Source organism: Aeromonas sp. PS2Canimalfood6 (assembly GCF_048276795.1).
Classification (GTDB): domain Bacteria; phylum Pseudomonadota; class Gammaproteobacteria; order Enterobacterales; family Aeromonadaceae; genus Aeromonas; species Aeromonas caviae.
The window spans coordinates 1-56,710 of the sequence record NZ_JBLUXC010000002.1 but is presented as its reverse complement, the minus strand read 5'-3'; the positions used below and the strand labels follow the sequence as shown (position 1 = coordinate 56,710).

Here is a 56,710-nt window from a genome sequence, read left to right as displayed (position 1 = left end):
CGTGGCCGCACCTTCAACTCCGCCGGTGACAAGGCCAGCGCCAGAGCCCTGTTTGAACAGGCCTGGCAACTGGGAGAGCAGTACGAAGAGCACTATCTGGCCATCGATGCGGCCCACATGGTGGCCATCGCCGCCCCCCTGGAGGAGCAGAGCCACTGGCACCAGCTGGCGATGACCCTGGCCGAGCGCAGTCACGACAAGCGGGCGCGAGGCTGGCTCGCCACCCTCTATAACAATCAGGGCTGGACCCTGTTCGAGCTGGGTCGCCTCGACGAGGCCATCGCCTGTCAGCAAAAGTGCCTGGCCTGGCACGAGCAGCACAACAACCAGGGCAAAGCCTTTATCGCCCGCTGGAGTCTGGCGCGCCTGAGCCGGGCCCAGGATCGCCATGAACAGGCCATGGCCGAACTGGCGCAGTTGCGCGACGACATGACTGCCGCAGGCGCCCCCGAGGATGGCTATGTGTTCGAGGAGCTGGGGGAGAATGCGCTCTTGCTCAATGATCCCGCGGCGACCGAGTACTTTGCCCGTGCCTGGTTTCTGCTGTCACAGGATGGCTGGTTCACCGCTAACGAGGCAGAACGACTGGCCAGGCTCAAGCTGCTCGCCAAACTCTGATAAGCGTGCGGGGCGACCAATTGGCCGCCCCGCACATCAGCATGTCTGCCCGGGAGTAGAGGTGACGGCTCAGGCCGGACTCGCCTCTTCCCAGCTCTGCTTCTTGCGATAAATCGTGGAAGGGCTTATTTCCAGCAGGGCCGCCGCCTTGGGGATGTTGCCGTCACAACTGGCGATGGCCTGCTCGATGGCCTCCTTTTCCACCTGCCAGAGCGGACGGACCTGCCTGCGAACGACGACGGATTCTGACTGGGGATCCGCGATCCCGACCACAGGCTCCGGGGCCAGGGTTCGCCCCCCGTTGAGGGGAGGTGGCAGGATATCCGGGCTCACCAGCTCGCCATCGTTGAGCACCACTATGTTGCGCACCACGTTTTGCAGCTCGCGCACGTTGCCGGGCCAGGGGTAGTCGAGCAGCACCTGCACTGCGTCCGCATCAAAGTCCCTGAACCGCTTGTTCTCCTCACCGGCATAACGCAATAGCAACTCCCGGGCCAGCAGCAGGATGTCCTCTCCCCGCTCCCTCAGGGGGGGCAGCGCCAGCGGGATCACGTGCAGGCGGTAGTAAAGGTCTTCACGAAACCGTCCGGCCTTGACCTCCACCAGGGGATCCCGGTTGGTGGCGCAGACAAAGCGCACATCCACCGTCTCCAGCTTGCCGCTGCCGACCCGCTGCAGGGTGCCGGTCTGGATGAAACGCAGCAGCTTGCTCTGCAGGTCGAGATCCATCTCGCAGATCTCGTCGAGGAAGAGGGTACCGCCGTCCGCCAGACTGGCCGCCCCCTTGCGATCCCCCTGGGCACCGGTAAACGACCCCTTCACGTGGCCGAAGATCTCGCTCTCCATCAGGTCATGGGGAATGGCGGCGCAGTTGAGGGCGATGAAGGGCTGATCCCGACGCGGGCTGCACTGGTGGATGGCCTCGGCGCACACCTCCTTGCCGGTGCCGCTCTCGCCAGTGATGAAGACGGTGGCCTTGCTCGGCGCCGCGCTCTCGATGATGCGATAGACCGCCTGCATCGCCATGGAGGCGCCGATGAAACCGGCAAAGGAGCTGCGCTCGAAGTTTTCCCGATACTGGGCCACCAGCGAGCTGAGCTGCTGGTGCTTCAGGGCATTGCGCGCCGTGGCGCACAGGCGCTTGCCATCGAACGGCTTGGTGAGAAAATCGAAGGCCCCGAACCGCATCGCCTCCACCGCCACATCCACCGAGCCGTGAGCGGTGATCACCACCACGGAGCAGGGCAGTTGCCGCTCCGTGATCTGCTGCAAGATGTCCATGCCGGACATGTCGGGCAACTCCAGGTCGAGCAGCACCACGGGGGGCGGGCTTGCCAGCAATTGTGCCAAAGCCTGCTGGCCACAATCTGCCAGCTGCACCTCGTAGCCATCCTGGGCCAGATACTGCTCATAGACGACCGCCAGACTGCGGGTATCTTCCACCAACAGGACACGGGGTTTGCTTTCAGCCACGAGATCCATCCTTGCGCTTGATTTTGTTGTCTATTCTGGGGGCTAGCCGCCACACACTCAAGACGGCCTCATCGCTTTATCCGGGGGATTGCGACAATACACAAGCAAAAACGGCTCCCTGGGGAGCCGTTTTTATGGTGCTTTGAGCTTATTTCTTGGCGTTGTCGCCATCGGCAGCCGGTTTTTCGATGGCCAGCAGCTCTACGTCAAACACCAGCACGGCGTTGGCCGGGATGGAACCTGCACCGTGCTCGCCATAGGCCAGCTTGGACGGCAGGAAGAACTTGAACTTGGAGCCGACCGGCATCAGTTGCACCCCTTCGGTCCAGCCCGGGATCACCTGGTTGAGCGGGAAGGTAGCCGGCTCGCCGCGATCGACGGAGCTGTCAAACTTGGTGCCATCGGTCAGGGTACCGGTGTAGTGCACCTTGACGATGTCGGTGGCCTTCGGCTTGGCGCCGTCACCCATCTTCTCGACCTGATATTGCAGGCCGGACTCGGTGCTCTTCACGCCCTCTTTCTTGGCGTTGGCAGCCAGGAACTCTTCACCCTTCTTCAGGTTTTCCACGGCATCCTTGTCGGCCTTCGCCTTGGTCAGCTCGTTGATCTTGGCGTCGTATTCCTGCAGAACCTTCTGGATCTCCTCGTCGGTCATCTTGGCTTCTTTGCCCAGACCGTCGGTGACACCCTTCAGGATCACGGTGTTGTCCAGCTTGATGCCGAGCTCCTGCTGGCGCTCCAGGGTATTGGCGATATAACGACCCATGGAGAGGCCGATCGCATAGCCGGATTGCTCTTCAAAGCTCTTGGCCTCAGCCTTGGGGGCCTCTGCCGGCTTGCTGGCTTCTGCCTTGACCTCTGCGGTGTTGGTCGCAGCAGGTTTCTCATCTTTTTGGCAAGCAGTCAGACCGACGGCAACCGCCGCAGCCAACAGGGACACCTTCAGAAAATTGTTCATCAGTTTCTCCAAAACTCTAAATACCGCTCTCGGTTCCTTCGTGAAATGAGAGGTTTATCGTGATAAGCGCCTTATACTAACGCCGTGATCGCAGGTAACGAAAGCATGAGACAGGAAAAATGATCAAAAGTGCCATTTATCTCATCGGTATTTGCCTGATGCTGACGGGGTGCGAACAACGCTCACTTCCCAGCCAGCAGATCCGCCTCGCCAACCAGGGTCTGCTGAGCGCGGATCTCGCCAGTTCCGGCAAGCTCGCGCTCGTCTCCAGCCTGGGTCAGGGCACTGTGGTGTGGGATCTGGAACAGGGCAAGGAGCGCTGGCGCTGGCGCCAGAGCGATGACCAGGAGGAGTTCGTCACCCTGACCCGCTTTTCCCCCGATGACAGCCATGCCATCACCGCCACCCAGCACACCTTCGCCATCTGGCGCTTGCAGGATGGCCGCTCCCAGGGTTACTACTCCCTGCCAGAATCCCCCCTGCGCGATGCGGCGATCTCGGCGGATGGCCGCCAGGTGCTCATCGGCCGTGAAGACGGCAAGGCGGAAGTGGTCGACACCCAGACCGGACGCCGGCTGCAATTCCTCGGCCACACCGAACAGGTCAACACGGTGGATCTCTCCCCCAATGGTCGCTATGCCCTCACCGGCGGCAACGATTACAGCGCCTATCTGTGGGATACCCGCACGGGCCAGGTGGTGTGGCGCTTCAACCACGCCGGGCGAGTGGTGATGGCGAGACTGGATCCGTCCGGACGCTTCGCCTTCACCGCAGACAGTCGCCAGGCCAGCATCTGGGATCTCAAAACCGGCAAGGAGCACAGCCGGTTGCAATACGATCACCGCTTTGAGGTCTACACCAGCGCCCGCTTCGCCAACGGCGGCAACTGGCTCATCACCGGCGCCCCCTCCCGCCAGCTCACTCTGTGGCAGGTGAGTGACGGCCAGCCGTTGCAGAGCTGGCGCGTCTCGCCCCATCCCAAGGTGAAACCGCCGAGCGCTGTGGTCTATGGCGTGGCTTTGCGCGACAATGACCACCTCGTCAGTGCCAGCTCCAGTGGCCTGGCTGAAATCTGGACTATCAAGTAAGGACCAAAAGGCCCATGAGTCAGCAACTAAACGAACGCCTCGAAACCCTGGAAAGCCGCCTCGCTTTTGCCGAATACACGGTGGAGCAGCTCAACGACGAGGTCACCACCCAGGGTCGCGAGCTGGACCGGCTCAAACACCAGATCCATCTACTGGTGGATAAATTGCAGAGCGTACAGCCGAGCCAGATCGCCAGCATGGCCGAAGAGACGCCGCCACCGCACTACTGATGAGTGCCAGCCATAAAAAAACCCGCGCCATGCGCGGGTTTTTTTATCATCGGCCAGGCCGTGATCAGTGCTGATGGCCCTTGCCACCACAACCGCCACCACCGCAGCAACCACCGTGACCGTGATCGTCGCCGTGATCGTGTGCATGGTTGTGACCATGGCCACCACAGCAGCCACCGTGGTCATGATCGTGATCATGGCCGTGATCATGGTCATGACCGCAGCCACCAGCGCCGTGCACATGGCCATGGGCCAGCTCTTCGGCGGTCGCGGCACGCACGTCCTTGATCTCGACCTTGAAGCCCAGGGTCACGCCAGCCAGGGGATGATTGCCGTCCACCTTGATGAACTCCTCGGACACCTCGATGACGGTCACCGGGCGGTGGCCGTCGTCGGTCTCGGCCACAAAAGTATCCCCTTCAGACACTTCCATACCGTCGAACAGCTCGCCGGGCACTTCCTGCACCAGATTCTCGTCGTACTCGCCATAGGCCTGGTTCGGCGTCAGGGTGACGTCGAACGCCTCGCCCACGCTGCGACCTTCCAGCTCGGCTTCGAGGCCGGAGACCAGGTAACGGGTACCGTGCAGATACACCAGCGGCTCTTTACCGACAGTGGTGTCGATGACTTCACCGTGTTCGTCGGTGACCGTGTATTCCAGCGTAACCACGCTCAGGGGAGCTACTTTCATGTCAGGGATCCTGCGGATAGAAAAAAACGGGCTCAGAATACCTCAAAAAGGCAGACAAGCATATGGTCGGCCCGGCTTCAGTGTGATGAAAAAGTCATCAACAGCGACCAACCTGACCGGCGTACCATCACCTTGAGGCATGGCACTCACTCGGGACGAAACACCCCAATCACCTGCTCCGCCTCGCGCGTCACCTTGTCCACCTGCTCCTGGGTCTGCACCTGGGTATCCCCGCACTCGACACAGGTCACCTTCTCGACTCCATGCTCCATATACAGCATCATGGTGTCCATCTTGCCGCACGCCGGGCAAACCGCCCCGGCAATGAAGCGTTTTTTACGTCTGGTTTCCATTTTCGTTACCTCCAGGCAGCATCATATCAGGGTTTTTACATGCATCACGCCATCGAATATCAGCATTTTTCCACTTCCACCCTTCAGGTCGGCCCCCGCAAGCGCTCCCCCATGGGCCAATTGCTGCGAGTCACTCAGGGGGCGGCGCTGCTGAAATTGGGTGCCCATGAGCTGCTGCTGACACCTGGCAGCCACTTCTGGCTCTGTGCCGATGCCCTCGCCGCCTTCACCCCTCTGGCTGACTGCCAGCATGATCTGCTGGCCTGCTCCGTTCGGGTGCCCCAGCCCGCCCAGGCTGGCTGGTTGCAGGCAAGCCCGTTGATGGACGCACTGCTGGACAGCCTGGCGGCCTGGTCACGCCCCCGTGACTGGCAAGCCCCCTATGGGCAGCGGCTGCAAGTGATAGGGGATGAGTTGCACGGCTGCACCATCTCGTCACTGGGGGATCAGGCACTGCAAGATGCCTGGCAAGCCCTGGCCAGAGCGCAGCCGGATAGCGTGGCTGCCTGGCAGACCCTGCTGGGCACTCGCGGTCTCGAGGGCCCGGACGCCCGGGCACTGAAGGATCAGTGGCAACTGTTGCAGGGGATTCGCCTGCTGCGAAGCGGCAGCACGCCGTCACAGGTGGTGAGCAGGCTGGGTTATCGGGATGAAAGCGCGCTGGCCGAGGCTCATCTGCAATGGCTCGGGGCGCCCCTCTCCCCTCAGCCGTCCGCGACCCGATAAGAGAGGCATAAAAGGATGGCAAAAGAAATCCAGTTTTGCGGCTCACCGCCGCTAACAACAAAGGAGTCATTCATGTCACCATCTTTTATGCTGAACACCCGATTGACCGTCACCGACTAGATCAACAGGACATCCGCCATGACGAGCAAGGCCAACCAATCCCAGGGCATGTTGCTGTTTCATCTCTCGGCCAAGCAATCCTTCGCCATCGGCACCCTCAAGGTGAAAGAGATAGTGCCCTACACCCAGCTCACCGCCCTGCCACAATCCCATCCCACCGTGCTCGGCGCCGCAAGCATGCGTGGCACCACCATCCCGGTGATCGACATGGCCATGGCGGTGGGTTATCGCCCGATCAGCAAGGAAGAGATGCCGCACTGCTTCATCATCATCACCGACTGCCGCCGTACCCTGGTGGGCTTTCTGGTGCGCGGCATCGACAAGATCACCGAGTGCAACTGGCGCGACATCGAGCCGCCGCCCGCCACCCTCGGCCACAACGTGTTCGTCACCGGCGTGACCCGGGTGGGAGAACAGTTGATCCAGTTGCTGGATGTGGAGCTCATCCTGTCGCGGGTCTATCCGGACGATCCCAGCCATCTCTACCCCGTGCTGACCGACGTGCAGCGCGAGCGGCTCAAGCCGATGCGGATCCTGCTGGTGGACGACTCCTCCGTCGCCCGTCGCCAGCTCATGGCGGCGCTCGATTACATCAACATCCCCTACGAGGTCTGCACCAACGGACGTGACGCCCTCACCCTGATGCAGACACGGGTCTCCCAGGGCACGCGGATAGACATCCTGGTGAGCGATATCGAGATGCCGGGGCTGGATGGTTACGAGCTGGCCTTCGAGGTGCAGAGCGATGCCAAGCTGGCGGGAGCCTACATCATCCTGCACACCTCCCTCTCCAGCGAGATCAGCGTGGAGCGGGCCCATCAGGTCGGCGCCCACGAGGCGCTCACCAAGTTTGAAGCCAACGAACTGATCCAGGCCATGCTGCGCGGCGCCGAGCACCACGATCGTCTGCTGGCCTGATGTCGCGGCGAGCCAAGGGCTCGCCGCCCCCTTTTCCTCCTTGCTCTTCCGAGTCGCTGCATGTTGACAGAAAGCCACTTCCACGCCCCCTGGTGGGCGCGCAACCCCCATCTGCAAACCATTTTGCCCAAGTGGCTGCGCCGCTCGCCTGCCCGCTTCATCCAGGAGCGCTTCGAACTCCCGGACGGCGATTTCGTCGATCTGGCCTGGAGCGGCGAACCCGGCCAGGATGAACAACCCCTGGTGGTGGTGTTCCACGGACTGGAGGGGAGCATTCACTCCCACTATGCCAAGGGGCTCTTTGCCCACCTGCAGCGACAAGGGAACGAGGCGGTGCTGATGCACTTTCGGGGGTGCAGTGGCGAGCCGAATCGGCTGCTGCAGGCCTATCACTCAGGCGCCATCGAGGACGCCCAGACGGTGATTGCCGAGCTGGGGCGGCGTTTTCCTGGCCGCCCCCTGGTCGCCATCGGCTATTCCCTGGGGGGCAACATGCTGGTCAATCTGCTGGCGCGGGCCTGCCCGGCACCATTGAAGGCGGCGGTGGTAGTGTCGGCCCCGCTGCAACTGGCAAGCTGTGCCGATCGGGTCAATCAGGGTTTCTCACGGGTCTATCAGAACTACCTGCTGCGGACCATGCGAACCAACCTGCAAAGCAAGATCCGGCGCCAGAGCGCAGCACGGGCGCGCTGGCAGCCGGCCCAGATCACCCGCATCGCCACACTGAGGGAGTTCGACGAGCTGGTGACGGCACCGCTCCATGGTTTCGAAAGCGCCGATCACTACTACCAGACCTGCTCCGGCCTGGGCCTGCTGGCCCGCATTCCCATCCCGACCCTCGTCATTCACGCCGCCGACGATCCCTTCATGACCGATGCCGTCATTCCGGCGGCGGAGCAGCTCTCCCCTCTGGTGCGCTACGAGCTGAGCCGCCAGGGCGGCCACGTGGGCTTCCTGCACGGCTCCCCCTGGCGCCCCCGCTTCTGGCTGGATGAGCGCATCAGCCAGTGGTTGCGGGAGCAGACTCAGGGTGCGAGCCGATAACCGTTGCGCCCCTCTTCCTTGGCCTGATAGAGGGCACTATCGACTCGCTCGAGCAACATGACGAGGCTCTCCCCGGTTCGCCACTGGGCTATCCCCTGGCTCAGGGTGAGGTGGGGGGAAACGTCGGAATCCTCATGGGGCAGAGCCCTGGCCGCCAGCGTAGCGCGAATGCGCTCCGCCACCTCCTGGCCACCGGCCAGCGTCGTCTCCTGCAGCAACACCACGAACTCCTCTCCCCCGTAGCGCGCAACCAGATCGCCGGGCTCCCGTACACTTCCCTCCAGGCACTCGGCCACCAGGATCAGGCACTCATCCCCCGCCTGATGCCCATAGCGATCGTTGTAGCGCTTGAAGAAATCCACATCGAGCAGGATCACGGTGAGCGGTACATCCTGGGTGGTGCCTTGCGCAATGGCACGCTTGCACGCCTGATCGAAGTGGCGACGGTTGGCAATGCCGGTAAGGGGATCCCGGTGAGCCATGGCATTCATCTTGTTTGCCAGCATCAGGTTGTCGTGCTCCCTTGACACCGCAAGCTCGAACCAGCCGTTGAGCATGCGCCGCCCCGTCTCCAGCACCACCAGCAAGACCCCGACCACAATGGTGTTGACCAGAACAAAAGGATCAGGGCTCCAGGAGGCTCTCATCAGCAAGAACAGCAGGGGGACCGACACCAGGGCGTAAAACAGCCGCACATCGCAATACGCGGCGACGAGACCGGTCAGCAGCAGGCTGACCATGTTGAAAATGAAGCTGAAGCCCCCCTTCAAGTCGACGATCGAGATGGTGTAACCCACCATGGCCCAGGCCAATCCCCAGGAAAGGACGCAGACGTACAGGGAGCCCTGCCAGATGACATGGGATTGACGGGAGAGCCAGCCCCACCCGAGCGGCAGCAGCAGGCCAACACCTATCATGGCAAAGAGCTGCCATTTGTATGACCAGGGCAGGTTGCCGACCAGTACCAGGTGTGCATCCCGATAGATGTAGAAGCGGGTCAGCAGAAATACGAGGGCGATGAGATTGATGACCCAGTACCAGCGCAAACCGGCGCTCAGGGCGCGGCGGCGGGCATCGAACAGGTGCGGTTCGAATTGACTGGAGGGTCGGCGTGCGTCAATGGATTGCATGGCACCCCTCGTCCAAAACGAGACAAATCCCTTGCGCTTGCCGACCAGACATCGACAATATCCGCAACCCACTGAGTGAAGATGAAATCATGATTATCCCCTGGCAAGAACTGGAGCCGGACACCCTCACCAACCTGCTCGAACACTTTGTGCTGCAAGAAGGCACCGAATACGGTGAACAGGATGTCAGCCTGACCGACAAGGTCGAAGCAGTCAGGCAACAATTGCTACAAGGTAGCGCCGTGCTTGTCTATAGCGAGCTGCACGAAAGTGTCAATGTCGTCCCAAAGACTCATTTAAGCAAGTCACCCACTGACGACTTCCCCCAAGCGTAACGCGGTCACGGCTTATCGGGCGGCTCACCCCGCCCTCCACCTATCCAGCTCACATCATCAGGCCGCATGGCCAGTTCGCCATCCAGCAGCACCTATTCCAACGTACCCAGAGCACAGGGCAGCCCTCGTTCACCGCTATTGCCGGGAAGCGTGGTGGCTGCAGGAGGATGACGGCGCACTTGACCGCACTTTGGGCCACCCCTTATAACGGAACTCCCAAGGAAGAGAGAATTCTATGTCGGCCAAGCATCCCATCATCGCGGTCACCGGTTCGTCCGGTGCCGGTACTTCCACCTCCACCAACGCCTTTCGCTCCATGTTCCACCAGCTTGGATACAAGGCGGCCGTGGTCGAGGGGGACAGTTTTCACCGCTACACCAGGCCCGAGATGGACGTGGCGATCCGCAAGGCCCGGGAGCAGGGGCGGCATATCAGCTACTTCGGCCCGGAGGCCAACGATTTCGGTCTGCTGGAGTCCTTTTTCCAGGAGTATGGCCAGAGCGGCACAGGCCAATACCGGCGCTATCTGCACAGCTTCGACGAGGCAGTGCCTTTCAACCAGATGCCTGGCACCTTCACCCCCTGGCAGGATCTGCCCGGCGAGACGGATCTGTTGTTCTACGAAGGACTGCATGGCGGCGTGGTCACGGGGGAGCACAACGTGGCGCGGCACGTGGACTTTCTCATCGGCGTGGTGCCCATCGTCAACCTGGAGTGGATCCAGAAGCTCATTCGCGACACCTCGGAACGCGGCCACTCCCGCGAGGCGGTGACCGACTCCATCGTGCGTTCCATGGACGACTACATCAACTTCATCACGCCGCAGTTCTCCCGCACCCACATCAACTTCCAGCGGGTGCCGACCGTCGATACTTCCAACCCCTTCAGCGCCAAGGTGATACCCAGCCTGGACGAGAGTATGCTGGTGATCAGGTTTCGGGGCATCAAGCAGGTGGACTTCCCCTACCTGCTGTCGATGATTGACGGCGCCTTCATGTCCAGGATGAACACCATCGTCGTGCCGGGTGGCAAGATGGGCTTCGCAATGGAACTGATCCTGCGCCCCCTGATCCAGCAACTGATCGAAACGGGCAAGATCACCTGAGCCAAGGAGCTTAACGATGCGCGCTGCACTTCTCTCATTCACGCTGGCAACCCTGCTGGGGGGTTGCAGCTCCGGCCCCGCCGCACCCACGGTCGAAACGGGCACCATGGTGGTTCGCCCGGCGGAGCATTGGACCTACGGGGCGACACCACGCTATGCGCTGGCCGAACAATTCCAGTATGCGGGCAACAGCGCCGCGCCCTGGCTCGAGCCGGTACAGCAGGCCGTCATCCGGCAGCTGGACGGCAAAGGCTGGCGCAGCGTTCCCCTGGATGAGGCCGACGTCTGGGTCGCCATCGGGGTAGCTGGCAGCCAGGACATGAGCGATGGTGAGATCTTCTCCCGCCTCGGCATGACACCGGGCCTGAACGCCGCCGCCAATGCCCGCAAGGGGACCCTGGCCGTCGTGCTGCTCGACGGGCATAGCCAGAAAGCGGTGTGGAGCAGCGCCATCCAGCTCGCCAGCGACGTGCCTGTCGCAGAGGAGGCCCGTGGCCAGCTTAGCCAGCAACTGGCCGCCCAGTTGCTGGGCTCGCTACCGTCAGAGTGATGTCTCTTTCAACAAAAACGGCCTGCTTCACGCAGGCCGTTTTCCATGCACGCCGTGACGGCATCAGGGTCACTTCAACTCGCAGGTCAGCTGGGTCACACCGCTCTTGACCAGGGTAGCCTGCTTGTCCTGACGGGAGAAGGTAGTCACCCCGTCGGAATAGCTGGCAGTCTCTTTGGGCGACTCGATGCGCCCCAGCTTGTGATAGACACCGGCATAAGGGAACTGCACCATGTCGGCCTGGGCATCATAGGTGATGGCCAGCAACTCTTCCCCGCACTGATACTGGCTGTATTGATACTGGGTCGGCTGCGGCATGCTGCAGGCGGCCAGACCGAACAGGGGAAGCAACATCATCATTTTTTTCATCGCACTTTCCTTATGTCATGGCGTTATCGACGGGACAAACTATAGCGGTCAACCCTCAAGGATTTGATAACTATGGGTAATTTCTACCGCTTTTTCCAACATCAGGGAAACTGAACAATATTTTTCCATGGACAGATCCACCGCACGGGCGACCTGCTTCTCCGCCAGACCCTTGCCGGTCACCACGAACTTGAGGTGGATCTGCTCAAATACCCGGGGAACGGTATCGGCGCGGGTCCCTTCCAGTTCGACATGGCAGGCGGTCACGGACTGACGGGCCTTCTCCAGGATAGAGACCACATCGATGGAGCTGCAACCGCCGACAGCCAGCAGGATCATCTCCATCGGGCTGGCACCTTCACCCGGGTTGGCGCCATCCAGGGTCACCTGATGACCGGACTCGCTCTCTCCCACAAACTTCATGCCTTCCACCCAGCTGACCTTGGCTTTCATCTCTCACTTTCCTCTCAATGACGACGGTTCTAACGCCCATAGCATACCTCAAGCCGGGGTCGAGTGGCACATGCGCCAGGATCTTGCCCGTTCCCGACGATAAAGCCCCGTTTTGCGGCGACAAGCCTCTCCTGCGAAACGGACGACGACCCAAAGGGAAATAGATCGAAATCAACATCCGACCTCCTCTTCTTGCCTAGAATGCCCCGGACGACGCAGCAGATGGCGGCTCACCGGTGGACGGCAAAACCCCAAAGCCTTGTCAGCACAGGCAAAGGCTCTTATTCTACTGCGACCAAAGAGTAAGGAATGGCAAGCTTGGCAACTTGCCTGGACGCACAGTCCATAAAAATGACACTACAGAGGAAGTCTCATGATCATTGGCAAACCGCAAAGCGATCCCACCCTTGAGTGGTTCTTGTCGCATTGCCACATTCATAAGTATCCCGCCAAGAGCACCCTGATCCACGCCGGTGAAAAAGCGGAAACCCTCTACTACATCGTCAAGGGCACCGTCGCCGTCCTGATCAAGGATGACGAAGGCAAGGAGATGATCCTCTCCTACCTGAATCAGGGGGATTTCCTGGGCGAGATGGGGATGTTCGAAGAGAACGAGAATCCGGAGCGTTCCGCCTGGGTACGTGCCAAAGGCGCCTGTGAAGTCGCCGAGATCTCCTACAAGAAGTTCCGCCAGCTGATCCAGGTCAACCCGGACATCCTGATGCGTCTATCCGGTCAAATGGCCAAGCGCCTGCAGCACACCAGCCAGAAGGTCGGCAACCTCGCCTTCCTGGACGTGACCGGCCGCATTGCCCAGACCCTGCTCAACCTGGCCAAACAGCCGGATGCCATGACCCACCCGGATGGCATGCAGATCAAGATCACCCGCCAGGAGATCGGCCAGATCGTCGGCTGCTCCCGTGAAACCGTCGGCCGCATCCTCAAGATGCTGGAAGAGCAGGAGCTCATCTCCGCCCACGGCAAGACCATAGTGGTGTTTGGTACCCGATGACCGGGTTCCGCCGACGGCGCCCGCACAGCGCCGTTGGATAAAAAGGCTGCCCATGGCAGCCTTTTCCGATCCTCTCCCCTATAATCCCGAGCGCCCCGCCGTCATGGCCTTCGCCAAGAGAACTCCTATGCACCTTCAATGCCCCCTTTGCCGCAGCCCCCTGCACCTTCATGCCGCCTCCCGCGGGGTCTATTGCGACAACAAGCACCACTTCGATCCCGCACCGGAAGGCTATCTGGACCTCATCCCCGGCAAGAAGAACCCCAAGGACAGCGACAGCCGGGCCCTGCTGCGCGCCAAGCGCCGCTTCCTGGAACAAGGCCACCAGCTGCCTCTGGTGGACGCCATGGCGAACCTGCTCGCTCCTCTTGGCGAGCGCGAGCTTGTCCACCTCGGCTGTGGCGAGGGGTACTACTGCCGCGCCCTGGCTGAGCGGCTGTCCGGCTGGCAGGTCGGCGGTTTCGATCTGGCCAAGAATGCCATCTTCGCCGCCAACAAGGCGCAACCGGAAGGCCAGTTCGTCATCGCCGACCCGGCGCGCGCCCCGCTGCTGCCTGGCACGGCCCAGGTGCTGCTGGTCAACGACCTCAAGGTCAAGACGGAACTCCTGGTCAGCTGGCTGGCACCGGGCGGCTATCTGCTCCACGTGCAGCCCGGCCCTCGCCATCAGTGGCAATTGCGCGTCAGCCTCAATCCGGTGAGCATGGAACATCCCCTGAGCTGGCCCGCCCTCACCGGGCTTGTCAGTGTTGCCCAGCAACGCGCCCAGTTCAGTACGGCGCTGGATCAGGGCCTGCGCGAGCACATTCTGGAGACCAGTCGCCTCGGCTGGCGTGCCAGCGGCGAGCAGCGCCACGCCTTCACCCACCAGGGGCCCGACGCCCTCGAGCAGGATCTGCTGCTCAGCCTGTGGCAAAAACCGCTGTGAACCGGTGACATACCATGAAAAAAAGCCCTGACGGGCCTTTTTGACAAAGCGAGTGCGCCTTTCCCCTGACAGGGAAGAGACACCCGACCACGCAGCAAGACAAAAAATGGGGCCCTCGGCCCCATTTTTCATCACGGCAGATCAGTTGCAGCTCGCCGCGCCCTGATCGACCCAGACGGCGGCCTTGCCGGGCTCATCGCCCTTGGTCCAGTACTGGGCCTTCCACTTGCGGCCGTTGTGGCTGGTGACATCACCGCCGTTGTAGACCACTCCGGCATCCCAACCCAGTTGCACCTGGCTCACCAGTTTCCACTGATCGGCGGTGCGGCTCGGCTCGTTGCCCTGGGTCCAATACTTGGCCTGCCACACCAGTTGCTTGTGGCTCACCTTGTCATTGGTGTTGTAGACGGTACCTGCACTCCAGGCCGGATGGTTGGCCGCATCCGGATCGCTGGCCTCGCAGCCACCACCTGTACTGGCCGGCTTGACGATCAGGCGGGTAACGGCTGTGGCATCCAGCGCCCCGTCGGTGACCACCAGGGTCAGATCGTAGGCCGTATCACTGGTCACGTTCGAGCCCGTCACCACCAGGGTCGCGCTGTCCAGACCGGTGGCGCTGAGCCCGGCCGGCACTGTCCACTGATAGCTCAAGGCATCACCATTGGGGTCGGAAGCGGTGGCCTTGATGCTCACCTGCTTGCCGGCCTCGACGGTCGCACTGGCCGGTACGCTGACCACTGGGGGCAGGTTCGGCTGCGGCGCCTTGTTGGTGACCACCACCTGATCCTTGGCCGAGAGCCCCTGATCGTCCGTCACGGTCAGCTCGAACACCAGATTGATGTCGCTGCTGACGGCATCCAGTACCACACGGGCCTTGGCCTGGGTGGCATCCAGCAGGCTGGCCTGGGGTCCGGAGACCTGTTTCCAGCTGTAGGTCAGCGCCCCGTTTTCCGGATCGTGGGAGGCACTGCCGTTGAGGGTCACCTCGGCCGGGCCGGTGGCACTCAGATCGCTGCCGGCATTGGCAACCGGCGGCTTGTTGACCGGCGGCAGCGTACCCTCGCCGTGGCCCAGCCCCTCGTGCATGGCGTTGAGGATGTCGCCGTTGTCCGCATCAATTTCCCAGGCGAACAGACCGCCGAGCTGGTTCGCCAGCACGTACTGCCCCTTGGCCTTGACCGAGCGGTCGTTGTCGAAGGTAATGAGGTCGCCACTGCTGGCCTTGAAGACATAGGGGGCCTCGGCCGACTCGTCATAGCCCTGCTCCCAGCCTGCGCCCATGCGGTTGTTGACGATGTCGCGGTAATCCACTACGCCATTTTCCCAGGTACCGCTCACCGGTCCGGTAGCGGTGCCGGTGAAGGGGTTGCCGGCCTGGTAGTTCTTCACTCCGGTCCAGCCACGGCCATACATGGCCGCCCCCACCACAATCTTGCCCGGTGTCACCCCCTGACCCAGCAGCGCCTTGACGCCCTTGTCGGTGGTGTACTTGGTGGCCGGATCCCAGCTGGAGGCAAAGAGGTTGGTCTGGTGGGCCAGATTCGTCAGGTCGAAGGCGCCGCTGAAGTCGTAGCTCATCAGGAAGATGTGGTCCATGTACTGCTGGGCCGCCTGATAATCCACCTTGGCAATCTTGTCACCGCCGGCGCTGATGGCCGAGGTCAGCTCATACTGGCGGCCGGTCTCGGCTTCCAGTTCATCGAGCATGGCTCGCAACTCCTTCATCAGCACCACATAGGTGGCACCGTCATTCGGGCCGCCCAGGCTGGGGTTGGCCCCCTGTCCGCCCGGGAACTCCCAGTCGATGTCCACGCCGTCGAAGAATTTCCAGGTCTGCAGGAACTCTTTGACCGAGGCGACGAAGGTATCGCGCTTGGTCTTGTCACCCAGGAAATAGAAGGGATCGGAGAGGGTCCATCCGCCGACAGACGGCAGGATCTTAAGGTCCGGGTGGGCCTGTTTGAGAGCCATCAGGTTGCCGAAGTTGCCCTTGTAGGGCTCATCCCAGGCGCTGAGGTTGCCTTGGGACATCTGGATCGCCGCCCAGGGATCATGGATGGAGACCTTGAAGTCTTCGCGGCCCGCACAGGAGCGCTGCAACGCCTCGAAGCTGCCGGAGATCTCTTTGAGGCTGTCGTTGATGCCGTTGCCACCGCAGATGGGGGTGAAGCCGTAGAGGATATGGGTCAGGTTCTGGGCCGGGATCTTGTCCACGGTGAACTTGCGACCATAGACCCCCCACTCCACGTAGTAGGCCCCCACCACCTTGCCGGACTTGTTGGCGTAGGGCTTGTTGTTCTCCTTGAGGGGCGCATTGAGCGGCGCCAGGTGGCTGCCGTCGGTATCGGCGACCATCAGCTCCTTCTTGTCGGAGAGGGTGCAGCCATCGGCGTTGCACAGGGCCACCTGCATCTGGTAACGCCCCCCCTTGGTGACCTTGAAGTTGGCGGTACCCGCGGCGGAGGCCGGGCCTGACCACACCTCCTTGCCGTCGAGCAGTACCTTGGCGGTCTGTCCGACGTCACCGGACCAGAGGTTCCAGGTCACGCTGACGGGAGCGCCATCCTTGTGGACGGTCACCAGCTGGTTGTAGGCCGAAGCGGCCTGATTGACTTCAACGATGGCAAACTTGGTGGGGCCGGAGCCAATGGTGGGTTTGCCCGGGGCAGCGGCGAAGGCGGAGGTAGTGCAAAGCCCCCCGACCAGAAGCGCCAGCAGGGAAAGTTTTGGACTTAACATATTTGAACTTCCTTATTTCGTTATTGGAATTAACAACGAAAAAGGCAACGCAACCTGCCAGGTAACGCAGACAACATCGCAACCATGGCTTGGCCCATGGACGATACAACCTGTGGTGGCCCCGCTATCCTAGGTACGCAGACCCTTAGACCGGAAGCTTTGCGTCCCGGACTTTCATCCGGTTTGCCTTTTTGCACAACTTGATTTGCGACAAAAATAATCGCCGAATGACTATAGAGGAGAGTCGCCCGGGTGCCACCTGCCAAAAGTGACACCCAACAAGACTCAATTATCACCAAATCCGGAAAATGGCGACGAAATAGGCATCATCATCGTCGATCATGGCGCCTGGATGGCATCAAAAAAATGTTCAGCCAATGCTCGATTCTGTGAGACCAGTCACTGAACCGGCATCAGCAGGCTGTTCATCAGGGCGCGCAGCTTGAGAGGTTTGACCGGTTTGCTCACGTAGCCAAAGCCGTGCTCACGGATCTGTGCCTGCAACTCGCTCTTGCGATCCGCACTGATGATGATGCCGCCGATACCGTTGCCGTGGGCCAGCCTGATCATGTGCAGCGCCTGCAACCCGGTCTTGCCGTCATCCAGGTGATAATCCGACAGCACCAGCGCAGGCAGGAAGCCGCCGCCGATGATCTCTTCCGCCTGCTCCTGGCTCTGGGCACAGCGCACCTCGCAGCCCCAGCGTCCCAGCAGCGAGGCCATGGCGATGAGGATATCCTCCTCGTTGTCGATGCAGAGGATCCTGACCCCTTCCAGCTGGCTGTCCCGCAGGGCCGGGGTCGTCACCTGGCTGGGGATGACGGGCCGGGTCGCGAGGTTCAGGGTGATGGCAAAAACGGACCCCGCTCCGGGCCAGCTGCGCAGGGAGAGCTGATGACCCAGCACCAGCGAGATGCCGCGGGCAATGGCGAGCCCGAGGCCAAGCCCCTGCTCCCTGGCGGTGCGGGAGTGATCGAGGCGGGAAAACTCGTCGAAGATCGCCTCCTGCTTGCCCTCCGGGATGCCGGGGCCGTTATCCCACACCTCGATGCGCACCTTCTCCCCCATGCGGCGACAGCCGAGCAGCACCCGACCGCCGGGGTTGTAGCGAAATGCGTTGGTGAGGAAGTTCTGCAACACCCGCCGCAGCAAGCGCACATCGCTGTAGACCGCAAGGCGGCTCTCCACCACGGAGAACTGGATCCCACCGGCCTGGGCCAGCACGCCGAATTCCGCCTTGAGATTGTCCAGCACATCGCTCAGGGCGAAATCGAGCTTCTTCGCCTTGAACTTGCCCGCCTCGAGGCGCGAGATGTCCAGCAGATCCGTGATGAGATCCTCGGTCGCCCCCAGGGCGTCGTCGATGTGGCGAGCGATGCGAGCCGGTTCGTCCTCCGGGGGCAGCATCTCCAGCAAGGAGGAGGTAAAGAGCTTGGCCGCGTTCAGCGGCTGGGTCAGGTCGTGGCTCACCGCCGCAAGGAACCGGCTCTTGGACTGGTTGGCCCGCTCCACCTGCTGGTTTACCAGCAGCAGTTGGCGGTTGAGTTCGGAGAGCTCGTGGGTGCGCTCGGCCACCCGCGCCTCCAGGTGCTCGTTCGCTTCCCGCAGCACCCGCTCCGCCGCCCTGAACGGGGTGATGTCGGTGAAGGTCATGACAAAGCCCCCCGCAGGCATGGGGTTGCCCTGCATCTCGATGACCCGGCCATCGGGACGCTCCCGCGCCGAGACATGGGGGCTGCCACGCTTCATGAAGGCAACCCGCCGCGCTACCTGGGCCTCGATGTCTCCCTGGCCGCACAACCCCTGTCCAGCGTTGTAGCGGATGATCTCCTCGATGGAACGGCCCACCTGAATGAGACCGGGGGGATAGGAGAATAGCTCGATGTAGCGTCGGTTCCAGGCCACCAGCCTGAGCTCCCTGTCCACCACGGAGATCCCCTGCCCCATGTGTTCGATTGCCCCCTGCAACAGGCCGCGGTTGAAGCGGAACATGTCGGAGGCCTCGTCCACTATGGTGGCGATCTCCTCGAGCTGCATGTTGCGTCCCTGCAGGGCAGAGGCCAGCACCAGGCGGGCGGACGAGGTACCGAATACCCCCGCCAGCAGTCGCTCCGTGTGGGCGATGAGCTCGGCGGAGGCCTGCATCTGGGGCGCCAGGGTGCCTCCCCGCTCGCCGGCGAAGCGACCGAAGGCCCGCTTGACGCGGCTGGAACCGACGAAGCGGGCCGCCAGCATCTCCAGCTCCTTCACCGAGACCCGCGCATGATAAAGCGCCGAGGTGTCCCGGCTCGTCTTGCCGACGAAGTTGGCTGCCTGCAGCCGTTCGCTCACCGCCGCCCGTGACAGCAGGGAGCCCGCCACATAGCCGACCAGATTGAGCAGAAGACTCAGGAAGAGGCACCAGGCCCCCAGGCTCAGATCCCGCACCGCCGGCCAGTCTGGGGGCGCCAGCAGGGCTTCGAGAGGGGAGCCTGCCAGCAGTCCGCTCTCCGCCAGCAGGGTCACGAACCAGAGGCTGACCCCGAGGGCGAGCCCGAGATAGACGCCCTTGCGATTGCCATGACGCCAGTACAGGCCGAGCAGCAGGGCCGGTGCGAACTGGGCCACGGCCCCGAACGAGAGATAGCCGATGCGCGACAGACTGGTGAGATCCCCGAGCCAGAGATAGAGCGCCCAGGCCGCCAGCAAAATCAGCAAGATGGCGCCCCGACGCACCTGCAGCAGCAACCGCATCAGGCGCTCGTCCCGCCCCTGTTGCCAGACCCGGCGCAGCAGGACCGGCAACACCAGATCGTTGCTGACCATGATGGCCAGAGCGATGGTGCAGACGATCACCATGCCGGTGGCCGCCGAGGTGCCGCCGAGAAATGCCAGCATCGCCATGCCGTCGAATCCGAGGGACATGGGGAGGCTTATCACATAGGTGTCCGAGGCCATGTCTGCCCCGACCCACTGCTTGCCTGCCAGCGCCAGCGGCCAGATGAAGAGCCCCATCAGGAAGAGATAGAGGGGGAAGATCCAGCGGGCCCAGTGCAGATCCTGTCCCTGGTTGTTCTCCACCACGGTCACGTGAAACTGGCGCGGCAGGCAGATGACGGCGCACATGGCGATCAGGGTGTAGATGGCGAGCTCCAGCAGGCCGCCCGGCGTCACCGCCACCACCGCATCGAGGAAGTCGCCCGCCACCAGGGTACGCGCCTCGCTCGGTCTGGCGATGATGAGCCAGAGCGCAAAGCCTCCCACCGCCATGAAGGCGAGCAGCTTGACCACGGACTCGAAGGCGATGGCCACCACCATGCCCCTGTGGTGCTCGGTGGCATCCAGGTTGCGGGTGCCGAACAGAATGCTGAACAGGGCCAGCAGCAGGGTGACCCCCAGCGCCAGCTCCGCCATGTTGCTGGTGGGGCTGACCCCCGTGCTGTTGGCCATCAGCAGATCGAGCCCGGTGACGATCGCCTTGAGCTGCAGCACCAGATAGGGAAGTATCCCCATGACGGCAATGAGGCTGATCACCATGGCCAGGCGCTGGGACTTGCCATAACGAGCGGCAATGAAATCGGCGATGGAGGTGATGTGCTCGCGCTTGGCCACCAGGATGAGGCGGGCCAGCAGGCGCCAGCCAAACAGGAACACCAGCATGGGGCCCAGGTAGATGGGCACCGGCGACCAGGGGGATTCGCTGGCCTGGCCCACGGTGCCGAAGAAGGTCCAGGAGGTGCAATAGACCGCCAGCGACAGGCTGTAGAGCAGAGGCTGCCCCTTGGGGCGACGGCGCTTGTTCTTGTCCGCCACATAGGCGATGAGGAACAGCAAGCCCAGATAGGCGAGCGACAACCCGATCAGCAGCCATCCTTGGTGCATCTCTCTACTTCCCTTTTCCAGATAAGTCGGAGGCCTGCCGCGCCAGAGACCGGCAGACCTGTGTCATCGGCCCTGTTCAGGGCTCTCTTCACGCAGCCGCAACACGAAGACCGGCAGCACTACCAGCACCATGATAAAGAAGATGCCGCCTCCCAGCGGCTCGAACAGCACGCCGCAGATCGCCATCAGGGCCGCCACCGTCATGCCGAGGCCGAGCGCCGCATAGAGCGCCTGGGTGGGGATCTGCTGCTCCGCGGGCAACTGGCGGGTCATGAAGCGGATGGCGCCAAGGTGACTGACGCAGAAGGTGACCCCGTGCAGCAGCTGGCCGAGCACCAGCACCGCCAGGTCGGTAGAACTGCCGAGCAGCACCCAGCGCACCACGCAGCCAAGGGCCCCCACCAGAAACAGGGTCTGGGCGCCGAAGCGCTGGAGGAAGCGCTTGTCCGCGGCGAACATGGCGATCTCCGCCACCACTCCCAGAGCCCAGAGATACCCGATCAGGGTGCCGCTGTAGCCGGCGCTCTTCCAGTAGATGGCGCTGAAACCGTAGTAGGCCGCGTGGCTCCCCTGCAGCAGGGCGGTGATGAGCAGGAAGCGGCGCACCGGGGCCGACCTGAGCGTGACGAGCAGCGAGGCCTTGGCCCGCTCCCCTTGCAGCTCCCTAGGGGCGGGTCGCAGCGGCAGCAGGCTGAGCCCCAGCATGATCAGCAGCCCGGCCACCATGGTGTGCAGCACCCAGTCGCTGCCAAAGTTGCCCACCAGGGCCCCCACCAGGGTGGAGGCGACGATAAAGGCAAAGGAGCCGCACAGCCGCACCTTGCCGTAGTCGAGGTGGGTCTGAACCACCATGCGGGTGGCAAGCGCCTCTCCCATGGGCATCAGGGTCGGGTAGATGAAGTTGGCCGCCAGGGTCAGCACCACCAGCCACCAGAGGCTGTGGCCCAGATAGAAACCGAGGAAGGCCAGCAGACTCAGCAGACAGAGCAGCCGGGTGACGGGCAGCAACTGGCCGGCACCCTTGACTCGCCCCATCACCATCAGGTTGCCGGCAAAACGGATGGCCATGCCCACCCCCAGCAACAGCCCTATCTGTTCAGTACTCACCCCGATGCCTTCCAGCCAGAGCGACCAGAACGGCAGGTAGGCGCCATAAACGAAGTAGAAGGCGCCAAAAAACAGGGCTAACCAGGAGAACGCGGGCATAGAGGCTCGGGCTGCATGACAAGGGGCACAAATGATAACCGATTTCGGGGCGGGGATCCCCAGGCGGCATGACAGATAAAAACCATAATTATCAATAAAGTTGAACCTTTGTCACATCCCCCTGTCTATTGGGTAACACCGCTTCCTGATGAGTGTTGCAATCCTTCCACCCGCCCCTGGCGGGTTTCTTTTTTGCAGACGCCGACCTTCATGACAAAAGGGGCCTGAGGGCCCCTTTTCCTTCATGCTGGTCCACGACCATCAGAACACGTACTTGACCCGTGCACTGAGGTTGCGGCCAGGCTTGGTCTGCTTGCTGGTATCTGCGGTGGCGGCAAGGCCGGTGATGCTCTCGTAGCTCACGTACTCCTTGTCAAACAGGTTGAACACCCCCACGTTGAGCTGCAGGTCCTGCACCGGCTTGAACTGGGCATAGAGATCCACCACGCCCCAGCCTGCGCTCTTGATGTTGTCGTTGCCTCGCGCATCCTTGCCCACCTTGTCCATGTCGTCGGCAAAGCGCAATGCGGTGTTGATGTTCCAGTTCGGCTGCTCCAGACGCACTCCGACGCTGCCGTTCAGGGGGCTCAGGCTGTTGATGTAGTTGCCCTCGCCATCCTTGCCCTCGATGTAGGCCAGGTTGCCCCAGACGTTGACCAGCTCGTTCAACCAGTAGTCCGCCTTGGCCTCGGCCCCCTTGGTGGTCGCCTTGTCCAGGTTCTGGTACTGATAGAGGGCGGTACGGCCTTCGGTGCCCACGGCCGTCAGTTCGATGAAGTCGTCGAACTTGTTGTAGAAGGTGGCCACTTCATAGCTGAACCCGCCACGGCTGCCGCGCACCCCCAGATCGATGCCGTCGCTGCTCTCTGGCTTGAGGTTCGGGTTGGGCTCGATGCGATAGCCATACGCCTGGTGGTTCAGGGTGGAGAAGGCGTTGTCATACATGGGCGCCTTGAAGCCGTGGCTGTACTGGGCGAACAGGTTCGCCGCCTCGTGCGCCTTGAACACCAGCCCCAGCTTGGGAGAGAACTCCCCTTCGGAGATCTTCTTCATGTTCTCGCCCGTGTAGGCGGGATCCTCGTCCGGGGTCATCTTGTAGTAGTCGTAACGCACGCCCGGGGTCAGCACCCAGCGCTCGCCGAACTTGATCTCGTCAAAGGCCCAGAGCGCACTGCGCTCGCTGGTGGTGGAGGGGAAGCTCAGCTCGTTGTAGCCGACGAAGTCACCCGGAACGGTCGGCCCCTTGAAGCGGGTGCGCTCGTTGTCGGTGTGCTCGTATTCCAGGCCCCAGGCCAGACGCTGGCTGGCGAGCGCCTTGTTGAACTTCACCTGGGCGCCCAGGCTCTCCTGCTCGAAACCGTTGTGATCCAGGGAGTTCTTGGTCACATAGGGGTTGCCCGGTATGACCGGATACTTGGACGAAGCGTACTGATCCAGGGTCTGCTTGGCGCGGCTGTAGTAGATCTTGCTGTCCACGCGATCCGCCCAGAGGGCGTTCAGGGCGAGGCCATGATCCAGTACCAGGGAGAGGTTGTCGGTCTCCTTGTCGGTAATGGGCTGGTTGAAGACGGAGCCCGCCTTGGTCAGATCGATGGCATCCGGATCCTGCCCCTCGGTGAAGTAATCCACCGTCAGTTTCAGGAACTGATCATCGGAGAGATTCCACTTGCTCTTGAACAGCACGGCCTGGCTGACGATGTCGAACTCGTTCTTGTCGCCGTCATAATTCTGGGTGACACCGCCATCGCGCCAGGTGTAGCGCAGCAGGTTCTCGACTTCCCCGGTGCGCAGCGCCCCCGTGATGCCGGCCATTCTCTGGTGGCTGCTGGAGGCATAACCCGTGGTCGCATCCAGATAGCTGTCGCGGCCCTTGAGGAAGTCGCCAGCATCCTTGGTGGTGATGGCAATGACGCCTCCCAGAGCATCGGAACCGTAAGCGGCGGAGGCCGGCCCTTTGGCCACTTCCACCTGCTTGATCATGTCGGTGTCGAAGTAGGTCTGACCCACGCCGCCATTCTTGTAGGCATCGTTCTGGCGCACACCGTCCTGCACCACCTTGACCCGGTTTTCGCTCATGCCGCGAATGGTGAAGGTCTGGGCATCTCCTGCGCCTCCCTGCACGCTCACCCCAGGCTCATAGCGAAACAGATCGGCGACGTTGCTGACGACCTGCTCTTCAATCTGCTCCGAGGTAATGACGGCGATGGGACCGGAAACATCTTCCAGCTTCTGTTCCATCCGGGAGCCGCTGACGACCATGACTTCATCGGCTTTCTTGTCTGCGGCGAAAGCGGGGGAGATCAGCCCTGCCGCCACGGCGAGGGCTATCAGGGAGGGGGTGTTGTTGTGCGCCACTGCAAAGTCCTTATTGAGAATTATTATCAATCGGAAGGCATATTACCCCGCCAGAGACAAAGATCAATAATAAAGTGAATCATTCTCATTTCACTTTGTCGTCATTCCCCCTTACACTGGCGCCACTTTTTCGCTCGCCATGCCGCCATCCCATGGTGCAGCCTTTTCCCATCCTCTGTTTCTTGAGTGAGTAACCATGATCCGACGACTCCCCCTACTCGCCCTGCCCCTGCTGCTGGCCGCCTGCGCCACCACGTCGCAGAACACCCCACCCGAGACCCTCTATGACGCACGGCTCGATACGGCCCAGGGGCAGGCGTTGACCTTCGAGCAGGCGGTGGCGCGGGTGGCGGATGCCGACATCGTGCTGGTGGGGGAGCTTCACACTCACCCGGCCATCCATCTGTTGCAGGCACGTCTGCTGGCGGGGCTTGACGAGATGTCGCAAGCCGATGGCCGGGCCCTGGTACTCTCCATGGAGCAGTTCAGCCGCGCCGATCAGCCGGTGCTGGATGCCTACCTGGCCGGACGCATCGGCGAATCGGCCCTCATTCGAGATGGCCATGCCTGGCCCAACTACCAGAGTGATTACCGCCCTCTGGTGGAGTTTGCCAAGGCGCAGCACCTGCCAGTGATCGCCGCCAATGCCCCCAAACCCCTGGTGAGCTGCGTCGGTCAGGAGGGACCGGCCTGGCTCGACAAACTGCCGGCCAATCGCCGCAGCCAGCTTGCCCGCGAGCTGACTCTGGGGGATGACGGCTACCGCCAGAAGTTCATGGCTTCCATGCACCATGGGGATGCGGACGGCAACGCCCGTCGCTTCGCCGCCCAGACCAGCTGGGACGACACCATGGCCGAAAGCATGGTGGATTATCTGGGCAAGCATCCCGGCAGGCGCATCATGCATATCGCAGGCAACTTCCACGTGGAGGGGGGACTCGGGATCGCCAGTCGCATCGCCAGCCGCAATCCGGCACTCAAGGTGGCACTCATCGTGCCGCAAACCAGTGACGAGACAGCCCCCGGGAGAGACGCAGACGTCAGGGTCCACATCGCTCCCCTGCCGGAACGCTGGCTAAATGCAAAGGAAATGAAGCAAGATATGGGCGCACTGCATCAATCCCGAAGCCGTGACTGCAGCCAATGGTTGCAACCCTCAAAATAGCCCAAGGATTTCATATGGATGTGTTACTCGTCATCGACATGCAACAGGGGTTGTTCGATAACCCCCGCCATCAGGATGCCCAGGTCATCGCCAACATCAATCGTCTGGCCGATCGCGTGCGGGGCCAACACGGACGGGTCATCTATGTGCAACACGACGAACCGGGTTCCGAGCTGGAACCTGGCAGTGCGGGCTGGCAACTGCACGCCGATCTGGCCCCGTCTCCCCACGACAGCCGGGTGCGCAAGACCGCCTGTGACAGCTTCCTCGACACCGAGCTCGGCTTCCTGCTGGCAGAGCAGTCGGTAGACAGACTGCTCATCTGCGGCTGTGCCACCGACTTTTGCGTCGATACCACGTTGCGCAGCGCCGCCGCCAGGGGCTTTGACGCCTTTGCGGTGACCGACGCCCATACCACGGCGGACAGGCCGCACCTGAGTGCGGAGCAGATCATCCAGCACCACCACTTCATGTGGCGGCATCTGAGCCTGCCTCAAGGCAGAAGCGTGACCCTGCTCACGACGGATGAGCTGCTGGCCACCATTCAACCCGAGCGGGCGTGTTAAGCTGCCCGTCCTGATGTGAACACCCGATTGGAGTCTTGTGTGCGTCTACTCTCTGCCGTTGCCCTCACGCTGCTGTTACCGGCGCTCACCGCCTGCTCCGGCTTGCCGGGGGCAGCACCCGATGGCCCGGCCCCCCTGTTCCACACCCATATCAGCGACGACGGGAGCAAGCGCTTCACCTTCGAGGCCGCCCCTCTCGACGTCCTGCCCACCCGGTTGCAGGAGGGAGATGACAACCGGCTGAGCCGCCGCGACAAGAGCCTGCTGGAACGCCGGGAAGCCCTGCAGGACGAGCAGCTCACCCAGATGCTGGCCACGCGCAAGTATTGCCGAAGCGGCTATATCGTCCTCAGCCAGACCTCCTGGAAGATCCGCGGGGAATGCAACGAGAGCGCCACCCAGGCCGATCGCGATGCCTTCCCCAACCAGGCAGGCTGGCAAGAGTAACCCGGGACATAACAACAAAATGGGCAGCCCAGGCTGCCCGTTTTCTCATCTCGCTAATTGTTCCCTCAAACGGGTTCATCCGCCGGGCTGGTCAGCTCGGCGCCATTGTCGATGCGTTTGTGCCCTTCCACCAGGTGAACGAAGTCCACCAGTTCGTCGCCGGAGACACGGAACGCCTGACCGAATCCCTTGACGAACAGTCCCTGCTCGGGCTTGAGCCTAAACAGCACGAAGTCCTTGAGGTTGGAGAGCCCTTTGACTATCTCGCCGAAGCGCCCTTCCAGCGCCGCAACGGCCTTCTCCCAGCGTGCGTCGTCGCGGGCCACCACCTCGGCGACCGCATCGAAGGTCAGACGCTTGCGGGCAAACAGCTCGCGGGCACCGGTTTCGTCCTCGATCAGCATCAGCGATACCTTGGGCACCTGTTGCAGGTTGCGGGCGTGGCGAGCTATCTCGGAGATGAGCACATAGTATCCATCTTCCTGCAGCACGAAGGGGGCATAGCTGGCATTGGGGTTGCCTTCGCCATCCACAGTGGCGAGCTGCAGGGTACGGCAACCGTCGCGGAACTCGCGGATCTCCGGTTGCAGGCGGTTTTGCAGGCGCTCCTGACGTTCACTCATGCTTTCACTTCCTCTTGATACTGACGGCGCAGGGCCATGAAACGCTCCACCTGCTCAGGCAGCAGATGACGCTGCTCGTCCCGGCCCAGGTAGATCTTGAAAATGCAGCGGCCACTGTGGCCGAAGAACTGGAAGGAGTGCCCCTCCTTGCCCATGAAGAGCTTGCTGACCAGGGCGATGCCCGCCACGTTGTCGAGCTTGAGGTGGCCGTGCAGCTCCCCGTCCCGCCCCATCAGGTTGTAGTAGCCGCGCGCGTTCTTGCCCTTGGGGAAGGGAGCCTTCACCTCGAAGATGGAGCCATCGGATTCGACGATGGTGGTCACCTGACCCCAGCTGGACAGGTCCGCCAGCAGGGCTTCGGCCTCCCCGGCCGGCACTGACGTCATCAGGGCGGCAGGCAGATGGCGTACCACCTCCCACTCGCTGACGGCCAGCTCGGTGGCAATAGTGGACGGGTGGGCACTGGGGTCTTGCTCCAGCAGCGCCTGAATGCGTTGTGCAATGCTCATCGGTTCTCCCTGGATGATCTGGCGATGGTGCTCGGTGTCGCGACGGATACTGTAATAAAGCGCCCCAAGTAACGCAATTGATAATCGCTTTCATTCTCAGTGCATTTTGGTGGGCGACTTGATATTCTCGGCGGCAACCTTATTTCATTCACCCTTCGGAGGTTCGCATGGGCCGTCGTTTTGCCCTCGCATTCAGCCTGCTCGGCTGTGCCCTTTCCCTCTCTTCCCCATCCGTCATGGCGGTGGAGCGTATCGTCAGCATAGGCCCGGCCACCACGGAACTCATCCTGGCGCTGGGGGGCGAGCAGAGCCTGGTCGCCACCGATGTCAGCAGTCCGGAGCCCAGAGGCGTGCCCAAGGTCGGCTATCACCGCGCCCTCGCCGCCGAAGGGATCCTGAGCCTCTCTCCGACCCTGGTGGTCGGCAGCGACGAGATGGGCCCGAACAGCACGCTTGATCAGTTGCGCCGTGCCAACGTCAAGGTCGAGGTCATGGCCACAGCCCCTACGCTGGCCAACCTCAACGAGCGTATCGACACCCTGGCCCATCTCCTGGGTGACCAGACGGCAGGGAGCAAGCTCAAGGAGCAAATTGCCGCCCAGAGCGACACCCTGGCGGCGCAGGCGAAGCAGAACAAGCCCCTCAAGGTCGCCTTCCTGCTGCTGCACAAGGGTCAGCCCACCAGCATCGCTGGCGGCAACACCACCGCCAGCGCCCTCGTCACCCTGGCGGGCGGCGTCAATCCGGTGGCTGGGCTCCACGACTACAAGCCCGTTTCCACCGAATCCCTCATCGAGCTGCAACCGGATCTGGTGTTGGTGAGCGGCCGCGACTGGCAGCAGTATCAGGATCCCGACGCCGTCCTGAGCCAGGTGCCCGCCCTGTCAGCCACCCCGGCAGGCAAGAACAAGGCCATCCACGCCATCGACGGACATGCCCTGCAAGGGGGCCTCAGCCTTCGTTCCCTGCAACAGGCGAACCAGATCGCCCAGTGGATCAAGCAGGGTTCCTGATGCGCCTGCCTCTGCCCTGGCTGCTCGCCCTGACCGGCTGCGCGCTGGCGTTGCTGCTGGTCGGGTCCCTCGCGACCGGCCCCATGTCCCTCTCCCTTGGCGAGAGCCTGCGCGCCCTGTTTGCCGGACCACAGAGCGGGATTGAGGCTCACAAATTATTGATCGTGCAGGAGATCCGTCTGCCACGAACCCTGCTCTGCATCGCCGTGGGGGGCATTCTCGGCCTCTGCGGCGCCGTCATGCAGGGACTGTTTCGCAACCCCCTGGCAGACCCCGGCATCATAGGGGTGTCGGGCGGGGCGGCACTCGGCGCGGCCCTGGCCATCGTGCTGCTCGCTCCGCTGGGCTCGCACCTGCAGAGCCTGCTCGGCCTGGGGTTGCTGCCCCTGCTCGCCTTTCTCGGCGGAGCCCTCACCACCACCCTCGTCTATCTGCTGGGTACCCGGGAAGGGGGCACCTCGGTCACCGTGATGCTGCTGGCCGGGGTGGCCATCACGGCGCTCTCCGGTGCCGTCATCGGACTGCTCACCTATCTCGCGGACGATCAGATGCTGCGCAACCTGAGTCTGTGGCAGATGGGCTCCCTGGCGGCAGGCAAGCCGGTCGATGTGACGCTGGCGCTGCTGACCCTGGCCGCTTTGCTGCTGCTGTTCATGCGCGATGCCAATCCCCTCAACGCCCTGCTGCTGGGAGAGGGAGAGGCACGGCATCTGGGGGTGAACGTGCAGACGCTGAAGCGTCGCCTCATCCTGCTCACCGCTGCTGGTGTCGGCGTGGCGGTGGCCGTGGCCGGCATGATCGGCTTTGTCGGTCTGGTGGTTCCCCATCTGGTACGGCTGCTGGCCGGTCCCAACCATGTCCGCCTGCTCCCGCTGTCTGCCCTGCTGGGGGCTGGCCTGCTGCTGGGGGCCGACATGCTGGCGCGTACCCTGCTCGCTCCGGCCGAGCTGCCGGTCGGCATCATCACCGCCCTGCTGGGTGCCCCTTTCTTCATCTGGCTCTTGGTCAAGAGCCGACGAACCCTGTAACAGGAGATCGCCACCTTGCCCGGATACCCCTCCCCCCTGCTCAGTTGCCGGGGTCTTCGCCTCAGTCGTGGCAACCGGCTTATCCTGGACAGCCTGGATCTCGACCTGCATGCCGGCAGCCTGACCGCCCTGCTCGGCCCCAACGGGGCGGGCAAAAGCTCACTGCTCAAGTGCCTGACCGGCGAGCTGGAACATGAAGGGGAGATCCACCTGTTCGGCCAGACCCGCAGGGGGTGGGCCGACAACGCTCTGGCCCACCGGGTCGGCGTGCTGCCGCAAAGCTCCTCCTTGAGCTTCCCCTTCCTGTGCGAAGAGGTGGTGGCCATGGGCCGGCTGCCCCACAGCGAGCCTGCCAGCCGGCGCGACGAGATAGTCCGCGCCGCCATGACCCACGCCGGGGTGGATCACCTGACGGGCCGCCTCTACCCCGGCCTCTCCGGCGGGGAGCGCCAGCGGGTGCAGTTCGCCCGGGTGCTGGCCCAGATCTGGCAGGCCCCGGACGAACCGCAGCAGGCGCGGCTGCTGCTGCTCGACGAACCCACCTCGGCCCTCGACCTCAAGTACCAGCACCAGCTGCTCACCATGGCCCGGGCGCTGGCCGGTCGCAACACCGCCGTGCTGGTGGTGTTGCACGACCTCAATCTCGCAGCCCGCTACGCCGATAGGCTGGTGATGCTGGAGCAGGGCAGGCTGATGGCTGACGGCAGCGCAGGCGAGGTACTGACCCCGGCGCTCATCGCGCGCCTCTACGACTACCCGGCCGAGGTGATCCACCACCCCGAGACCGGACAACCCATGGTGGTGTGATGCCGTTCATCCACCATCCCGAGACGGGGCAGTCCGCCATGGCGGTGTGATGGCGGGCGCATCGCCCTCTCAGTCCACGACCATCCCGTACCAGCCATCCACCACCCCGACATGGAACAGCCCATGGTGGTGTGATTGGCCTGCATATTGGTGAGATTCAGAAACAAACAGAGCGCCCTCGGGCGCTCTGTTTGTTTTTGTCTGCGGGATTGGTCAGGCGATCTGGTAGCGGCCCGGCTTGTGATTGAGTGTCAACACCAGGTTACAGATGATGGCGGCCACCACGGAGAGTACCAGCAGCCAGGGAGAGACCACGAAGAATGAGGCAACCACGATGGCGCAATCCAGCCCCATTTGCAGCTTGCCTGCCCGCACACCCCATCTGTCCTGAATGAAGAGCGCCAGGATGTTGAAGCCCCCCAGGCTCGCCTTGTGGCGGAACATGATGAGCAGCCCCATGCCGATCAGGGTGCCGCCGATCAGCGCCGCATAGACGGGTTCGATCTTGCCGATTTGCAGCACGGCGTTGAGGTGATCCGTCATGAAGGAGACAGTGGCCACGGCGGCAAAGGTATTGAGGGTGAAGCGCGGCCCCATTCTGAGCCAGGCCAGGGCATAGAAAGGCAGGTTCATGCAGAAGAACAGCAGGCCGAAGCTCAGCCCCGTCAGCTGCTGCAACAGCAGCGCCAGCCCGGCGGTGCCGCCGGTGAGCAGGCCGACCTGGTGAAACAGGAAGATGCCGAGGGAGACGAAGCCTGCCGCGGTCAGCAGGGCGAGCACATCCTCATAGAGCGGATGCACCGAGCGGGGTTTGTTGTCCATAACCTATGTCCATAGCGAAGTGAAAGAGTGTCTATGCCCCTGGTGGAGGCGCGAGCCCCTTGTACCGGGGCTTCGTTATGGACACAGTGTCCGATTTCAGTGAGCCGGATCACAAGTACGCGACGATATGCGCCAAAATGGTGCGCGTCAGCATGGCGTTACAACCCTTGCACCAAAATAACGCTCCCCCGAAAACTGACAGCAGCCTGAAAAAGCGGACGGTTCCCGCTGCTCGCGGCAGCGAATCGTTCTAGAATGAGTGCCTTGCAATTGCCTGCGGAGCAACAGTAGATGAGAGTCGCCGTATTCGGGATAGGTTATGTGGGGTTGGTCCAGGCCGCCGTACTGGCCGAGATGGGTCACCAGGTAACCTGCGTGGATGTGGATGCCGCCAAGGTCGGCCGGCTGAAAGAAGGCATCATCCCCATCTTCGAACCCGGCCTGGCCCCCATGGTGCAGGCCAACCACCAGGCCGGTCGCCTGCACTTCACCACGGACGTGGCCGAGGGGGTGGGCTTCGCCGAGCTCATCTTCATCGCGGTCGGCACCCCGCCGGATGAGGACGGCTCAGCCGATCTGCAGCACGTGCTGGCGGTGGCCGGCACCATAGGCCGCCTGATGCAGGCTGGCAAAGTCGTGATCAACAAGAGCACGGTACCGGTCGGCACCGCCACCAAGGTGCGCCGGCACATCGAGGCCATACTGCGCGAGCGCGGCGTCGAACTGCCGCTCGAGGTGGTCTCCAACCCGGAGTTTCTCAAGGAAGGGGCCGCGGTGGCCGACTGCCTGCGGCCGGATCGCATCATCATCGGCACCGGCTCGGCCCATGCCATGTCCCTGCTGGAGGAGCTCTACGCCCCCTTCAACCGCCAGCACGATCGCATCATCCAGATGGATGAGCGCAGCGCCGAGCTGACCAAGTACGCCGCCAACGCCATGCTGGCCACCAAGATCTCCTTCATGAACGAGATGGCCAATCTGGCGGAGAAGCTGGGGGCCGATATCGAGGCGGTGCGCAAGGGCATAGGCGCGGATCCGCGCATCGGTTACCACTTCATCTACCCGGGCTGCGGCTACGGCGGCTCCTGCTTCCCGAAGGACGTGAAGGCGCTGATCCACACCGCGAGCGAGATCGGCTGCGAGGCGCCCCTGCTGCGCTCGGTGGAGAAGGTCAACGATCGCCAGAAGCACAAGCTCATCGAGCGGCTGCACCAGCACTTCGGCGCCGACTTGAGCGGCCGCACCTTCGCGATCTGGGGGCTCGCCTTCAAGCCCAACACCGACGACATGCGCGAGGCGCCGAGCCGGGTGCTGATGGAGGCCATCTGGACCGCCGGCGGCAAGGTGCAGGCGTTCGATCCCCAGGCCATGAGCGAGGCCCAACACCTCTATGGCCTGCGGGACGACCTGACCCTGTGCGGCACCCAGGAGGCGGCCCTCAAGGGCGCCGATGCCCTGCTGATCTGCACCGAGTGGCAGCAGTTCCGCGCCCCCGACTTCGAGCTGATCCAGCAGACCCTGAAGCAGGCCGTCATCATCGACGGTCGCAACCTCTACGATCCGGCCCGCCTGCGCCAGCGCGGCTTCACCTATTACGCCATCGGCCGAGGCGACAGCCTGGAACAGGCGCACGGTCTGGGGCAGCCGCGATGAAGTATCTCGTCACCGGCGCAGCCGGTTTCATCGGCTTTCACCTGGCGCAGCGGCTGTGCGGCGAGGGTCACGAGGTGGTTGGCATCGACAACCTCAACGACTACTACGAGGTGAGCCTGAAGGAGGCGCGCCTAGCCCTGCTCACGCCTCTGCCCGGCTTTCGCTTCGAGCGCACCGATCTCGCGGACCGCGCGGCCATGGCCTCGCTCTTTGCCCGCGAGCAGTTTGACCGGGTGATCCATCTGGGGGCCCAGGCCGGGGTGCGCTACTCCCTGGACAACCCCTTCGCCTACGCCGACAGCAACCTCACCGGCACGCTTACCGTGCTGGAGGGGTGCCGCCATCACGGGGTCAAGCACCTGGTCTACGCCTCGTCCAGCTCGGTGTACGGCCTGAACGAGCAGATGCCGTTCAAGACCTCGGACGGGGTGGATCACCCCGTCTCCCTCTACGCGGCGAGCAAGAAGGCCAACGAGCTGATGGCCCACTCCTACTCCCACCTCTACGGCCTGCCCACCACCGGCCTGCGCTTCTTCACCGTCTATGGCCCCTGGGGTCGCCCCGACATGGCGCTGTTCAAGTTCGTGCGCGCCATCCTCGCGGGGGAGCCCATCGACATCTACAACCAGGGCCAGCTCAGCCGGGACTTCACCCATGTCGACGACATCGTGGAGGGGATAGTGCGGGTCGTGGATCGGCCGCCGGTCGGCGACTCGAACTGGCGGGGGCAGACCGACGCCAGCCCGGCGCCCTATCGCCTCTACAACATCGGCAACGGCAGCCCGGTGCGGCTGCTGGACTTCGTGGAGGCCATCGAGACGGCACTCGGCAAACGGGCGATCCGCAACATGCTGCCGATGCAGCCCGGCGACGTGCTCGCCACCTGGGCCGACACAGAGGCGCTGTTCGAGGCGACCGGCTATCGCCCCAAGGTAGGGTTGACCGAAGGGGTCGAGAGCTTTGTGAAGTGGTACAGGGAGTACTACAGGATCTGACCGCACAGGATCATCCAAATAGAAAGGGGCTGCCAATGGCAGCCCCTCTGTTTATCCGGCTTACTCTCCTGCCGTCCGGGCTCAGGGCCCGGGGGCATAGCTGAAGGGCTCTATCTGTGGGCTGAGACCGCGGCACTCCGGCTTGAGGGCATCCACCCCCGCCAGCATCCAGTCGGTGCGGTGGCGGTTGCCGAGGCTCTCCATGCGATCGGCGTCGAAGCAGACCGCCATCAGATCGGCGGCGCCCAGCACCCAGCGTCCGGGGGCGGCCGCTATCCAGGCCGCCGCCTCGCGGGACTGCTCCCCGTCCGGCATCTGGTAGGAGTAGTGGCGCAGAGGCTGTTGACTGAACAGCAGGTGCTGCTCCTTGAAGCCGGCCAGCAGCAGTTCGTTCCCCGCAGGCACCCGCTCCGCCGCCAGCGCCATCACCCCCTCCGGGGTGCGCATGTCGTTGAGTTTCACGCAGATCCAGCTGGAGTAGATGAGCCACCCCACCGCCAGCGAGCAGAGGAGGGCACTGAGCGGCGCCCGGCGCAGCAGGGCGTTGATGAGCAGCAGCGCCGCCCCCATCGCCAGCAGGGGCAGCCAGGGCGCCGGGCCCAGATCCCCCAGCTTGCTCGCCAGCTTGGCGCTGAATGCCAGCGCCCCCGCCCCGCCCACACAGATGATCCCCAGCAGCCAGCCGAGCCCGCCCAGCAGGCGCGCGGGCCAGACCCGCGCCAACAGCTCGGCGACAAAGGGAGCCGTCAGCAGGGCCAGCGCCGGCGTGCCCGGCGTGACGTAGACGCCGCGCTTGCCCGGCGACACCGAGAAGAAGACGATCACCAGCACCAGGTAACCGAGCAGCAGTATGATGCGCTTGTCCTGCCCCTGGATGGCCTTGCGCCACGCCACCACCAGCCAGGGCAGCAGCAGGGAGAGCGGCAGCCAGAACGGCGGGATCACCGAGGTGAGGTAATACCAGAACGGTTTGACGTGATGCCAGGCGTTGGCATAGCGGGTCACCGTCTGGCGCAGCAGTATGTTGTCCCGATAGGCCTGCAGCACGGGATCCCCGCTCTGGGCCACCGCGAGCAACATGGGCACCAGCCACAGGCCGATGGCCAGCAACATGAACAGCGGTCCCGCCAGCCCCTTGAGCCAATCGCTCCTGGAGGCGGCCCGGATCTTCTCGCGGTGGGTCCAGATCGCCGGGATCAGGATCAGCAGGGCCAGCAGCCCCACCCCCTTGGTGATGATGCCGAGCCCGGCGGCGAACCAGCCGAGCCAGTACCAGCGCCAACCGCCACCGCAGAGCAGGAAGCGGACGAAGCCGTAGACGCCGAGGGTGATGAAGAAGGTGACCAGCGCATCGATCTGCGCCGTCTTGGCCTGCAGGGTGAACTGGACGGTAAACAGCAGCAACAGCCCGGCCAGGAAGCCGACCGAGGGGCTCCACAGGCGGCGGCCCATGTCCCACACCAGCGTGATGGTCAGCAGACCCGCCAGCAGGGAAGGCAGCAGGAACGCCACCTTGATGGAGCCGGTCAGCAGATAGCCGATGGCGATGCCCCACATAAACATGGGGGGCTTGTCCGGGTAGATCTCGCCGCCGCGCATGGGGAACAGCCACTGGCCGCTCTCCACCATCTCCTTGGCGATCAGGGCGAAACGGGGTTCATCGGCGGGCCAGGGATCCCGCAGGCCGAGGCCGGCGCCGAGCACCACCAGGGCGATCAGCAGCAACCAGCCGAATGAGCTCTGATTGAGCAGGTAACGATCATTTACCATGACGAGCCTCATAGTCGTTGACGACCTTGTCCCGCTTCCAGCCTCTGTGCTGGATATCCAGATAGAGGCTGTAGAGCGCGGTGAAGGTGGGGAAGAGGTTCTGCAACACGCCGACCGAGTCCTGCTTGGGCGAGAAGACGAAGTAGCTGAGCGTCATCAGGCTGCCGAGCACGCTCATGTACCAGAACATGCGCGGGATCACCGGCTTGCCGGCGCGCTTGGAGGCGACGAACTGCACCAGCCAGCGGCCGCCGAACATCAGCGCCCCTGTGTAGCCGATGATCTTCCAGCCGGTGACGTGCAGACCCGTCCAGTCAAACCAGGTCAGCTCCATGGAAAGCAGGGCATCGATCATCGCCGCCCTCCCCGGTTCAACCAGCCGACATGGGGGACGACCTCATCCCGGTCCGGCCAGACCGATGACAACGAAAGCAGGGTGTCCATCACTCCAGCATCTCCCGGATCTCGACCACCTTGGATCGGCGCTGCAACCACCAGACACCGACCACGTCCACCAGCCCGACCCAGAGCCGGTTCCAGACGCCGTACTTGGAGATGCCCGCCTGCCGGGGTCTGTGATTGACCGGCCAGGGGGACATGCGGCCACCCTGGGCCTGGATCAGGGCCGGGATGTAGCGGTGCATATGGTTGAAACCGGGCAGGCGCAGATACCAGTCGCGGCGCACCACCTTGAGGCCGCAGCCGGTATCCGGGATACCGTCCCGCAGCAGCAGATCGCGGAAGCCGTTGGCCAGCTTGGACGAGAGGCGCTTCACCCAGTCATCGCGCCGATTGACGCGATGGCCGATGAGCCCGACCTGGCTCTTGTCCGACGCGAAACGGCGCTTGGCCTCTTCCAACATGGCGGGAATGTCGGCCGGATCGTTCTGGCCGTCGCCGTCCAGCACCACCAGCCAGTCGCCACGACCGTGACGCACTCCGCTCAGCACCGCCATGCTCTGGCCGACGGCCCGCACGTGGCGCACGACCCTCAGGCTGGCGAAGCGCGCCTTCAGCTCGCACAGGACGGCAAAGCTGTCGTCCTCGCTGCCGTCGTCCACGTAGATCAACTCGTAGTCGTACTTGCCGCCCAGGGCCGCATCTATCTCCCCGATGAGGGGAGCCAGATTGTCCCGTTCATCCTTGGCTGGTACTACGACTGACACATCGACTGAATCACCCATATGAGCTTCCCGACAAAGAAAATAATCCAAGGGATCCTGTTGCGCACATCATGAAGAAGGTGGACTGAGCGCCAGAACCCGCACAAATACAAGGTATTACATCATGATGATCGCCGTCTATCACCCGACAACTAACAATCGCATCAACTAAGAGGGGCAGCACAACAGCGCGGCCCTGCCCGCACCTCAGGTCGTCACCACCAGCAGGATCTTCTCCCGCCTAAAAGTTCCATACCGTTTTCGTCTCTGATGACCTGACACATAACCACATGTTCCATCGTCTGGCTGGCAGCCACCCCGTGGAGAACCTATATCTTCCGGACAAGCCAACGAGGTAACCATCATGCAGAGACTCTGCGCCTGGGGCTGGGGGCTGCTCCTGCTGTTGACCACGGCATCGGCCCATGCCGATGCATTTCGCCAGGCCCCCAAGGCGATGAGCGCCCTGCGCCAGGGCGCCGCCATGGAGCGCGGCAACCCGAGGCAGGCCATCGCCCACTACTGCACCGCCGCCAGCCTGGGCAACCCGGAAGCCTACTACCGCATCGGTCGCCTGCTGGCTCGCGGCCCCCAGGGGATACGCAACGCGCGCCACGCGAACGCCTACCTCGCCATGGCCATGCGCCTCGGCAATCAGCAGGCCGCCCGCTACTACAACGAGCGGGTCGGCAACGCCCCCCTCGGCACCTGTGGCGTCGGTGGCAGCGGAGGCGGCGCGCCCTGGGTGCGGCCCAGCACCCCCTTCGATCAGGACAGCTACCTGGCCCGCCAATCCACGAGCAAGCAGCAGCTGGCCAGCATGATCCGCCAGGCGGCCAAACGTCACAGAGTCAACCCCCAGCTGGCGCTGGCCATCGCCATCGCCGAGTCCAATCTGAACAGCGCCGCCGTCTCCCCCAAGCAGGCGCAGGGGGTCATGCAGCTCATCCCCGAAACCCAGGCCCGTTTCGGCGTGACCCGGCCGTTCGACGCCCGGCAGAACATCCGTGGCGCCATGATCTACCTGAAGTGGCTGGAGAAGCAGTTTGGCCCCGACTGGGTCAGGATCAGCGCCGCCTACAACGCCGGGGAGCAGGCCGTCCTGCGCCACGGCGGCGTGCCCCCCTATCGGGAGACCCAGGAGTACGTGCAGCGGGTGCTCTACTACTCGGGGCAGGATCCGGCCAAGGAGCGCCGGCTGCCACGCTGAGCGCCACCCGACGGCCGTCTCATCCGCACGAATCCTATCGGGCCAGGCTTAAGGAAATCTTAAGACAGGGCCCGGCACGCTCCTGTTCGCTGCCGCCTCTCGGCCGCTCGCCAGCCCCCTGGCTCCCCGCTCCCCGGCTTTGCCGCCCCCTCCCCATTGGTTTACAATCGACGGGTTTTTTGGAACCGGGTTGACGGCCCGTCGACCCGGCCCCACCACGACATCAGTCTGTTAATGTCACGACATTAAACTGCTGAAAAGGAAGAGAATTAGCCAATGGCTCAATTTATTTACACCATGAACAGGGTCGGCAAGGTAGTGCCGCCCAAGCGTCATATTCTCAAGAACATCTCCCTCTCCTTCTTCCCGGGCGCCAAGATAGGCGTGCTGGGTCTGAACGGCGCCGGTAAATCCACCCTGCTGCGCATCATGGCCGGGATCGACACCGAGATCGAAGGGGAAGCCCGCCCGCAGCCCGGCATCAAGATCGGCTACCTGCCCCAGGAGCCCAAGCTGGATCCGGAGCAGACGGTGCGCGAGGCGGTCGAAGAGGCGGTGGGCGAGGTGAAACGCGCCATGGCGCGCCTCGACGAGGTCTATGCGGCCTACGCCGATCCGGATGCCGACTTCGACAAGCTGGCCCGCGAGCAGGGCGAGCTGGAGGCCATCATCGCCGCCCAGGGCGGCCACAACATGGAAAACCAGCTGGAGCGCGCGGCCGACGCCCTGCGCCTGCCGGCCTGGGATGCCCAGATCAAGCACCTCTCCGGGGGTGAACGCCGCCGCGTGGCCCTGTGCCGCCTGTTGCTGGAAAAGCCGGACATGCTGCTGCTGGACGAACCGACCAACCACCTGGATGCGGAATCCGTGGCCTGGCTGGAGCGCTTCCTGCACGACTACGAGGGCACTGTCGTGGCCATCACCCACGACCGCTACTTCCTCGACAACGTGGCGGGCTGGATCCTGGAGCTGGACCGTGGCGAGGGCATCCCCTGGGAAGGCAACTACTCCTCCTGGCTGGAGCAGAAAGACGCCCGTCTGGCCCAGGAAGCGAGTTCCGAAGCGGCCCGTCGCAAGTCCATCGAGAAGGAGCTGGAGTGGGTTCGCCAGAACCCCAAGGGCCGTCAGGCCAAGTCCAAGGCCCGTATGGCTCGCTTCGAGGAGCTCAACACCAACGACTACCAGAAGCGCAACGAGACCAACGAGCTGTTCATTCCGCCCGGACCCCGCCTCGGCGACAAGGTGGTCGAGGTGGCCAACCTCTGCAAGTCCTATGGCGACCGCCAGCTGATCGACGATCTCTCCTTCTCCATTCCGAAGGGCGCCATCGTCGGCATCATTGGCCCGAACGGTGCCGGTAAATCGACCCTGTTCCGCATGATGTCGGGTCAGGAGCAGCCGGACTCCGGTTCCATCACCCTGGGTGACACCGTGGTGCTGGCCTCGGTGGATCAGTTCCGCGACCAGATGAACGACAAGAAGACGGTGTTCGAGGAAGTCGCCGACGGCCAGGATATCCTGCGCATCGGCAACTACGAGTTCCCGAGCCGTGCCTATATCGGCCGCTTCAACTTCAAGGGTTCCGACCAGCAGAAGCGGGTTGGCGAGCTCTCCGGTGGCGAGCGCGGTCGTCTGCACCTGGCCAAGCTGCTGCAGACCGGCGGCAACGTGCTGCTACTGGATGAACCGACCAACGATCTGGACATCGAAACCCTGCGCGCCCTCGAGAACGCCCTGCTGGAGTTCCCGGGTTGCGCCATGGTCATCTCCCACGACCGCTGGTTCCTCGACCGCATCGCCACCCATATCCTGGACTACCAGGACGAGGGCAAGATCGCATTCTTTGAAGGCAACTTCACCGAATACGAAGAGTGGAAGAAGAAGACCTACGGTGCCGAGGCTATCCAGCCGCGCCGCGCCAAGTACAAGCGCATTGCCAAGTAAGGCGAGGCAACAGCTGCGCCGCCAGGTATGACGTCACAAGGGGAGCCGGGGCTCCCCTTTTTTGCCTCTTCTGACTTACAATCTCCACCTATTCCCCACCGATAGCGACCCATGACCCAAGCCTCCACCACCAGACTCACCATCCAGATCCGGCTCGAACCCGGCTGCCTGGGGCCGGATGGCAAGCAGCACATCGATACCTTCTGCGCGGCCGCCAACCGGATCCTCGCCGCCATCGAACCCCGACGGGTGCACTGGGTACTGCTGCCCCGCCATGACAAGCAACTGGCCGAGCAGGCCTATTTCCTCGATAGCCGCCCCTTGAGCGAAACCCAGGCCACCCTGCTGCTGCAACGCATGGGATTGGCCCTCGATCCCTTGCTGGAGCAGAGCGATGCCGTGCTGAGCCAGCTTATCGAACGCTACCAGAAAAACCGTTGATCCCGATGTGGAAACGGGGCTCTATTGGTCCCCTTTCTCCTGCCTCTGAGGGAAAACGTTTGAATTTTTACTCTATTCATTGATCCGCCTCGCACATCCGGGGTTTGTAAACCTGGCCGCCTGTGTGAAAATGTGCGCGCTGTCACGGTATCAGGACGAGTCTGGTCACTTCACCGCCAGAATCAGGGTCCGTCGCCCCGCATGGATGGGCCGGGCCCCCTGCTGCCTATTTCACGTCACCCATTGGAATCCAACATGAATCAACCACATCACGCTACCGGGCAGACCGCCAGCCCGGCTGCCGGGCATGGATTGCTCGAGCGCCTGTTTGCCCTGCGCGGTCATGGCACCACGGCCCGCACCGAGGTGATCGCCGGCATCACCACCTTCCTGACCATGGTCTACATCGTCTTCGTCAACCCGCAGATCCTCTCTGCGGCAGGCATGGACACCCAGGCCGTGTTCGTTACCACCTGCCTCATCGCCGGCATCGGCAGCATCCTGATGGGTCTGCTGGCCAACCTGCCCATCGCCCTGGCTCCCGCCATGGGCCTCAACGCCTTCTTCGCCTTCGTGGTGGTGGCCGGCATGGGCTACTCTTGGCAAGTGGGCATGGGCACCATCTTCTGGGGTGCGCTGGGCCTGCTGATCCTGACCCTGCTGCGGGTACGCTACTGGCTCATCGCCAACATTCCCCTGACACTTCGGGTCGGCATCACCGCCGGCATCGGTCTGCTCATCGCCCTGCTCGGCCTGCACAATGCCGGCATCGTGGTCGCGAGCCCCGCCACCATGGTGACCGTGGGCAACCTCACCTCCCTGCCCTGCCTGCTGGGGCTGCTCGGCTTCTTCCTCATCTGCATCTTCTCCGCCCGCGGCGTCCACTCCGCCGTGCTGATCGCCATCGTGGTCACCACGGCGCTGGGCTGGCTGTTTGGCGATGTCACCTTCAAGGGTTTCGTCTCCATGCCGCCCAGCATCGAGCCGGTGTTCGGCCAGCTGGATCTGATGGGCTCGCTCGACATCAGCCTCGCCGGGATCATCTTCTCCTTTATGCTGGTCAACCTGTTCGACTCCTCCGGCACCCTGATTGGCGTCACCAACCGCGCCAAGCTGGCTGATGACAAGGGGCACTTCCCGCGCATGAAGCAGGCACTGCTGGTCGATAGCGTGAGCTCGGTCGGCGGCGCCTTTATGGGCACCTCCTCGGTCACCGCCTTCATCGAGAGCAGCTCCGGCGTTGCCGTCGGCGGCCGTACCGGTCTGACTGCCATCGTGGTCGGCATCCTGTTCCTGCTGGCGATCTTCTTCTCTCCGGTCGCCGCCATGGTGCCGGCCTACGCCGCCGCTGGCGCCCTTATCTATGTGGGAGTGCTGATGTGCTCCGAGCTGACCCGGGTGAAGTGGGAAGATCTGACCGAAGCGGTACCGGCCTTCATGACTGCGGTGATGATGCCGTTCAGCTTCTCCATCACCGAGGGGATCGCCGTGGGCTTCATCTCCTACTGCGTGATGAAGGCGGGCACCGGCCGCTGGCGCGAGATCAACCCCTGCGTGCTGGTGGTGGCCCTGCTCTTCGTCCTCAAGTTTGTCTGGGTCGATGCCCACTGATTTTTCTTCCATGAAAAGAAAAACCAGACTCTGAAAACAAAAATGCCCGTCATCGACGGGCATTTTTTTATGGCGGGCTCAGGGCTCAGCGAATACCGCGGGCCTCACGGATCCACTCCCAGGCCTGCTGGATCTCCTGGGTCTTCTCCTTGGCCATCTCCATCATCTCGGGGGGCAATCCCTTGGCGGCCAGCTTGTCAGGGTGATGCTTGCTCATCTCCTTGCGATAGGCACGCTTGATCTCCTGATCGCTGTCGCTCTCGTTCACCCCGAGCAACTGATAGGCATCCTTGAGGCGATCCCGGGAGGGGGGCTCCTGGCGGTATTGCTGCCCCTGGCCACCGCCTTGCTGCTGCTGACGGTGGAAGAAGTTCATCTGGGCCTCGGCCATGGCCAGAATGCGGGCCAGCTCGATGCGACTGAACCCCAGCTCGTCGGCGATGGTTTGCAGGATTGCCCGCTCGTTCGCCTCCACCTGACCGTCGGCGAAGGCGGCCTGCAGCTGGACCTCGAGGAAGAAGCGCAGGATGTCACGCTGCCCCAGGCTCGCCTGGCGAAACTCCGCCAGGGTCTCGCGCAGGGGGAAGTCACTCTCCTTGCCAAGGCGGAACGACTCCTGAGCCCGTACCCGCTGCTCTCCGGTCAGCCGCATCCTGTCCATCAGGTTGGACGCGACCCGTATTTCGTGCTCGGTGACCTGGCCGCTCGCCTTGGCGATGTGGCCCATGACGGCGAAGGTGGCATGGAAGAAGACGGCCTGTTGTTGCTGGCTGGGTGCCCGCTGGAAGGCCCCGCGGATCCCCATGCCCCGATCGAAGCGATGGCCGATCCACAGGCCCAGCAGGGCACCGAAGATGTTGCCGAGCAGAAAACCGAAGAAGGTGCCAAGCACCTTGCCCCAAATACGCATGGTTCAAGACCTCGTGATGTTAATGGGTGCCGGCGAGCAGTTGCTCGTCCAGCTCGCGCAGCCGATCCACTGTGCCGATGTCGCGCCACTCGCCTGCCAGCAGGCTGCCACCCACCCGTCCCTGCGCCATCCAGTCGCGCAGCAGGGGGGCCAGCTTGCGCGCCCCGCAGGGCAAGCCGGCAAAGGCGGCGGGGTGATAGAGGCCGACGCCGCTGAAGGTGAGGGCCGGGGTGTCCAGCACCCGACCCGCTTGCAGGGAGAAGTCCCCTTGCGGATGCTGGGGAGGGTTGGGCACCAGCCAGAGGTGGGCGAGATCGTCCCCAAGCGGCTGGTTCACCAGAGCGCGATAATCCAGGTCGAGCCAGGTATCGCCGTTGATCACCAGAAAGGGTTCGCTGCCCAGCAGAGGCAGCGCCTGCACGATGCCGCCGGCGGTCTCGAGCGCGCTCTCTTCGGCCGACCAGTGAATGGATACCCCGAGCGCACTGCCATCGCCGAGGGCCGCCACCAGCTTGTGTCCGAGCCAGGCGTGGTTGATGACAAGTGTGGTCACGCCGGCTGCCTTGAGTTTTTCGATATGGTGCACGATGAGCGGCTTGCCCCCCGCCGCCAGCAGCGGCTTGGGCAGCAGATCGGTGAGCGGACGCATCCGCTCGCCGCGCCCGGCGGCCAGGATCATCGCCTTCATGGTGTCACCCCGGTGCGCGCCAATCCGGGCAGCACCACCTGCTCCAGCCACTGGCCGAAGCGGGCCAGCACCGGATAGGCGGCGCCATGGCTGCGACAGACATCGACCACGTAGCCCAGGGTACGGAGAATGTCCTTGAGGTAGCCGGCCTTGCCATCGCGGTGATAGAGGCGGGTGAAGATCCCCGCCGCCTTGAGGTGGCGCTGCATGCCGGTGAGATCGGCTGCGCGACGAAACGCGGCATAGTCCAGATTGCCGAGCAGGCCGGCCCCTTGCAGGGTGTCGAAGCCAAGTCGCATGCCCTGCTCGATCACCGCGTCCGGCCAGCGCACGTAGCAATCTTTGAGCAGGGAGACCAGGTCATAGCTGAGCGGCCCGATGACCATGTCCTGGAAGTCGATAAGGGCGAGGTCGCTCTCCTTCGGGTTCGTCCCGCCGCACACCATCAGGTTGCGGCTGTGGAAGTCCCGGTGCATCACTCCTTGTGGCTGGGCCAGGTTGCTCGCCGTGAGGCAGGCGAAGGTCTCCGCCAGCAACTGCTGCTCTTCATCACTCAGGGCCAGTTGCAGGTGATGTCCCAGCAACCACTCGGGGAAGATGGCATTTTCGCGGGCCATGAAGGCCTCATCGAAGGGCTCGAGCTCGAGCGCCACGGCGCCGAGCCTTGGCAGCAGGGCGATGGCCTTGCCATACCAGGCCAGTACGCTCGCTTCGTTCAGGCAGCCGATAAGCTGGGTATCCCCCAGGTCCGTCACCGCCAGCAATCCCTGCTCGTAGTCGACCCCCTTTACCTCGGGGGCCAGCAGCCCCGCATCGTGCAGGGCGGTGGCATTGCGAACGAATTCATGATTTTTTTCGGTTTTCGGATTAGCATCCACCCACACCAGACCGCCACCCCGGAAGTAGCGGCGGAAACTGGCGTCACCGGAAATAAGCGTCAACGAGAGGTTGGCGTCACCGGAAATCCGGCGAGCCCATTGCAAAAGCAGGGAAGCGCGATCGTGCATGAGTCGGGAACCAAATTGGAAAGCAGCACTTGGCTGTTAGCCCTGGCCGCAATAATGCTTTATCATTGCCGGCTAACATAAAGCAATGACATGCAATGTCAACTCGATGGATCCTGACATAAAATGCATGCCCTGAATCCACCGTTTTTACTACGGATTGCGCGAGCCTTTCACATGACAAAATGGACACTGGGATACTCCTGTCCCATCGCCCTGACCATCAGCCTTGTTCCTGCCCTGAGCCCGCTCATGGCCCAGGCAGCGCCACTCAATGCGCCACCCGCTACCGGGATCCTCGACAGCCTCTGCTATGACTATGTCCCCAAGATAGAGAAGCCCAGTGCGGGCCAGGACGCCAATGCCCAGCCCGTCGAGGTGGATGCCGATCGCCTGGAGGCCAAGCAGGGCGGTACCGCCGTCTACGAGGGTGACGTCAAGGTGCGCCAGGGCGTGCGCAAGTTCGACTCCGACTATGCCCAGCTCGACCAGAAGAGCCGGGATGTCATCGCCATCGGCAACATCTATTACAACGATGGCCAGATCACGGTCACCAGCGACAAGACCCTGAAATCCAACCTGGACACCAAGAACTCCGAGCTGGAAGAGGGCAAGTATCAGGTCCATGGCTCACCGGTGCGCGGCTTCGCCGAAAAGCTGACCATGACCAACAACAACCAGAACATCACTCTGGAAGGGGCCCAGTACACCACCTGCCCACCGGGCCAGGAGGCCTGGACCCTGAAGGCCGGCAGCATCGACATCGATCAGTCCGAGGTATTCGGGGAGGCCTGGAACGCCAGCCTCTGGCTCTATGACTATCCGGTCTTCTACTTCCCCTATATCAACTTCCCCATCAAGGATGAGCGCAAGACCGGTCTGCTCTACCCGGGCTATACCCAAAGCTCCAAGAACGGCATGGACATCACCCAGCCGTTCTACTGGAACATCGCCCCCAACTACGATGCCACCATCACCTCCCGCTTCATGGACAGACGGGGCCTGATGGAACAGGTCGAGTTTCGCTACATGCCGGACCCGGCCCACGTGGGGAGTCTCTACTTCGAGAACCTGGCAGACGACAAGCAGTACGACGAGACGGCCAACCTCAATCAGCATCTCTCTGACGGTCACCGCTACCTGCTGAGTGCCCGCCACACCTCCATGTTCATCGACAACGCCATGCGGGTGTCGGTGGACTACACCAAGGTACGGGACCAGGACTACAGCTACTTCAACGACTTCACCCCCAAGGTGGGGACCCAGGTCGACAACCAGTTGCAGCAATCCCTGAAGGCAGGTTACTACCAGCAGAACTGGAACCTCGATGCCGAGGTACGGACCTACCAGATCCTGCTGGCCAGCGCCCAGCAACCCCACGAGCTGATGCCGCGCATCAACCACAACTACTACCAGCAGGGCAGCTGGTACGATCTGGCCTGGAATACCGAGCTGACCAACTTCGGCTACAACAACGATCAGGCCATCGAGCAGAACAAGGGTGAAGCCTACACCGGCACCCGGGTCTACACGGCCCCCACCCTGACCATCCCCCTCGTTGACGAAGCGGGCTACTTCCTCGACAGCCAGTACAAGCTGATGTACACCCGTTACGACCAGACGGTGCCTGACCAGATGAGCAGCACCTTCACCAATCGTTTCACCCCGAGAGAGGGCGGCGACGTCACCCTGGAAGAGGGGACCATCACCCGGGTACTGCCATCGTTCCGTCTCAAGGGCGGCATGACCTTCGAGCGGGATCAGCAGTGGTTTGGCGAGGGAGCCAACCAGACCCTGGAGCCTGAATTCCAGTACCTCTATGTGCCCTACAAGGATCAGGACAACATCGGTGTCTATGACTCCACCACCATGCGCCAGGACTACTACAGCCTCTTCAGCGATCGCCGCTTCGCCGGTCTGGACCGCATCAGTGACTCCAACCGGCTCTCCTTGGGGGTCACCACCCGCATTTATGATCCGGCCGGGGATGAACGAATCCGGTTGGCCGTTGCCCAAGCCTTCGACTTCGTGGCGCCCAGGGTCAAGCTTTACAGCAGCGATGAGCTGAGCACCAATACCCGCTCCCCGCTGTCGTTCGAGGGTGACGCCAAGATCAACGAGCAGTGGTATGCCCATGCGGGGGCACAATATGATATGGAACAGCGCCAGATAAGCTCTGCCAACAGCGCCCTGGAGTACCGTCACGAGAAGTTGATCAGCCAGTTGAACCATCGCTTCGTGCGGGATGCCAACATTGTGCCTAACACCAATAACGAGGTTACCGATCTCAACCAGATCGGCCTGCTGCTGACCACCCCGCTGGACGATCGCTGGCACCTCTACGGGGGTTACTACAAAGAGCTCAATCAGAGCGTGAAGTCTGATCGTAAAGTGGGCCTGAAATACGACTCCTGCTGCTGGAGCATCAACTTCAACCTGGAATGGGTCAACACGCCAGATAACGTGAACAATACATCCACTGCCGAGCGCAGTTTCGGCATTCAATTTGAAATGAAAGGATTGGGTAGCGTGGGTACCGACTCCAAGGGCACTTCCCTGGACACCGAAGCACTGCCTTACATTCGTCCGTTTAACCTGCGAGACCAGTAACCGGTCTGGCAAACGCCTTGAGAGATGGATATGAAGAAGACGTTGATTTCCCTGCTGACCGCAGGCCTGTTCGGAGTCATGAGCCAGGGAGCCCTCGCCGCCCCCGAGCTGATGGACAAGGTGCTGGCCGTGGTCAACAAGGATGTGGTGCTGGCCAGTCAGCAGGAGGCCCTGGTGCAAAAGGTCAAGGCCTCTGCCCAGGAGAGCGGCCAGTCCCTGCCCGATGACGTCACCCTGCGCAAGCAGGCACTGGATCGCCTGATCCAGGAGAGCCTGCAACTGCAACTGGCGGAGCGCCAGGGGCTCAAGATCAGTGACACCCAGCTGGAACAGGCCATTCAGAGCATCGCCGCCGACAACAAGATGAACCTGGAGCAACTGCGCGCCCAACTGGAGCGGGAAGGCCTGACCTACGCCCAGTACCGTGAGGAGGTGCGCCGCGAGATCCTGATGAACGAGGTGCGCCGCAGCCAGGTCCGCCGTCGCATCAACATCTCCGATCAGGAGGTCAAGCAGGTGGTCGAGGCCCTGAGCAAACAGGGCCAGCAGCAGACGTCATATCATATCGGCCATATCCAGGTCGCGCTGCCGGACAACCCGAATGCCGAGCAGCTCAACGCAGCCAAGGCCAAGATCGAGCGCATTCTGGCGTCCCTGAAAGAGGGGGCCGACTTCCGCAAGCTGGCCATTGCCGAGAGTAACGGTCCCAAGGCGCTGGAAGGGGGTGACTGGGGCTGGTTGAGCCCGCAGGAGATGCCCACCCTGATGGCGGAAGCCGTGCAAGGGGCCGGCAAGGGTGACATCGTCGGCCCGCTGCGCTCCGGCGCCGGTCTGCACATCATCAAGATCTTCGACACCAAGGGCCAGCAACAGGTCATGCAGACCGAGGTCAAGGCGCGCCACATCCTGATCAAGCCCTCCATCATCCTGAGCGAGGAGAAGGCCAAGGGCACCCTGGACGGCATCCTGCACGACATCAAGAGCGGCAAGGCCAGCTTTGCCAGCATGGCAGAGAAATACTCCGAGGATCCGGGCTCTGCGGTGCAGGGTGGCGAGCTGGGCTGGTCTGATCCCAACGTCTATGTACCGGAGTTCCGCGACATGCTGGGTCGCCTGCAACCGGGCCAGATCAGCGAACCCTTCCGCACCAGCCACGGCTGGCACATCGTGCAGCTCGAGGATCGCCGCAGCCAGGACGCCACCGGCAAGGCCCAGGAGCAACGCGCCTACCAGCTCATCTTCAACCGCCGCTTCGCCGAAGAGTCCCAGGCCTGGCTGGATGAGCTGCGCGACGAAGCCTACATCCAGATCGAACCCAATTGATGGGCGACAAGCAGATGAACAAGGCGCATCCAGGGCACGCCGAGGCACAGCTGAGCTGCCACCGGCTTGCCATCACCCCGGGTGAACCGGCCGGGATCGGTCCGGATCTGGTGCTGCAGATTGCCCAGCGGGCCTGGCCCCATCAGCTGGTGGTGATCGCCGATCCCGCCCTGTTGCGCGAACGGGCCGCCCTGCTGGGGCTACCCGTCGAGCTTGAACCCTATGACGAAAGCGCCCCCACCCGTCCGCAGCGAGCGGGGACTCTGACCGTCTGCCCCGTGCCGCTCGGCGCCCCCGTGGTGCCAGGCAAGCTGGATGAGGGCAACGGCGCCTATGTGTTGGCTACCTTGCAGCGCGCCTGCGACGGCAACCTGAGCGGCGAATTTGCCGCCGTGGTGACCGGGCCGGTGCACAAGGGGATCATCAACCAGGCGGGCGTCTCGTTCAGCGGTCACACCGAGTTCTTCGCCCAGCAGTCCGACACCGCCGATGTGGTGATGCTGCTGGCCACCGAAGGGCTGAGAGTGGCCCTCGCGACCACCCATATTCCCCTTGCCTATGTGGCCAAAGCCATCACCGAGGATCGCCTTGGCAAGGTGATCCGCATCCTGGATGCGGATCTCAAGCGCAAGTTCGGCATCGAACACCCCCGGATCTATGTCTGCGGCCTCAATCCCCATGCCGGGGAAGGGGGTCATCTGGGCCGTGAAGAGATCGATGTCATCGAACCCGCCCTGGCCGCCCTGCGCCAGGAAGGGATCGATCTGGTCGGCCCGCTGCCAGCCGATACCCTGTTCCAGGACAAATACCTCAAGGATGCGGATGCGGTACTCGCCATGTACCACGATCAGGGGCTGCCCGTGCTCAAGTACAAGGGCTTTGGCAACTCGGTCAACATCACCCTCGGACTTCCCTTCATCCGTACCTCGGTGGACCACGGCACAGCGCTGGATCTGGCAGGCAAGAACCTGGCAGACCCCGGCAGCCTCACCACCGCGATCAACCACGCCATCCAGATGGTAGAGAAAAAAAGATATGAGCAGTAAGGTGCACATGGGCCACACGGCCCGTAAGCGTTTCGGTCAGAACTTCTTGCACGACCGGTATGTGATCGACCAGATAGTGGCCGCCATCAACCCGCAACCGGGTCAGAATCTGGTGGAGATCGGCCCGGGTCTGGCTGCGCTCACCGAGCCGGTCGCCGCCCAGATGGACAAGATGACCGTGGTCGAGCTGGACCGGGATCTTGCCGCACGTCTGCGCGAACACCCGACCCTCAAGGAGAAGCTGACCGTCATCGAAGCCGATGCCATGCGCTTTGACTTCAGTACCCTGATGGGGGAAGGCAAGGGGCCGCTGCGCATCTTCGGCAACCTGCCCTACAACATCTCCACCCCCCTCATCTTCCACCTGTGCGAATTTGCCGACCGGGTGGAGGACATGCACTTCATGCTGCAAAAGGAAGTGGTGCTGCGTCTGGCCGCCGGCCCGGGCAGCAAGGCCTATGGCCGTCTGAGCGTGATGACCCAGTACTACTGTCAGGTAGTGCCGGTGCTGGAAGTGGGCCCGGGCGCCTTCAAGCCGGCGCCGAAGGTGGATTCCGCCGTGGTGCGTCTGATCCCGCACAAGAACCCGACTATCGTCGCGAAAGACATTCGTTGCCTGAACCGGGTCTGCACCGAAGGCTTCGGCCAGCGTCGCAAGACCATTCGCAACAGCTTCTCCAACTTCATCACCGACGCCCAGCTGACCGAGCTTGGCATCGATGGCAACCTGCGCCCGGAGAATCTCTCCCTCGAGCAGTTCGTCACGATCGCCAACTGGCTGGCCGACCAGCAACAGGCCTGATCCCATGACCCAAGCCCGGATAGTGGTCCGCCCCCACCCCAGCTATGTGGCGGGAACCGCAGATCCCTACCATTTTCTCTATCGCATCGAGATTGAGAACCTGGGTCCGGGCACGGTGCAACTGCTGCATCGACGCTGGCTCATTACGGATGCCAATGGCAAGATGCTGGAAGTGGAAGGTCCCGGCGTGGTCGGTGAACAACCCCTGATCGCCCCCGGCGAGACCTTTTCCTACCAGAGTGGCGTTCCCCTCGCCACACCGCTTGGCGTGATGGAAGGCAGCTACATCCTGCAGGATGAATCGGGGCAACAATTCGAAGCCCCCATCGCCCCCTTCACGCTGGCCGTCCCCAACATAATCAACTGAGGTTTCATGGCGAACTGTTTCGTCGGTGATATCCAGGGCTGCTACGACGATTTGCGCCGTCTGCTGGATCTTGCCGAGTTCGACTTCGATAACGACACGCTCTGGCTGTGCGGCGATCTCGTCGCCCGGGGGCCGGACTCCCTCAACACCCTGCGTTTCGTCAAATCACTGGGGCAGCAGGCCGTCACCGTGCTCGGCAACCACGACCTGCACCTGCTGGCGGTGGCCCACGGAGTCGCCCCGCTCAAGAAGAAAGACAAGCTGCAGGCGCTGATGGAGGCGCCGGATCGGGACGAGCTGCTGGAGTGGCTGCGTCACCGTCCCCTGCTGGCAGAACACCCCGACCTGCCCATCATGATGGTGCATGCGGGCCTCTCCCCCGCCTGGGACGCCCACACCGCCCGCAGTTGTGCCCGGGAGGTGGAGAGCCTGCTGCGCGGGGATCAGTACAGCTGGCTGCTGCACAACATGTATGGCGATCAGCCCGACAGCTGGAACGACAACCTGCTGGGCATAGAGCGTTACCGCTACATCATCAACAGCTTCACCCGGATGCGCTTTTGCTACTTCGACGGGCGCCTCGACTTCAAATGCAAGAAGGGCCCCACCGAATCGCCCCCGGGCCTGCGCCCCTGGTTCGAGCAGCGCGAGCACCATGTGGATGACCCCATCCTGGTCTTCGGCCACTGGGCGGCCCTGATGGGCAACACCGGCAAATCCGATATCAAGGGACTCGACACCGGGTGCGTCTGGGGCAACAGCCTCACCCTGTGGCGCTACGAGGACGACGCCCTGATCGCCACCCCCTGCCCGGCCTATGCCAAGTAGAGCGGCTCTTTGCGGAACAAGGGAATGATCCGCCGTTGAGAGGAGAGCAATGCCCTCTCCTGCGAAATGGAGCTGAAAACAGAACGGGCCCGGCAATGCCGGGCCCGTTTTTTCATGATGAGCGGATCAGAGCCTGCGCCCCAGCCGTTTCTCGACCTGGCGCCGCTCCCATTCCGGGCCAAACAGCTTGAAGGGCTGGAACAGGTTGATGGCGTGAGAAGCCAATCCCAACCCCCAGCCCAGCATGGGCCACCAGGCCCAGATATAATCCGGGTTGCTCAGGTAGTTGATGACAAACAGCCCCCCTATCACCAGCACATAGCTCATGAGGTGGCCGTAGAAGCCCCTGAGCCCCTCCACGAACTTCATCGCCTCCCGCTCATCCCGCGCCACCTGCACGCGTCCCCGATCTTCGCCCTCATTCCCTTTCATCTCGCTCTCCTGCAGTTGGGTCACATCGAGCTCGAAGACGGCGGCCAGGGCCTTGAGGGATTCCAGTCCGGGTTGTTGTCCCTGCTCTACTCGCTGAATGGTGCGAACGCTCAGGCCAGTGAGGGTCGCCAGCTGTTCCTGGGACCATCCCCGTTGCAATCTCAACTTCCTGACGATCATCTTGCGCTCCTTGTGGTGATTGACAGGGCCAGCATAGGGAAAGGGCATGAGAGGCGACACGACAGATGGCCGACACTCACCTGACTTCCTTTAAAAATCATAAACTTACTACCACGCAATCGTGGCTCTTTCGCCCCGAGCAACCAGGCTTGGCGTGCCGCTGGCGGCCAGACGTCACGGGGGGTTACAACCCCTGCATCAACTCGGCACCAATCTCGAAGGAGCGCAGGCGCGCCTGATGATCGACGATGGGACCGTTGAACATCAGCTCGTCCGCTCCGGTCTCTGCCAGCAGAGCCTTGAGGCCGTGGCGTACCCGATCCGGCTCCCCCACCAGGGAGCGAGCCAGAGTCTGCTCCATCGCCATCAATTCGCGGGGAGACCACTCATCCCCCAGCGTCTGCACCGGCAGTGGCAGCTTGCCGGCATCCCCCCGGTAGAGACGCAGGAACTGCTGCTGCAGGGTGGTGAACAGGAAGCGGGCCTCACGATCGGTGTCGGCGGCGATCAGATTGACGCACACCACCGCATGGGGTTTGGGCCAACGGGCAGAGGGACGGTATTGGGTACGGTAGATCTCCAGCGCCTGCAGCAACATGGCGGGAGCAAAGTGGGAGGCAAAGCCGAACGGCAGCCCCATGGCCGCAGCCAGTTGGGCACTGTAGAGGCTGGAGCCCAGCAACCAGATGGGCACATGGAGTCCCTGACCCGGCACCGCCTGCACGGCAGCGACCTCGTCGCCAAAATAACTCATCAGTTCGCGCACATCCGCCGGGAAGTCATCCACCTCGCCGCTGCGCTGGCGGCGAAGCGCCTGCATGGTGCGCTGATCGCTGCCAGGGGCGCGGCCCAGGCCGAGATCGATGCGATCCGGATAGAGGGAACTCAGCGTGCCGAACTGCTCCGCAATGACCAGGGGGGAGTGGTTCGGCAACATGATGCCGCCAGCCCCGAGCCGCAACGTCGTGGTGCCCCCGGCCAGGTGGCCAATCAGCACCGCTGTGGCGGCGCTGGCAATGCCCGGCATGTTGTGGTGCTCCGCCAGCCAGTAGCGGTGGTAACCCCAGCGCTCCGCATGGCGAGCCAGATCCAGCGAGTGGCGAAACGACTCGGCCGGCAGACCACCTTCGGGAACGGGCACCAGATCCAGCACGGAATAGGGGACGACAGACATGGGACACTCCATTGGTTCACAGGGCGTTTATCAGGGGAGCAATGTAGCACGAGATATCTGAACGAATCATCTCACCACAGGGGCAAAGACGCAGCGCGAAGGCCGGCTGTTGATTTGGGGCTGAAGAGCGCAAGATCGAGTCCTAGGCTTTTTGTCATCCAGCAAGCACACTGTTAGGTGACCAATACGGCGATCGCCAGGGGACAAGGATCCGTCCATGACAAACGCAAGTCTCAGTCGCAGACCCTTTTACGTATACATTGCCACCCTTTTCATCCTGCTCTTCTCCTTGCTGGGGGGCGCCCTCATCGTGCTGCAGTTCCAGCAGGGCATGCAGCAGGGGCTGGAGCACGAACGTCAGAGCTTCCAGCAATACCGGGAGCAGCTTGCCCTCGCCATCAAGCTGAACCAGCGACCGGCCCGCATGTCCCTGAATCTGCTGCGCAGCGGCCAGCTGTCCGCCATGACAGGGCTGGAGACGCGGCTAGCCTTCCTGCCCCAGCTGGCAGAAGTACTGGCCAACAGCACCAGTTACGGCGCCATCTATGCCGGTTACGAGGACGGCGATTTCTTTCTGGTACGCAAGCTGACCGAACGGGCGAGAGGGGCGTTGGAGGCGCCTCCGCCCGAGAGCCGCCTGCTGGTCCAGAGCCTGCATCAGGGACAGGGAGAGTTCCTCTATTTCGACCAGCGGCTGCGGCTGCTGGAGCGGCGCCCCATGCCGGATTACCGTTTCGATCCGCGAGATCGGGGCTGGTACAAGGAGGCGCGCTGGAACACCGGCATCATAGTGACCCACCCCTACCTCTTCTTCACTACCCGGGAGCCAGGCATGACACTGGCGGTGGAGAGCGACGATCGCCGGGCGGTGATCGGACTCGATGCGGGCATGGAGGGGCTCTCTTCCCTCATCGGCGAGTTGCCCCTGCCCGGTCACAGCCAGTTGGTGCTGTTTGACGAGGTCGGGACCCTGCTGGCCACGGATCCCGAGCGCCTCCCAAGCTTCGAGCAACTGAGCCGCCTGCCCATGCTGTCGGCCCTCAATCACCCCATTCTCACCAGGCTGCAACAGGAGATGGCTGCGCGGCCTACCCTGCTGCATCACCCCGCCGAGCTGACCCTGGCAACGGTTCAGAGTCAGGAGTGGCTGGTCAACCTCTCCTCCCTCGGGTAAGAGTCTCCGTTTTATCTCGCCCTCCTGGTGCCCACCGAGGTGCTCACCGCCCCGGCGCGCCAGGATGCGCTGCACAATCTCGCCTGGGCCCTTGCCGGTCTGCTGCTCCTGCTGCCCGTCATCTGGCTGGCCGCCCGGCGCACTGCCGCTCCCTTGCTGGTATTGACCGGGGAGGCAGAGCGGATCCAGCACTTCGACTTTGGCGAAAGCCCGGGGCCGGATTCGGCGATCCGCGAAATTGACGACCTCGCCCGCGCCATGTCCAGCATGCGCCTGACCCTCGGCAATTTCATGAACATGGGCCGGGCGCTGGCGGCAGAGCATCGCTTCGATTCATTGCTCAGCCGCATCCTGCACGAGACGGTGGCGGCTGCCCAGGCCGAGGGCGGCTGCCTCTTCCTGGCCCAGGAGAGCGAGATGCAGGCCGTTCACGCCATCTGGCAGGGGCAGCCGCTGGCGTGCGAACAGGTACAGTGGCAGGCGGCGCTGCTCGGCGGTCTCTACCACACGGAGCGCCTCTGCCTGCCCCTCGACGAGGCACAGTGGGCCCGCTACCTCAGCGACTGGGGCCCCTTCCCCGGTGCCTGCCAACTGCTGGTCGAACCCCTTCACAACCACCGTCAGGAGCTGATCGGCTGCCTGCTGCTGATCCTGCCAGACTGCTCGGCCCGCGAACTGGCCTCGCGCATCAGCCTCATCGAAGCGCTGGCGGGCACCTCCTCCTCCGCCATCGAAAACCAGCGCCTGCTGGAGGAGCAGAAGCAGCTGCTGGAAGCCTTCATCGAGCTCATCGCCGGTGCCATCGATGCCAAGAGCCCCTACACCGGCGGCCACTGCCAGCGGGTGCCGGAACTGGCCAGGATGCTGACCCAGGCTGCCTGCTCACAGCAGACGGGGCCCTTTGCCGATTTCCGACTCAACGAAGAGGAGTGGGAGGCCATCCATATCGCGAGCTGGCTGCACGACTGCGGCAAGGTCACTACCCCGGAGTTCGTGGTGGACAAGGCGACCAAGCTCGAGACCATCTACGACAGGATCCACGAGATCCGCACCCGCTTCGAGGTGCTCAAGCGGGATGCCCACATCGAGGCGCTCTGCGGCCTGCTGCCCCCATCCGGGCAGCAGGCCGCCCTCAAGGCTGTAACCCCCCTCTGGCACACCCTGGATCAGGAGTTCGCCTTCGTGGCCGAGTGCAATCTGGGGGGCGAGTGGATGGCGCCGGAGAAAATCGCCAGGCTGGATGCCATTGCCAGCCGCACCTGGTTGCGCACTCTGGACGATCGGCTCGGCATCAGTCAGGAGGAGCGCAAGCGCCACCAGGAGGCCCCCTCTCCCCTCCCCTGCCGAGAGTCGCTGCTCGCCGACAAGGCGGTCCATCTCATCCCTCGCCCCGAGCACGACAATCTCGCCCGACACAACTCATGGGGCTTCAAGGTGCGGGTGCCCATCCACCTCTACAACAGGGGGGAGCGCTACAACCTCGCCATCGGCCGCGGCACCCTCACCGAAGAGGAGCGCTACAAGATCAACGATCACATCATCCAGACCATACGCATGCTGGAGAAGCTTCCTTTCCCCCGCCATTTGCGCAAGGTGCCGGAGATTGCGGGGGGCCATCACGAGCGGATGGACGGCACGGGCTATCCGCGCCAGTTGCAAGGGGGGCAGATGAGCATTCCCGCCCGCATCATGGCCATTGCGGACATCTTCGAGGCGCTGACGGCGAGCGATCGCCCCTACAAGTCTGGCAAAACGGTCTCCCAGTCCCTGGCCATCATGGTGAAGATGGTGCAGGAACAGCACATAGACCCGGCCCTGTTTGCCCTCTTCATCGAGAGCGGCATCTGGCGGGACTACGCCAGACGCTTCCTCGCCCCCGAGCAGCTGGACGAGGTCGAATGCCAGGCACTGCTGGCAGGATCACACTGACCTTCCGCTGGCACTCGCCCATAAAAAAAGGTTCTTCGCGGGATCTTGGGGAAGTGGAAGTTGACAGACAGGGTGCTGGTAAACTGGCTGTCTCCAAACACACCACCACCATCACCCTGCTGTCGCCGTGCATCATATTGATATTGCCTCCTTCTGGCCAGGTTATACCGTCATCGCCCAAGCGCTTTCTGCCAACCATCACACCCTGTTTACC

52 protein-coding genes, 1 pseudogene and 1 riboswitch (1 of these 54 cut by a window edge) are annotated in these 56,710 nt (G+C 62.9%); of the genes and pseudogenes, 31 read left to right on the top strand and 22 right to left on the bottom strand.

The genetic code is table 11. From position 1 onward, the window contains the following. A protein-coding gene (locus ACNPAA_RS01255; RefSeq protein WP_109111701.1) for a tetratricopeptide repeat protein crosses the window boundary here: on the top strand, positions 1-618 show its 3' portion. It extends 249 nt beyond the left edge of the window; the window shows 618 of its 867 coding nt (coding positions 250-867); its start codon lies off the left edge, out of view; it ends in the stop codon at positions 616-618. 69 nt (positions 619-687) lie between these two features. On the opposite strand, the gene ACNPAA_RS01250 is transcribed toward ACNPAA_RS01255, so the two are convergent. Both ACNPAA_RS01250 and fkpA read right to left on the bottom strand, forming a co-directional pair. Further along, complete coding sequence (locus tag ACNPAA_RS01250) at positions 688-2,091, bottom strand: sigma-54-dependent transcriptional regulator (RefSeq protein WP_109111731.1); 1,404 nt, start codon at positions 2,089-2,091, stop codon at positions 688-690. 148 nt (positions 2,092-2,239) lie between these two features. Further along, positions 2,240-3,049: an FKBP-type peptidyl-prolyl cis-trans isomerase gene (gene fkpA, locus ACNPAA_RS01245; RefSeq protein WP_029313875.1), complete on the bottom strand. Its 810-nt coding sequence runs from the start codon at positions 3,047-3,049 to the stop codon at positions 2,240-2,242. A gap of 119 nt (positions 3,050-3,168) precedes the next feature. On the opposite strand from fkpA, the gene ACNPAA_RS01240 reads away from it, so the two are divergent. Further along, a complete protein-coding gene (locus tag ACNPAA_RS01240; protein WP_104454674.1) occupies positions 3,169-4,137 on the top strand; it encodes a WD40 repeat domain-containing protein in 969 nt (322 codons plus the stop codon). 14 nt (positions 4,138-4,151) lie between these two features. Then, on the top strand, positions 4,152-4,367 hold the full coding sequence (locus ACNPAA_RS01235; protein WP_010673249.1) for a SlyX family protein: 216 nt from the start codon (positions 4,152-4,154) through the stop codon (positions 4,365-4,367). A 64-nt stretch (positions 4,368-4,431) separates the two neighbouring features. Here ACNPAA_RS01235 and slyD read toward each other — a convergent pair whose 3' ends face one another. After that, complete coding sequence (slyD, locus tag ACNPAA_RS01230) at positions 4,432-5,058, bottom strand: peptidylprolyl isomerase (RefSeq protein ID WP_052815183.1); 627 nt, start codon at positions 5,056-5,058, stop codon at positions 4,432-4,434. 146 nt (positions 5,059-5,204) lie between these two features. Then, positions 5,205-5,411 carry a YheV family putative zinc ribbon protein gene (locus ACNPAA_RS01225; RefSeq protein WP_039040049.1) on the bottom strand — a complete coding sequence of 69 codons (207 nt, stop codon included), beginning with the start codon at positions 5,409-5,411 and terminating at the stop codon, positions 5,205-5,207. Between the two features lie 39 nt (positions 5,412-5,450). Between ACNPAA_RS01225 and ACNPAA_RS01220 the strand changes: the two genes are divergently transcribed. From ACNPAA_RS01220 to ACNPAA_RS01210, 3 genes are all read left to right on the top strand, one after another. Continuing rightward, positions 5,451-6,137: a hypothetical protein gene (locus tag ACNPAA_RS01220; protein WP_128272273.1), complete on the top strand. Its 687-nt coding sequence runs from the start codon at positions 5,451-5,453 to the stop codon at positions 6,135-6,137. Positions 6,138-6,275: 138 nt separating this feature from the next. Further along, on the top strand, positions 6,276-7,175 hold the full coding sequence (locus ACNPAA_RS01215) for a chemotaxis protein (RefSeq protein ID WP_417891521.1): 900 nt from the start codon (positions 6,276-6,278) through the stop codon (positions 7,173-7,175). A gap of 60 nt (positions 7,176-7,235) precedes the next feature. Further along, the gene (locus ACNPAA_RS01210; protein ID WP_417891520.1) at positions 7,236-8,219 is read left to right on the top strand and encodes a hydrolase; all 984 of its coding nucleotides are present in this window, start codon (positions 7,236-7,238) and stop codon (positions 8,217-8,219) included. Here ACNPAA_RS01210 and ACNPAA_RS01205 read toward each other — a convergent pair. Then, positions 8,201-9,349, bottom strand: coding sequence for a membrane-associated sensor domain-containing protein (locus tag ACNPAA_RS01205; RefSeq protein ID WP_417891519.1), 1,149 nt, complete (start codon positions 9,347-9,349; stop codon positions 8,201-8,203). The two genes, ACNPAA_RS01210 and ACNPAA_RS01205, sit on opposite strands and share 19 nt — an antisense overlap. An 89-nt stretch (positions 9,350-9,438) precedes the next feature. On the opposite strand from ACNPAA_RS01205, the gene ACNPAA_RS01200 reads away from it, so the two are divergent. The 3 genes from ACNPAA_RS01200 (at position 9,439) to ACNPAA_RS01190 (ending at position 11,339) form a co-directional block, all read left to right on the top strand. Then, a complete protein-coding gene (locus ACNPAA_RS01200) occupies positions 9,439-9,684 on the top strand; it encodes a YheU family protein (RefSeq protein ID WP_010673242.1) in 246 nt (81 codons plus the stop codon). Between the two features lie 235 nt (positions 9,685-9,919). Beyond that, positions 9,920-10,789 carry a phosphoribulokinase gene (locus ACNPAA_RS01195; protein WP_010673241.1) on the top strand — a complete coding sequence of 290 codons (870 nt, stop codon included), beginning with the start codon at positions 9,920-9,922 and terminating at the stop codon, positions 10,787-10,789. Between the two features lie 16 nt (positions 10,790-10,805). Beyond that, positions 10,806-11,339 (top strand): lipoprotein, encoded by a 534-nt coding sequence (locus ACNPAA_RS01190; protein WP_042881272.1) that lies wholly within the window; start codon positions 10,806-10,808, stop codon positions 11,337-11,339. A 69-nt stretch (positions 11,340-11,408) separates the two neighbouring features. Here the strand turns inward: ACNPAA_RS01190 and ACNPAA_RS01185 are convergent, their stop codons facing one another. Together ACNPAA_RS01185 and ACNPAA_RS01180 are read right to left on the bottom strand one after the other, a co-directional pair. Next, positions 11,409-11,708, bottom strand: a complete 300-nt coding sequence (locus ACNPAA_RS01185; RefSeq protein WP_010673239.1) for a hypothetical protein — start codon at positions 11,706-11,708, stop codon at positions 11,409-11,411. Positions 11,709-11,756: 48 nt separating this feature from the next. After that, a complete protein-coding gene (locus ACNPAA_RS01180) occupies positions 11,757-12,161 on the bottom strand; it encodes an OsmC family protein (RefSeq protein ID WP_010673238.1) in 405 nt (134 codons plus the stop codon). A gap of 373 nt (positions 12,162-12,534) precedes the next feature. On the opposite strand from ACNPAA_RS01180, the gene crp reads away from it, so the two are divergent. Together crp and ACNPAA_RS01170 are read left to right on the top strand one after the other, a co-directional pair. Beyond that, on the top strand, positions 12,535-13,173 hold the full coding sequence (crp, locus tag ACNPAA_RS01175) for a cAMP-activated global transcriptional regulator CRP (protein ID WP_010673237.1): 639 nt from the start codon (positions 12,535-12,537) through the stop codon (positions 13,171-13,173). A gap of 127 nt (positions 13,174-13,300) precedes the next feature. Continuing rightward, on the top strand, positions 13,301-14,101 hold the full coding sequence (locus tag ACNPAA_RS01170) for a putative RNA methyltransferase (RefSeq protein ID WP_113069754.1): 801 nt from the start codon (positions 13,301-13,303) through the stop codon (positions 14,099-14,101). Positions 14,102-14,242: 141 nt separating this feature from the next. Here the strand turns inward: ACNPAA_RS01170 and ACNPAA_RS01165 are convergent, their stop codons facing one another. The 4 genes from ACNPAA_RS01165 to ACNPAA_RS01150 form a co-directional block, all read right to left on the bottom strand. Then, positions 14,243-16,840 (bottom strand): glycosyl hydrolase family 18 protein, encoded by a 2,598-nt coding sequence (locus ACNPAA_RS01165; protein ID WP_417891518.1) that lies wholly within the window; start codon positions 16,838-16,840, stop codon positions 14,243-14,245. Positions 16,841-16,951: 111 nt separating this feature from the next. Next, positions 16,952-17,038, bottom strand: a riboswitch (cyclic di-GMP riboswitch). A gap of 201 nt (positions 17,039-17,239) precedes the next feature. Then, on the bottom strand, positions 17,240-20,701 hold the full coding sequence (locus ACNPAA_RS01160; protein WP_319882886.1) for a PAS domain-containing hybrid sensor histidine kinase/response regulator: 3,462 nt from the start codon (positions 20,699-20,701) through the stop codon (positions 17,240-17,242). A gap of 63 nt (positions 20,702-20,764) precedes the next feature. Beyond that, positions 20,765-21,907 carry a 3-phenylpropionate MFS transporter gene (locus ACNPAA_RS01155; RefSeq protein WP_010673233.1) on the bottom strand — a complete coding sequence of 381 codons (1,143 nt, stop codon included), beginning with the start codon at positions 21,905-21,907 and terminating at the stop codon, positions 20,765-20,767. 261 nt (positions 21,908-22,168) lie between these two features. Continuing rightward, the gene (locus ACNPAA_RS01150) at positions 22,169-24,262 is read right to left on the bottom strand and encodes a TonB-dependent hemoglobin/transferrin/lactoferrin family receptor (protein ID WP_417891517.1); all 2,094 of its coding nucleotides are present in this window, start codon (positions 24,260-24,262) and stop codon (positions 22,169-22,171) included. Positions 24,263-24,458: 196 nt separating this feature from the next. Between ACNPAA_RS01150 and ACNPAA_RS01145 the strand changes: the two genes are divergently transcribed. Genes ACNPAA_RS01145 through ACNPAA_RS01135 form a run of 3 tightly spaced genes read left to right on the top strand, consistent with a single transcriptional unit; the run spans position 24,459 to position 26,440 of the window. Continuing rightward, positions 24,459-25,427, top strand: coding sequence for a ChaN family lipoprotein (locus ACNPAA_RS01145; protein WP_113978651.1), 969 nt, complete (start codon positions 24,459-24,461; stop codon positions 25,425-25,427). 14 nt (positions 25,428-25,441) lie between these two features. After that, positions 25,442-25,993, top strand: coding sequence for a cysteine hydrolase family protein (locus ACNPAA_RS01140; RefSeq protein WP_039040040.1), 552 nt, complete (start codon positions 25,442-25,444; stop codon positions 25,991-25,993). 39 nt (positions 25,994-26,032) lie between these two features. Further along, entirely contained in the window at positions 26,033-26,440 is a 408-nt protein-coding gene (locus ACNPAA_RS01135) for a hypothetical protein (RefSeq protein ID WP_041211184.1), read from the top strand. 65 nt (positions 26,441-26,505) lie between these two features. Here ACNPAA_RS01135 and hutZ read toward each other — a convergent pair whose 3' ends face one another. Both hutZ and hutX read right to left on the bottom strand, forming a co-directional pair. Further along, a complete protein-coding gene (hutZ, locus tag ACNPAA_RS01130; RefSeq protein ID WP_010673228.1) occupies positions 26,506-27,063 on the bottom strand; it encodes a heme utilization protein HutZ in 558 nt (185 codons plus the stop codon). Continuing rightward, positions 27,060-27,572 carry a heme utilization cystosolic carrier protein HutX gene (hutX, locus tag ACNPAA_RS01125; protein WP_171865063.1) on the bottom strand — a complete coding sequence of 171 codons (513 nt, stop codon included), beginning with the start codon at positions 27,570-27,572 and terminating at the stop codon, positions 27,060-27,062. Before hutX ends, hutZ begins: the two co-directional genes overlap by 4 nt. Before the next feature lie 167 nt (positions 27,573-27,739). Between hutX and ACNPAA_RS01120 the strand changes: the two genes are divergently transcribed. Genes ACNPAA_RS01120 through ACNPAA_RS01110 form a run of 3 tightly spaced genes read left to right on the top strand, consistent with a single transcriptional unit; the run spans position 27,740 to position 30,420 of the window. Beyond that, positions 27,740-28,585, top strand: coding sequence for a heme/hemin ABC transporter substrate-binding protein (locus ACNPAA_RS01120; protein WP_041211182.1), 846 nt, complete (start codon positions 27,740-27,742; stop codon positions 28,583-28,585). Beyond that, entirely contained in the window at positions 28,582-29,613 is a 1,032-nt protein-coding gene (locus ACNPAA_RS01115; protein WP_039040072.1) for a FecCD family ABC transporter permease, read from the top strand. The genes ACNPAA_RS01120 and ACNPAA_RS01115 overlap by 4 nt, the downstream gene beginning before the upstream one ends. A 15-nt stretch (positions 29,614-29,628) precedes the next feature. Further along, complete coding sequence (locus tag ACNPAA_RS01110; RefSeq protein WP_417891516.1) at positions 29,629-30,420, top strand: heme ABC transporter ATP-binding protein; 792 nt, start codon at positions 29,629-29,631, stop codon at positions 30,418-30,420. A gap of 213 nt (positions 30,421-30,633) precedes the next feature. Here ACNPAA_RS01110 and ACNPAA_RS01105 read toward each other — a convergent pair whose 3' ends face one another. Beyond that, positions 30,634-31,242, bottom strand: a complete 609-nt coding sequence (locus ACNPAA_RS01105) for a YitT family protein (RefSeq protein WP_417891515.1) — start codon at positions 31,240-31,242, stop codon at positions 30,634-30,636. A gap of 291 nt (positions 31,243-31,533) precedes the next feature. Between ACNPAA_RS01105 and ACNPAA_RS01100 the strand changes: the two genes are divergently transcribed. Both ACNPAA_RS01100 and ACNPAA_RS01095 read left to right on the top strand, forming a co-directional pair. After that, a complete protein-coding gene (locus ACNPAA_RS01100; RefSeq protein WP_323937449.1) occupies positions 31,534-32,895 on the top strand; it encodes a UDP-glucose dehydrogenase family protein in 1,362 nt (453 codons plus the stop codon). Continuing rightward, the gene (locus ACNPAA_RS01095; protein ID WP_368203137.1) at positions 32,892-33,890 is read left to right on the top strand and encodes an NAD-dependent epimerase; all 999 of its coding nucleotides are present in this window, start codon (positions 32,892-32,894) and stop codon (positions 33,888-33,890) included. Before ACNPAA_RS01100 ends, ACNPAA_RS01095 begins: the two co-directional genes overlap by 4 nt. Positions 33,891-33,971: 81 nt before the next feature. Here ACNPAA_RS01095 and ACNPAA_RS01090 read toward each other — a convergent pair whose 3' ends face one another. From ACNPAA_RS01090 to ACNPAA_RS01080, 3 genes are all read right to left on the bottom strand, one after another. Continuing rightward, entirely contained in the window at positions 33,972-35,660 is a 1,689-nt protein-coding gene (locus ACNPAA_RS01090; RefSeq protein ID WP_417891514.1) for an ArnT family glycosyltransferase, read from the bottom strand. Beyond that, positions 35,650-36,015, bottom strand: coding sequence for a lipid-A-disaccharide synthase N-terminal domain-containing protein (locus ACNPAA_RS01085; protein ID WP_252593194.1), 366 nt, complete (start codon positions 36,013-36,015; stop codon positions 35,650-35,652). Before ACNPAA_RS01085 ends, ACNPAA_RS01090 begins: the two co-directional genes overlap by 11 nt. An 88-nt stretch (positions 36,016-36,103) precedes the next feature. After that, positions 36,104-36,844 (bottom strand): glycosyltransferase, encoded by a 741-nt coding sequence (locus ACNPAA_RS01080; protein WP_257709780.1) that lies wholly within the window; start codon positions 36,842-36,844, stop codon positions 36,104-36,106. Between the two features lie 343 nt (positions 36,845-37,187). Here ACNPAA_RS01080 and ACNPAA_RS01075 point away from each other — a divergent pair, with 343 nt between their 5' ends. From ACNPAA_RS01075 to ACNPAA_RS01060, 4 genes are all read left to right on the top strand, one after another. After that, a complete protein-coding gene (locus ACNPAA_RS01075; RefSeq protein ID WP_042075010.1) occupies positions 37,188-38,033 on the top strand; it encodes a lytic transglycosylase domain-containing protein in 846 nt (281 codons plus the stop codon). 276 nt (positions 38,034-38,309) lie between these two features. Next, positions 38,310-39,977, top strand: a complete 1,668-nt coding sequence (gene ettA / locus ACNPAA_RS01070) for an energy-dependent translational throttle protein EttA (protein WP_200164539.1) — start codon at positions 38,310-38,312, stop codon at positions 39,975-39,977. A 111-nt stretch (positions 39,978-40,088) separates the two neighbouring features. Next, on the top strand, positions 40,089-40,418 hold the full coding sequence (locus ACNPAA_RS01065; RefSeq protein ID WP_125117507.1) for a hypothetical protein: 330 nt from the start codon (positions 40,089-40,091) through the stop codon (positions 40,416-40,418). A gap of 255 nt (positions 40,419-40,673) precedes the next feature. Continuing rightward, positions 40,674-42,029 (top strand): NCS2 family permease, encoded by a 1,356-nt coding sequence (locus ACNPAA_RS01060; protein ID WP_417891513.1) that lies wholly within the window; start codon positions 40,674-40,676, stop codon positions 42,027-42,029. 85 nt (positions 42,030-42,114) lie between these two features. Here the strand turns inward: ACNPAA_RS01060 and djlA are convergent, their stop codons facing one another. From djlA to ACNPAA_RS01045, 3 genes are read right to left on the bottom strand one after another with little or no spacing between them, the layout of a single operon-like run. After that, positions 42,115-42,939, bottom strand: a complete 825-nt coding sequence (gene djlA, locus ACNPAA_RS01055) for a co-chaperone DjlA (protein WP_417891512.1) — start codon at positions 42,937-42,939, stop codon at positions 42,115-42,117. Between the two features lie 19 nt (positions 42,940-42,958). Beyond that, entirely contained in the window at positions 42,959-43,627 is a 669-nt protein-coding gene (gene murU / locus ACNPAA_RS01050) for an N-acetylmuramate alpha-1-phosphate uridylyltransferase MurU (RefSeq protein ID WP_336592382.1), read from the bottom strand. After that, positions 43,624-44,634, bottom strand: a complete 1,011-nt coding sequence (locus tag ACNPAA_RS01045) for an aminoglycoside phosphotransferase family protein (RefSeq protein ID WP_417891511.1) — start codon at positions 44,632-44,634, stop codon at positions 43,624-43,626. The genes murU and ACNPAA_RS01045 overlap by 4 nt, the downstream gene beginning before the upstream one ends. A gap of 174 nt (positions 44,635-44,808) precedes the next feature. On the opposite strand from ACNPAA_RS01045, the gene lptD reads away from it, so the two are divergent. The 6 genes from lptD to ACNPAA_RS01015 are packed head-to-tail and all read left to right on the top strand — an operon-like array spanning position 44,809 to position 51,607. Then, complete coding sequence (gene lptD, locus ACNPAA_RS01040) at positions 44,809-47,241, top strand: LPS assembly protein LptD (protein ID WP_417891510.1); 2,433 nt, start codon at positions 44,809-44,811, stop codon at positions 47,239-47,241. A gap of 30 nt (positions 47,242-47,271) precedes the next feature. Beyond that, on the top strand, positions 47,272-48,564 hold the full coding sequence (gene surA / locus ACNPAA_RS01035) for a peptidylprolyl isomerase SurA (protein ID WP_010673209.1): 1,293 nt from the start codon (positions 47,272-47,274) through the stop codon (positions 48,562-48,564). A gap of 50 nt (positions 48,565-48,614) precedes the next feature. Continuing rightward, positions 48,615-49,610: a 4-hydroxythreonine-4-phosphate dehydrogenase PdxA gene (pdxA, locus tag ACNPAA_RS01030; protein ID WP_039040071.1), complete on the top strand. Its 996-nt coding sequence runs from the start codon at positions 48,615-48,617 to the stop codon at positions 49,608-49,610. Beyond that, positions 49,600-50,412, top strand: a complete 813-nt coding sequence (gene rsmA / locus ACNPAA_RS01025) for a 16S rRNA (adenine(1518)-N(6)/adenine(1519)-N(6))-dimethyltransferase RsmA (RefSeq protein WP_010673207.1) — start codon at positions 49,600-49,602, stop codon at positions 50,410-50,412. Before pdxA ends, rsmA begins: the two co-directional genes overlap by 11 nt. Before the next feature lie 4 nt (positions 50,413-50,416). Beyond that, the gene (gene apaG, locus ACNPAA_RS01020) at positions 50,417-50,779 is read left to right on the top strand and encodes a Co2+/Mg2+ efflux protein ApaG (RefSeq protein ID WP_010673206.1); all 363 of its coding nucleotides are present in this window, start codon (positions 50,417-50,419) and stop codon (positions 50,777-50,779) included. 6 nt (positions 50,780-50,785) lie between these two features. Further along, the gene (locus tag ACNPAA_RS01015; RefSeq protein WP_113724987.1) at positions 50,786-51,607 is read left to right on the top strand and encodes a symmetrical bis(5'-nucleosyl)-tetraphosphatase; all 822 of its coding nucleotides are present in this window, start codon (positions 50,786-50,788) and stop codon (positions 51,605-51,607) included. 126 nt (positions 51,608-51,733) lie between these two features. Here the strand turns inward: ACNPAA_RS01015 and ACNPAA_RS01010 are convergent, their stop codons facing one another. Then, positions 51,734-52,219, bottom strand: a complete 486-nt coding sequence (locus ACNPAA_RS01010) for a 2TM domain-containing protein (RefSeq protein ID WP_103857815.1) — start codon at positions 52,217-52,219, stop codon at positions 51,734-51,736. Between the two features lie 184 nt (positions 52,220-52,403). After that, positions 52,404-53,393, bottom strand: coding sequence for a luciferase-like monooxygenase (locus tag ACNPAA_RS01005; RefSeq protein WP_103857814.1), 990 nt, complete (start codon positions 53,391-53,393; stop codon positions 52,404-52,406). Positions 53,394-53,563: 170 nt separating this feature from the next. On the opposite strand from ACNPAA_RS01005, the pseudogene ACNPAA_RS01000 reads away from it, so the two are divergent. Beyond that, positions 53,564-56,496, top strand: a pseudogene (locus tag ACNPAA_RS01000) (HD domain-containing phosphohydrolase). After that, positions 56,466-56,710 (top strand): hypothetical protein (locus ACNPAA_RS00995; RefSeq protein WP_417891509.1); only part of this gene is annotated, 245 nt, incomplete at its 3' end. The pseudogene ACNPAA_RS01000 and the gene ACNPAA_RS00995, both read left to right, overlap by 31 nt.

Coding starts and splice junctions, on each gene's coding strand:
- fkpA (WP_029313875.1), bottom strand. CDS start 3,049: ATGAACAATTTTCTGAAGGTGTCCCTGTTGGCTGCGGCGGTTGCCGTC.
- ACNPAA_RS01240 (WP_104454674.1), top strand. CDS start 3,169: ATGATCAAAAGTGCCATTTATCTCATCGGTATTTGCCTGATGCTGACG.
- ACNPAA_RS01235 (WP_010673249.1), top strand. CDS start 4,152: ATGAGTCAGCAACTAAACGAACGCCTCGAAACCCTGGAAAGCCGCCTC.
- slyD (WP_052815183.1), bottom strand. CDS start 5,058: ATGAAAGTAGCTCCCCTGAGCGTGGTTACGCTGGAATACACGGTCACC.
- ACNPAA_RS01225 (WP_039040049.1), bottom strand. CDS start 5,411: ATGGAAACCAGACGTAAAAAACGCTTCATTGCCGGGGCGGTTTGCCCG.
- ACNPAA_RS01220 (WP_128272273.1), top strand. CDS start 5,451: ATGCATCACGCCATCGAATATCAGCATTTTTCCACTTCCACCCTTCAG.
- ACNPAA_RS01215 (WP_417891521.1), top strand. CDS start 6,276: ATGACGAGCAAGGCCAACCAATCCCAGGGCATGTTGCTGTTTCATCTC.
- ACNPAA_RS01210 (WP_417891520.1), top strand. CDS start 7,236: ATGTTGACAGAAAGCCACTTCCACGCCCCCTGGTGGGCGCGCAACCCC.
- ACNPAA_RS01205 (WP_417891519.1), bottom strand. CDS start 9,349: ATGCAATCCATTGACGCACGCCGACCCTCCAGTCAATTCGAACCGCAC.
- ACNPAA_RS01200 (WP_010673242.1), top strand. CDS start 9,439: ATGATTATCCCCTGGCAAGAACTGGAGCCGGACACCCTCACCAACCTG.
- ACNPAA_RS01195 (WP_010673241.1), top strand. CDS start 9,920: ATGTCGGCCAAGCATCCCATCATCGCGGTCACCGGTTCGTCCGGTGCC.
- ACNPAA_RS01190 (WP_042881272.1), top strand. CDS start 10,806: ATGCGCGCTGCACTTCTCTCATTCACGCTGGCAACCCTGCTGGGGGGT.
- ACNPAA_RS01185 (WP_010673239.1), bottom strand. CDS start 11,708: ATGAAAAAAATGATGATGTTGCTTCCCCTGTTCGGTCTGGCCGCCTGC.
- ACNPAA_RS01180 (WP_010673238.1), bottom strand. CDS start 12,161: ATGAAAGCCAAGGTCAGCTGGGTGGAAGGCATGAAGTTTGTGGGAGAG.
- crp (WP_010673237.1), top strand. CDS start 12,535: ATGATCATTGGCAAACCGCAAAGCGATCCCACCCTTGAGTGGTTCTTG.
- ACNPAA_RS01170 (WP_113069754.1), top strand. CDS start 13,301: ATGCACCTTCAATGCCCCCTTTGCCGCAGCCCCCTGCACCTTCATGCC.
- ACNPAA_RS01165 (WP_417891518.1), bottom strand. CDS start 16,840: ATGTTAAGTCCAAAACTTTCCCTGCTGGCGCTTCTGGTCGGGGGGCTT.
- ACNPAA_RS01160 (WP_319882886.1), bottom strand. CDS start 20,701: ATGCACCAAGGATGGCTGCTGATCGGGTTGTCGCTCGCCTATCTGGGC.
- ACNPAA_RS01155 (WP_010673233.1), bottom strand. CDS start 21,907: ATGCCCGCGTTCTCCTGGTTAGCCCTGTTTTTTGGCGCCTTCTACTTC.
- ACNPAA_RS01145 (WP_113978651.1), top strand. CDS start 24,459: ATGATCCGACGACTCCCCCTACTCGCCCTGCCCCTGCTGCTGGCCGCC.
- ACNPAA_RS01140 (WP_039040040.1), top strand. CDS start 25,442: ATGGATGTGTTACTCGTCATCGACATGCAACAGGGGTTGTTCGATAAC.
- hutZ (WP_010673228.1), bottom strand. CDS start 27,063: ATGAGTGAACGTCAGGAGCGCCTGCAAAACCGCCTGCAACCGGAGATC.
- hutX (WP_171865063.1), bottom strand. CDS start 27,572: ATGAGCATTGCACAACGCATTCAGGCGCTGCTGGAGCAAGACCCCAGT.
- ACNPAA_RS01120 (WP_041211182.1), top strand. CDS start 27,740: ATGGGCCGTCGTTTTGCCCTCGCATTCAGCCTGCTCGGCTGTGCCCTT.
- ACNPAA_RS01105 (WP_417891515.1), bottom strand. CDS start 31,242: ATGGACAACAAACCCCGCTCGGTGCATCCGCTCTATGAGGATGTGCTC.
- ACNPAA_RS01100 (WP_323937449.1), top strand. CDS start 31,534: ATGAGAGTCGCCGTATTCGGGATAGGTTATGTGGGGTTGGTCCAGGCC.
- ACNPAA_RS01095 (WP_368203137.1), top strand. CDS start 32,892: ATGAAGTATCTCGTCACCGGCGCAGCCGGTTTCATCGGCTTTCACCTG.
- ACNPAA_RS01090 (WP_417891514.1), bottom strand. CDS start 35,660: ATGGTAAATGATCGTTACCTGCTCAATCAGAGCTCATTCGGCTGGTTG.
- ACNPAA_RS01085 (WP_252593194.1), bottom strand. CDS start 36,015: ATGATCGATGCCCTGCTTTCCATGGAGCTGACCTGGTTTGACTGGACG.
- ACNPAA_RS01080 (WP_257709780.1), bottom strand. CDS start 36,844: ATGGGTGATTCAGTCGATGTGTCAGTCGTAGTACCAGCCAAGGATGAA.
- ACNPAA_RS01075 (WP_042075010.1), top strand. CDS start 37,188: ATGCAGAGACTCTGCGCCTGGGGCTGGGGGCTGCTCCTGCTGTTGACC.
- ettA (WP_200164539.1), top strand. CDS start 38,310: ATGGCTCAATTTATTTACACCATGAACAGGGTCGGCAAGGTAGTGCCG.
- ACNPAA_RS01065 (WP_125117507.1), top strand. CDS start 40,089: ATGACCCAAGCCTCCACCACCAGACTCACCATCCAGATCCGGCTCGAA.
- ACNPAA_RS01060 (WP_417891513.1), top strand. CDS start 40,674: ATGAATCAACCACATCACGCTACCGGGCAGACCGCCAGCCCGGCTGCC.
- djlA (WP_417891512.1), bottom strand. CDS start 42,939: ATGCGTATTTGGGGCAAGGTGCTTGGCACCTTCTTCGGTTTTCTGCTC.
- murU (WP_336592382.1), bottom strand. CDS start 43,627: ATGAAGGCGATGATCCTGGCCGCCGGGCGCGGCGAGCGGATGCGTCCG.
- ACNPAA_RS01045 (WP_417891511.1), bottom strand. CDS start 44,634: ATGCACGATCGCGCTTCCCTGCTTTTGCAATGGGCTCGCCGGATTTCC.
- lptD (WP_417891510.1), top strand. CDS start 44,809: ATGACAAAATGGACACTGGGATACTCCTGTCCCATCGCCCTGACCATC.
- surA (WP_010673209.1), top strand. CDS start 47,272: ATGAAGAAGACGTTGATTTCCCTGCTGACCGCAGGCCTGTTCGGAGTC.
- rsmA (WP_010673207.1), top strand. CDS start 49,600: ATGAGCAGTAAGGTGCACATGGGCCACACGGCCCGTAAGCGTTTCGGT.
- apaG (WP_010673206.1), top strand. CDS start 50,417: ATGACCCAAGCCCGGATAGTGGTCCGCCCCCACCCCAGCTATGTGGCG.
- ACNPAA_RS01015 (WP_113724987.1), top strand. CDS start 50,786: ATGGCGAACTGTTTCGTCGGTGATATCCAGGGCTGCTACGACGATTTG.
- ACNPAA_RS01010 (WP_103857815.1), bottom strand. CDS start 52,219: ATGATCGTCAGGAAGTTGAGATTGCAACGGGGATGGTCCCAGGAACAG.
- ACNPAA_RS01005 (WP_103857814.1), bottom strand. CDS start 53,393: ATGTCTGTCGTCCCCTATTCCGTGCTGGATCTGGTGCCCGTTCCCGAA.